We start from the raw sequence: 57,671 nt of genomic DNA on the forward strand, positions 1-57,671 counted from the left end.
TCTCTTAAGAAAATAAGTAGGATAACAATAGCCAGTAAGCCACCATAAATAAGATTATTTAATAGTGAATCCACTACAATGTCGATGTACTCACCTTGATTCATCAAAGTGACCATTTGTAAATCTGGATAAGTCTGTTTTAAAGTATCAATTTTCTCAATGACACGATTCGTTATATCTGAGGTAACGTATTCTGTTTGCTTTTGAAGCGTTAGAGTAATGGCATCAATGCCGTTTACTTTTGAGTACATATCATCTGTATTATCTACAATCATGATATCGGCAACATCAGACAGTTTAATTGGATCAATGCCCTCTATCGGTAATGACATAACGATAAGATTCGACAGCGCTTGATCACCTTCAATCGCATCACCAGTTCTTACGAGATAATCCACACCCTCTTCGGTAATATAGCCTGCTGGCATACTGAAATTTTGACCTTTTAAAATACCAGAAATCATATCTTTTGTAATAGAGATTTGTGGTATTTCTGGTTGTGTGGCTGGCTCTGTAGGTTGCATTGCCATATATGCCAATTGCTCAGGGGTAAGCTTTGCTAGTGCTTCTGCTTTCGCAGCCTCTATTTGTGCTTCTATAGCATCTTTAATATCTTTGTTAATGGCATCAATTTTTTCTTGGCGAATCAATACGTGGATTTCATTATCCACAAGTCCTGAGGCGTCAACAGATGCAACCCCCTCAACACTTTCAATTTCAGGAATAATCTTTGTCTCTAAGAATGACGAGGATTCACCAATACTTTGACCTTCAACAGCTGCAGAAACAACCATAATTGGCATCATATCTGGATTGAGTTTCATGATCGTAGAAGTGCCGACACCATCGGGAAGATAACTGCCAAGCATATCTAAGTTTTCTCTCATTTCAATGACTGCTGAATCCATGTTTGTCGTTTCAGCAAACTCAAGGATTACCAGAGACATATTTTCTCTTGAAATCGATTGTACGTTTTTAATGTTACTTATCGAAGCCATACTTTGTTCGATTGATTTTGTGACCACAAGTTCAACTTCCTCGGGGCTGGCACCTATATAGGGCGTTATAATAACCGAGTAGGGAAGATTGACACTTGGTAAAAGATCCGTCGAAATATTGCTAAATGAGACAAATCCAAGTATTAATACGAGGATAATCGCAACGACGACGGTAAATGGTTTTCTAACACTGTAACTTGAAAGCATATTAGACTCCTTAAAATGTGTTTGATAATAATCTAGGGTTGGATTTGATTTTAACAGATGCCTTTTACTAACATTTGAACCAATAAGTCTTTTTCTTTAATAAAGTTAGATTCATCTAATTTAAAGATGTGTTTTCTCATTGCAGTTCGATTAAGCATATCAAAGAATAAATCTGAAAAATACGCTAAATTATCAGATTTGAATCTACCTTCAGCTTGGCCGAGCTCCAAAATGTCGAGTATAATTTGAATCACTTCGAAACGGGCTGCCATTAGTAATTTTAAAGCTTCATGCATGCCATTTGGAATTTTGAATTGATTTGGATTTTCAATCATCATACCCGTAGCACGCATATTTTCATGTACGATTTCACTGTGATGATCGATAAATGCATCCAGTTTTCCTTCGAAATGATCATAACTTAAAATACAGGTTCTGATTCGAGTTAAATAGCGCTCAATGTTGAATTTTACAACCTCAATATACAAATCATCTTTACTTGAAAAATATTCGTATACAGTTCCCTTTCCGATTTCAGCAGAGTGAGCGATGTCGGTAATATTGGTTTCATGGAAACCATTTTTGGCAAATAAATCTGCAGCGGACATTAGAATTATTTCCCTTTTTTCTTTCTTTCTAGCCAAAACTTCACCTCGCTTAAAATAGTATGCTTCATTATAACTGACTGGCTGGTCAGTCGCAATATATTGTGAAGAAATTTAACATTGCGTTCACATTATTCTGATGTGTTTATTTGTGTGTAAATAGGGTAAATCATATTAGAATAACTATAGTGAGGTAAATATTATGTGGAAGGATTTTAAAAAATTTGTCATTAGAGGTAATGTTATTGATTTGGCCGTTGCAGTCATCATTGGTGGTGCGTTTGGAAAAATCGTTACTTCATTTGTAAACGATGTTGTGATGCCCCTAATCGGTACAATATTAGGAAAAGTTGATTTTAAATCATTAAAGTGGGTTTTAGAGCCCGCAATGGGGGATCAACCGGAGGTTGCAGTATATTATGGTAACTTTATTCAAAACATTGTAGATTTTGTCATCATCGCACTTGTGATTTTCATTATGATCCGTATCATTGAGAAAGCTAAGGCAAAGCCAGAACCTGCACCAGCTGAACCGCCAAAGCCTTCTGATGAAGTGATTTTATTAAGTGAAATTAGAGATTTATTAAAATCAAAAGAATAGTTACTCTGTTAAATAATAATTTGAAGGTTTTCCTGCTTTCATAAGTGTTTAAGTGCGCTGTGAAGGCAGGATTTTTCATTTGTGCAGACTAGAGTCACTATGATAATTGTGATAGAATAAGTTAAATGTGAACCGTATATACAGCGTAATCGAAAGTCATATCATGGAGGAAACGATGATCTATATAGAAAATTCCGAGTCCAAAACACCTTTGTTTCATTTGCAGACTTCAAAAACCAGTTATATCTTATCTGTACTTGAGAACGGTAAAGTGGTTAATCTACATTATGGTGAGCGCGTTGCGCATACCGATTATTTAGCAGCGCTTCATCAAAATTATGACATTCAGGTTGGATCAGCGGTTTTATATGAAAAGGGATCACAGGTTACACTGGAAACACTACTACTGGAACAATCTACATATGGAAAAGGAGATTATCGTCATGCTTCTTTGCAAATTGAATTTGACGATGGCATAAGCATCTCTGATTTCATCTATCACAGTCATGTGATCCATGAGGATTTGGTTCATCCTGATGGGATGCCCCATGCAAGATCTGAGGCTGCCAGCTATACGCTAGAGATCATACTTAAGGAAAGACAACGAGAAGTCTTTCAGCATTTGTTTTATTCGCCGTTTGAGGCTTCGAATTGTATCGTTAAATGGACCAGGATTAATAATCTTACGACTGCCTCCTTTTTGATACACTCAATTAAAAGCTTACAGTTAGATTTACCAAACAGCGATTATGAGTGTCTTTCACTTGATGGCACATGGATTCATGAAAGACAACTTAATCAGGGGAGACTGAGACCTGGTATTTTGATTATTGACTCAAAGAAAGGTGTAAGTAGTTCGGCACATAATCCGTATATTGGGCTAAAGGGTCTACAAACTACTGAAAATCAAGGAGAGGCATTTGGATTTACACTTGTATACAGTGGCAACCATATGGCAAGTGTGGAAGTCTCACCTTATCAAATGACGCGTGTAACATTGGGGCTTTCTGAAGTGGATTTTAGATGGCTATTAAAATCAGGTGAATCTTTTGACACACCAGAATGTGTCATGTCTTTTTCAGCAAATGGACTAAATGGGTTGAGTCAAAATTTTCATGTCATGGTTAACCAACATATTGTACCACCTTATTGGCAGTATCGACCAAGACCGATAGGATTTAACAATTGGGAAGCAACCTACTTTGATTTTAATCAGAAGAAGCTCCTTGCTATGGCAAAAGTAGGCAAGCAGTTGGGTATGGAACTGTTTGTTATGGATGATGGCTGGTTTAAAAACCGAACAGATGATACAAAGGCGCTTGGTGATTGGATCTCTGATGATAAGAAACTCCCACAAGGACTTTCGGGAATTGGCAAAGCGATTAGAAAATTAGGGCTACAATTTGGTATCTGGGTAGAACCGGAAATGATTTCAGAGAACAGCGATCTTTATCGAAAACACCCAGAATGGGCCATTCGATTACCAGATAGAGCACCAAGCTTAGGTAGAAATCAGTTGGTTTTAGATTTATCCAACCCTGAAGTCGTGGATTATCTATATGAATCGATATCAAATGTGATTAAATCTTCAGGTGCAACTTTTGTAAAATGGGATATGAATCGAAATTTTTCAGATTTGTATAGTTTTTATCTTTCAAAATACAATCAAAGCGAGTTAACGCATAGATATGTACTCGGACTTTATCGTTTGCTGGATCAATTGACGAAAGCTTACCCAGAAGTGCTATTTGAGTCCTGTGCTAGCGGTGGCAACCGCTACGATATGGGGATGATTTATTACATGCCTCAAGTTTGGACCAGTGATAATACGGATGCGATTGAACGTGTTGAAATTCAACAAGGGACAGGAATGGTATACCCACTTTCAACGATGAGTGCACATGTCAGTGGACAACCCTCTCATCAGGTGTTGAGAAAGACACCTATTGAAACAAGATTTAATGTTGCCTGCTTTGGCATATTGGGCTATGAAATGAATTTGCTTCATTTGACGCCTTTTGATAAAAAAGTAATTGCAAAGCAAATTGAATTTTATAAAAAATACCGCGATCTATTCCAGTTTGGCACGTTATATCGTCATGACAATACGACAAACGTCGATCGAACCGTGTGGACAGTTGTCGATGAGACAAGGTCCAAATTTATAACGGGCTATTTCTTAAAAATGCATCGCCCTTGTCCACCGCTTGAAACGATTAAAATAGTTGATTTAGATCAAAGTGCGGTTTATAAAATAGCCAATCGATTACAATATCAAGATATTCGAGCTTTTGGTGAGCTCATTAATCCTTATATTCCGATTAAGCTAAAGGAAAATGGCATTTTACAAACCGTTATCGCCAATCGTTATCTCTATCCATTAGAAGTGCAACAAATTAATGTAACAGGTGAAATCGCTTCTAAAATTGGACTTAAACTCTACACGCAGTTCACCGGAACAGGTATAAGTGAAAAGACGAGATTGATGACAGATTTTGGGTCGAGGCTCTACCTCGGTGAACGGGAATAAATCTTGTATTCACCGTGCACACACTATAGAATAAAAATATGATGAATTAGGAGAAGATTATGAATACTGAAAGTAGAGAAACGAGAGATCGTCGAATTGCAGTTTTGATCGATGCGGATAATGTCTCTGACAAGTATATCAAATCCATAATAGATGAAGTTTCAAACCACGGTACACCGACGTATAAGAGAATCTATGGTGATTGGACGAAGCCACAGTTGGCCTCTTGGAAGAACGTTTTACTCAATCATTCAATTTCACCCATACAGCAATATGGATATACCACCGGGAAGAATTCAACCGATGCTGCATTGATTATCGATGCGATGGATATCCTATATTCAAAAAACGTCGATGGCTTTTGCATCGTATCTAGTGACAGTGATTTTACAAGGCTTGCATCTAGATTGAGAGAAGCTGGAATGTATGTTTTAGGCATGGGAGAAAAGAAAACACCAACACCTTTTATTGCAGCTTGTGAGAAATTTAAGTATCTTGAAGTCTTAACGGCTACAACGCTTGATCGACCAGAGGTGAATAAATCTAAGACACATAACGTTAAAGATGCAATGATAACTAAGGATGAATTAATAGATGTTATTAAAGCAATCATCAGTGAAATCTCGGATGATGATGGCTGGGCTTTCTTGGGCGAACTTGGCAGTATGCTCAATAAAAGATATCCTGATTTTGATACGCGGAACTATGGTTTTTCTAAGTTGACGCCTCTGGTTTCGTCTTTAAAGCAGTTTGATATAAGGTCAAGAAAAACCAACAACCCTAGTGTCAGCTTAAAGTACATTCGCATCAAGGAAAAGGGAGAAAAATAGGTTATGAAAATTTTGGCATTTTATTTTTCAGGAACAGGCAACACGGCTTTTATTGTGAATCAGTTGAAGGCATCGTTTGCTAAAAACAAGGTTGATATGGAAATCATCAATATTGAGAATTTTGAGCAAGCAGATGAGGAAAAAATTGCGAGTGCGGACTATGTGCTATTTGCATATCCTGTGTATGGTGCAATGGCGCCGATGATTATGTGGCGATTTGTTAAACAAATTGCTGCGTTACTAGAGGACAAGCAAGCGATTGTGATTGCCAATCAAATGTTATTTTCTGGAGATGGAGGCTCGTACTTAGCGAGAATACTAAGAAAATGCCATGCTCAGATCGTTGCCATAGAACATTTTAAAATGCCAACCAATTTATCTGATGTTAAAATCTTTAGAGTGAAAAATGGCGAGCAAGCGAAAGCTTTGACACTGAAAGCGGAGCAACAAATCGATCTCTTCTGCTCTGATTTTGTCAAAGGCATAAGGTTTAAACGTGGCGATGGTGCGGGTTCAATCTTATTAGGCTCTCTGTTGCGCATTCCATTTTCTAAAGGTGAAAGAAAATGGGTAAAAAATGTAAAGATTAATGAAAACAAGTGTACCTTGTGTGGTAAATGTGAAAGCGATTGTCCGGTTGAGGCACTGCGTTTAGTAGACGGTAGAGTCAGTCAAGTGGCGGATTGTACACTTTGTTATAGATGTGTGAATCGATGTCCAGAGTCAGCAATTTCTATCTTAGGGAAGTCTGGACCTTCAAAAAGATACGAAGGAATATGAGGTTGAAATGGTTAGATATAAGAAGGTACAAAGTAATGGCAACAATTTCTTGCTACTCGACAACAGAGGTCAAATTTATTCAGATGTAAAACTGAAGGATATGACAATAAGAGATTGCGATATTAAAAAAGGAATTGGTGCAGATGGCATGTTGGTGATTGAGCCATCAGATGAGACTGATTTTAAAATGAGAATTATCAATGCCAACGGATTTGAAAGTGAAATGTGTGGCAATGGTGCAAGATGTATCGCTAAATATGCCTACGATCACGGTATCGCAGATAAGACGATGACGTTTGAGACTCTAGCAGGACAAATTGGCGCTGTTGTTTCAGAATCGCGTGTTAAGGTGACGATGGGCGCTTATACTTTACCTGATCAAAGTGTTGCTAAACTGAATGGGGTTAATTATCGCTTTATGACACTTGGCGTACCACATGTGGTTGTATTTGAGGATGAAAATCAGCCACTTTCAAAAGCAGAGATGAAGCAAATTGGTTATCGCTTTGACATGAATCATGATGTCTTTGAATGTGGTACCAACGTGAATTTTGTGAGAAAATTGGGTGACGATGAAATTGAGGTTATTACCTATGAACGTGGTGTTGAGGATATTACTGATTCTTGTGGGACGGGGTCATGCGCCAGTGCAGTCATGGCAGCGACTTTTTACAGTATGCAGTCACCAATAAAGGTTCAAAATATAGGTGGAGTCAATATCGTTCACTTTGTTCAGTCGGCTTCTGATGTGGCGGTAGAATTAGAGGGTCACGTCGGATATTCTGGAAGTATTGAATGTGAAGATTTGTAGAGGTAAACGTGAATCAGCCAATGAAGTTTAATCAGTCAGCAAAACACAGTCAATTGACGAAGCTTAATTTGCCGCCTGAATCGGTGGTATATACAGGAAAATACAAGAATACTGAGACCAAGTTTCAGGTGTACTTTTATAACGATCATGGTGCATCTTTAGAAGTATACAGCGACAAAGATGTCGATACGATGTTTTCTGAGATTAAAAGGCGTGAAAAGAAGGTTTGGATCAATATTATTGGGCTCAATTGCATCGATACAATGCTTGCTTTAGGAGAACAGCTGTCTCTTTCAATGCTTGTACTTGAAGATATCGTTCATGTATCTCAGAGAAGTAAGATTGAGAGACATGATTCGTACTTATTTACAATTGTTAAAATGATATACCAAACTGAGGCAACGGGTGTGATTCATGAACATCTGTCGCTCGTTTTAAAAGAAAATCTTGTGATTACTTTCCAAGAGAATGAGGGCGATGTATTTGACGGTATCAGAAAGCGACTTACCCAAGAGAGAAGCCGAATGCGTGCCAGAGGCACGGATTATTTGTATTATGCACTGCTAGATGCCATTGTGGATCATCAGCTGGAAATCTTATATGGTATAGGCAATCTCATCGACACTTATGACCGACAGCTCATAGAAACTGAAAAGTTATCGATTAATCTTCTGTTTGAACTGAGAAAACAAATCATGTTGATTCGTTCGGAGGTAGCTCCGTTTAAAGAAATTCTAAAAGAGCTGTATGACAAAGAAGATCATTTTATTAAAGATGAGACGCGCGTTTTTATCAGAGATGTTTCCGATCATGTCAATCATGTGAACGATCAAGTTGGATTATATCAGGATATGGTTACCAACCTATACGATATGAATATGAATTATTCAAGCAATCGATTAAATCATATAATGACCATTTTAACTGTTTTTTCAGCAATTTTTATCCCACTTAACTTCATGACTGGTTTTTTTGGGATGAACTTTAAGCATTTTCCTGGACTGGATAATCCACTTGCTATCCCGATATTTTTATCCACTGCTACAGGTATTGCTGTCGTAATGGGGATCTTTTTCCTCAGAAAAAAATGGTACTAAGAAAAGAGGCTTTTATGTGTACACTTGCAGTTGCATATAAAGTAATTCCAGATTATCCTTTGATTTTTTTAGGCAATAGAGATGAGTTCTACAAGAGACCGAGTCAAAGTGCAGTCTTGAAAAATGGTGTGATCAGTGGAACCGATTTAGAAAAAGGTGGTACTTGGACCGGTATCAATGATAAAGGAGCTTTTGCCTTTATAACGAATTATAGAGATTTCTCAAAGCATGTGGATCAACCACTTTCAAGAGGTGAATTAACACGTGTGTTTTTACATTCAGAGGTAACACCAATCGATTACTTAAACGAGCTCTCAACAAAACCGCATTTATATGACCCTTATAACCTCATCGTTGGTGATATGAAACATTTAGGTTATTATTCCAATATTGAGAAAAAGGTAACTGTACTTGAACCAGGTCTGTATGGATTAAGCAATGGACTTTTGGACGATTCATGGCCGAAGATCAATGCGATTAAATCAGGATTACAGAACATAGTAGCTTCTGGAAAAATTCAAAATATCGAAGCGTATTTCAGTATATTAGAGGACGATCGAAAGTACCATTCTGGGCTCCCAGATACAGGGATTAAACCAGAGCTGGAGATTGATTTATCGTCGTTGTTTATTGCTCTTGATGGTTATGGCACACGCTTTGAAACGGTCATCATCGTCGATCGGCTAGGTCAGATTCAGTATTATGAAAAATCAAGAGATGACGATGGTCTGTGGCAATTACAGAAATTGACTTTACAAATCCATCAATAAGAGGTGTCATATGGTAATAAAGCTCCCTATGAAATGGGGACTATTGATTGGCTTGTTATTTGTTACAAGTATTTTCACCTGTCTTGGAATAGGTGTATCTCTCGTATGGGGTCTAGGTTTGACCTTAGTGATCGCAACCTTTATTTTAAAGCTCAATGGGGTTGACGTCAGACAAACGCTAAATTGGTTAAAAGAAGGCATTTTAAGTATTAAGGATATTTATATTATCGTTTTCTTAATCGGTGTGAATGTCGCCATGTGGATTGCTTCTGGAATTGTCCCAACCTTAATCTACTTTGGCTTTGGAATTGTTCATAAAGTCTATTTTTTATTATTTGCTTTTTTAATGAGTGCCCTGGTGGCATTTTTTTTAGGTACTGGCTTGGGAACCGTCTCAACCATAGGAATAGCACTTTTTACCTTGGGAAATGCGACGGGTATCCCAAGTGGTGTATTGGTGGGCACCTTAGTATCAGGTGCTTATGTTGCAGATCGACTTTCTCCGATTTCAGCGCTTTCAAATTTTACACTAGAAACGGTAGGGGTGCAGTTTAAGCCTTATTTTAAACAAACCTTACTGGTAATGGTACCTGCGTTTATCCTTTCAGTTTTGGGTTATTTCTTACTGAGTTTAAAATACCCTGCGCAAATTGATCTGAACGCTATCATTGCTTATAAAGAGCTGATTATGACTTATTTTAAAATTAGTCCAGCATTATTTTTACTGCCTCTCTATGTATTAGTTACAAGCTTTATGGGGATCAAATCTAAAAAGGTACTCGGATCTGGCATTTTTATAGCTATGATGATTGCTATCCTGTTTCAAGGCTATAACTTGAATCAACTATTAAGCTTTGCTTGGGGAGGATTTCAATCTGGGAACTCTGATGCCTTTATGCAATCACTTGAAATTGGTGGTGCAAAGGCGATGATAGAGGTGGTGTTTATTATTATGGCGGGAATCTCTATGAGCACTTTATTTGAAAAGTGTGGCTGGATTCATCCAATCATAGAATACGTTAAGATCAAAAGTCGCACGAGAGGTCAGCTCATATTAAACACGGGGGTTTTATCGACGCTACTGGATGCGCTCACTTGTGATCAAACCGTTGGCATACTAGTGCCTGGTAAGTATATGAAAAGCACCTATAGTGAGCGCGGATTGTCGGATATCAATTTAGCACAAAACATTGCCAATACAGGCACAGCTCTAGCACCATTGATGCCTTGGAACGTAAATGCGATCATTATACTCGCAATCACAGGTGTCAACGCAACTCTTTTTGCACCGTATACCTTATTGAACTGGCTGTCTTTCCCTAGTGCGATTATTGTAACGGTTTGGCTACAACGACGAACTAAAACAGTGATACTTGACACAAATTAGGAAAAAGCTTATACTTTCAATATACTTTGACAATCAAACTAATTGGAGATGATATGGATTCAAGAAGAGAAGTGCTTAATCATTTGTTAGTAGAACTTTTTAATCAAATATTAAGCATAGAAGAAAAAGCATTAAAAAAGGGTGATTTTAGCGACTTAACCTTAAACGAGCTACACGTCATCGATGCGACAGGATATGATCAAACCAGTCCAATGACGCATATCGCAACAAAACTTGGCGTTACAGTTGGTACCTTGACGATTGCGATGAATAATTTAGTCAAAAAAGGTTACATCAATCGCGTCAGGAGTGATGAAGACAGAAGAGTCGTTTTAATCGCTTTAACTGAGAAGGGTCGTCTTGCATATCGTCATCACAGTCAATTTCATGAAGACATGATTAACTTTACCATGGATGCATTAGATGAACCAGAAAGCGATGTGTTGATAAAGTCATTAACGAAAATCATCAATTATTTTGATCAAAAATACCTTGATTAGCAAGGTATTTCTTTAGCCTTATTAATTTGATGTTCAAATTAATCGAATTTCAAACAAACATGGCAAAGTTTATCGTTGCCGAAATTAAGCTAATATTTAAAGAATCAGATTAAATATTAAAGGCATATCAAGTATTAATAATAATAGTAAAAAGGGAGAGGGTATAAATGAAAATAACTTTAATTACAGATAGTACGTGTGATATTGCACCTGAGTTGCTTAAAGAAAAGGGCATATTATTTGCACCCTTAAAAGTACTCTTTAAAGATCAAGAGTTTATAGATAAAATTGATTTAACAAATGAAGCCTTTTATAAGATGATGAAAGAAGCCAAGGAGCTGCCTACGACATCACAAGTAAATCCAGGTGAGTTTTATGAGCTTTTCTCAAACGAATTAGCAAAGGGAAATGATGTCATCGGGATCTTTTTATCTTCTGAATTAAGTGGCACATATAACTCAGCAGTGGTAGCAAAAGAAATGCTTGGCAGTGAAAGAATCCACCTTGTTGACAGCAGAACCGTAAGTTTCGCATTAGGGCTAATCGTCATTCTATTACAGGAGGCGATTGATTCAGGGGCTGATGTTAAACAGGTTTTAGATTTAGCAAAGAACTTAACGTCACGCTCGCAACTATACGGCATGCTTGATACCCTTGAAAATCTAAAAAAAGGGGGGCGACTCTCATCAGGAACAGCAATGATTGGAAAGATGCTAAATTTAAAACCGATCATAGAAGTAAAAGAAGGCATCGTCAATATGGCAGAAAAGGCAAGAGGATCAAGAAAAGGCTTATCGTGGATGGTTGAACAAGTTAGAGCTCAATATCCCGATGGTAAAATACCAGAAATTGCAATCGCACATTCTAATAATTTGGATAAGCTTCAAGACATTAAGCAACTCATTTTAGAAAATTTTGAAGTTGCAAAAATATATGAAATCGAAATAGGAACCGTTGTTGGCACCCATGCAGGCGAAGGCGCTGTTGGGATTACTTATTTCAAACAAGCATAAAAGAAACCCTGTCTATAACGTCATTACGACGATAGACAGGATTTTTTTTATCTTTTTATTGATTCAAATAGACCAGTGAAAAAATGAAAAAAGTAACTATGGCAAGGTTAATGCTATTAAAGGAAAGTTCGAGCCTTCTCACGTATTTGAGCAAGAAATTATCTTTTATTACAAAAACATAAGCCAAATAACAACCGAGATAATTGAGTAGGTAGGCGGGTACCTTCATCATTTGATTTAGGAGTGTATAATCTAGATCGTAATGCAGTGTGTGCTTCAATACGTACGAACCTAAAACACCTAACCCCACACAAAAGACCGCCAACATCCACATACCAGTAAACTCACTTCGTCTAACTCTAAAGAAATCAACCGATTGATTGGATGGTTTAAAGATGATGAAGAAAAATTTGATAAATGAAATCATAGTCCCCCAATTTATGAGCATCAATAACCCCTTCTGTACGGGATCATCAATGCCATAACCTATTAGGTATTTTGAGAAACCACCACTAAAAAAAGGTGCACCTGTAATGCTAAAAACAGCAATCATCAATAAGATGGAAAGCGATTTAGAAAGTCGCCAAAGTCCTTTCATGTCCGTTATTTTCCGAGTTTCATATCGATAGATTAAAACCCCTGCAATTATAAATAAAAGTGATTTAAAAATACCGTGGCTGAGAACGTGATAAAGTGCACCAAGGTGATGAATTTCTTTTAATCCACCGATCCCAATTAGAATCAGTCCGATTTGTGAAACAGTATGATAAGCGAGAATTAGCTTTATGTCCGTATGTGATATAGCAAAAGTAAAACCAGCTATTGCGGTTAAGTACCCTATCGCTAATATAAGGGGCTGAACATCAATGGCAGGCATATAAATCCATTGAATTCTAATGAGTAAGTATATCCCAATTTTGACGAATACGCCTGATAAAATTGCAGATACGATTGAAGGTGCACTGGCGGTGCCATGTGCTTTTGGTAACCAGCTAAACAAGGGCAGTACTGCCGCTTTTATACTGACACCTGTAAATAAAAAGGCAAAGGATAAATTCAATCTTTTTGTATCTTCAACCTTGAGGATTGCTTCATGAAGTGAGCCAAAGTCAAGTACGCCAGTAGTTTTGTATAAAACTGCAATCCCAAATAAGAAGAAAGCCATTGCAATCATATTGATGGTTAAGTAGATCATCCCGTCATACATGGATTGCTTATCCTTTTTATACATAATTAAGATCGAAACAGTAATGGTTGCAACTTCAATAAGTACGTAAGCGTTGAACAAGTCAAAGGAGAGAAAAACGCCATTTATCAATCCTTGTAAGCTCATAAATAGGAACAAAAATAGCTTGTTCATATATTTTTTCTGATTACTAAAAAAAGTAAGTGCAAAAAACAGCACGTTACTTAAGAATAGAAAAAGATTTGATGTGGCGTCTACTTTTAGAATCATGCCTGTAGGTAGAGGTGTTCCAACCAAAGGCAGCAATTGCGTTGGTAGTGTAAAAAAATAAACTGCAATCACAATAAAGCTCAACTGGAATAGGAGACCAATATATTTGATAAAGGTTCGGTCAAATATATATTGAGTTAAACCGACTGTGATTGGTGTTAGGACTAGATAATATAATAGTAGTGTCAATCGATTTCACTCCTTTTCTTTTTGACTTTATTCCAGTTGGTCGTACCATATTTGTGGAACATCGAGACAAACATAGTTAAACAAACTGCTGTAATAGAAACCCCTATAACGACAGCGGTTATGGTCAAGGCTTGGGGCAATGGATCGGCTACATGTGCCATAGTTGATAATGTTTTACCTATAGGTGGCACAGCATCTGTTTGATAATTAGACGACAGAAAATAAAGCACAATCGCTGCTTGCATGATACTCATACTGATTATGGTTTTAAGGATGTTTCTTCGAGCGCATAAACCGTAGACGCCGATGAAAAAAATGCAAATACTAACGGTTTCGCCATTGATTAGATCTTTCATAAAACCTCATTTCATTTATTCTCTAGACTCATAAAATGCGAAGCGATAAAAAATTATCGTCATACCACAAGTTACTTTAAGGCCAATTAATAGGTTTGCAAGGATTAGATAATAGGGAATAGCTTGAATGAACGTCTGATAGACATTGAGTGTAACAAATAATGTAACCAGGATAAGCAGTGCAAGTAAAGCCGATTTCTCCAATGTCTGAACTTTAGCAAGATCTAGAAACATAATGGGTTGACTCAAATACTTTGCAATAAAAATTGCACTTAGAACCGCACCCCCTTGAAAGCCTCCTCCTGGTGAAATATGACCATTTGCAATCATATACAAACTGAATAATATGATAAATGGATATATGATGCCCATAGAACGATTGAGCAGTTGTGAATGATCATTCATCGTATCGATCTCCTTCGTGTTCATGTACAGACATGTAAATAACGGCAATGATGCTAAAAAGAAGCATTAGCGCTTCGAATAAGGTGTCATAGTAACGATAGAACAAATAGATAGCAGTGACTGCATTTTGTGCCCCCGTTTCAGTATAAGCGTTCTTAATGACATATTCTGATATGGGTTTTGCATCCGATAATGGAATCATATTATTCTGATAAACGACGACCAATGCTATAAAAAAGATAAACAAACCGATATAACTTCTTCTCATAAAATGTCCTCCTCAACTTTCAAAAATTCATAATGATAGCGTGGATGGGCTTCAATTTCAAGAAATTGTTTGAGTGCATCAAATTTATAGTTTTCTGGATGTGCATATATGGTAATGACATCGTTTTTTTCAACTAGGATCAGAGCGTATTGATGATGCTCTACAATATGTTCAATGGCTTCAGTAGAATAAATGATTTGAGCCTCAAGCTCTTGCTTGGTACAGAATTTCTCAAGGGTTTTAATGAGCTGTTGCTTGTGGATGGATAGCTGTCCATTATCTTCTAACTCATCCTCTTGTAATTGATAATAAATGGTATAAAGCTTGTATTTTTGAAGTGCGACGATGAAAAGAATCGTCGAAAGTGTACTCCCTATGATTGCCTCTGCTAAAGCAACATCAGGCGCGCCATACATCAAATAGACAAATGAAATGGCAATTGAAAATAACCCTAAGTAGAGAACGGCTTGGCGTAAATAGCGTGTCTGAATCGCTGTAATTGAGGTGACAACTAATAAAATCAATGCAATTTCAAGCATGCTTACTCCTTTCCGGATTTATAACCACTAATTTTTGCTGATCGGACGACCGAATGTGTTACAAGTGGATTAATTAATAATGAGATGCAAAGGATCAATAAGACTTTTAATGAAAAGGCATTTAGACCACTTTTGATAATAATCCCAATAATCAAAGTGATATAACCTACTGTATCCACTTTTGAGGCGACAAGAGCACGGGTATAAAAGTTTTTGAAACGATAGATCCCAATGACACCAATAAAGACAAATGCTAAGCCAAGATAAATGATAAATGTCCCAAGCATTAAAATCTCCCCTTTCTTTGGATATAAAGTGCTATGAAAATGATACCTACAAAGCTTAGTAATGCATAAACCAAAGCAAGATCTAAGAAGAAGGTTTGCTTTTGGATAAATGCGACGACGATAATTAACATTATCAGTTTTGAGGTTACTAGGTTGAGTCCTAGCATTCTATCCCAAAGGGAAGGTCCAATTAAGATTCTTAATGCACTTAAGACTGTAAGTATTACTAATAGTGTGACGACTATGGTCATAGTCCCTCCTTAATTCTCTTTTCAAGCTTCCCTTTTATTCTAATCCCAGCCATAGTAGGCTGAGTAGTCGTTGGATTGAGCCATAAAACCGTTAGCATATGCCCCTGAACGTCCACTGTAATCGTCCCAGGCGTTAATGTGATTGAATTCGCCAAAACGACTATGTCTATGTTTTTTTCAAGTTCTGTATAAATATCTACAAATCCAGGATTAGCTTTCCCGGTTATAATATATGGAATAATGGATAAACCAGACTTATATATTTCAAGTAATAGAAAAAAAGCGTATCTCAAAAGCTTAAATACGTTGAATGGATAAAAGACATATAGATAATCATCAACAAGATATTTTTCAGAGAAATAAATAACAGCGATTGAAATGAGAATGCCACTAATCATTAAGAAAATGTTGATTGTTTCAAACAGAACCAGCCATACGACGGTGAACAGAATAACCAGTTGAAAATAGTAGAGGTATCTTTTCATAATGCCTCCTTTGCACATGATAAATCGAGAAAATTAATTTGAATATTTATACCCTAACAATTATTCTTATAAACAGGGTAATGAAAAAAAATAAAGGTGCTATCATATGGCTATATTGCCCTGATAACACCTTTTTGTTAGTTTGTTTATTTGGAAATAATATAGTGGTAAATCAGACGCATTGTGTTTTCAAGCGCTGAATAATGCGTTCTCTCCATTCCATGTGACGCGTGGACGCCAGGACCAATCAATGCCCCGCGAATGTTGTGACCTGCTCTAAGAGCTGCGCTCACATCTGAGCCGTAATATGGGTAGATATCAACAGCGTATTTTAATTCGTTCGCACTTGCAAGCGTAATAAGACGACTGGTCAACTCATAGTCATAAGGACCACTTGAATCCTTAGCACAGATCGAAACATCATATTCTGTACAGGTTAAATCTTCACCAATACATCCCATATCAACTGCAAGTAACTCTTCAACATCAGATGGAATATAGGAAGCACCATGTCCTACCTCTTCATAGGCAGAGATGATGATTTTAGCTGTGTAAGCTGGTTTAATTTGATTCTTAGACAAATATGCCATCACACCAAATAGGCAAGCTACAGAAGCTTTATCATCTAAAAATCTTGATTTAACAAAATCGTTGATGATAGTAGTTTTAGGCTCAATGCTGATAAAATCACCAACTTGAATGCCTAGAGCTTTAACCTCTTCCTTAGACTTTACGGTTTCATCAAGTCTTACAAACATCGTTTCTGGTGTACGCGTCATCGAAGAACTATCTTTATAGACGTGCATAGCAGGCGCCTTACTTAAGAAAGTGCCTGTGAAAATTTTACCTTCACGTGTATGGATGCGGCAATATTCACTATCAAGAGTAGGGACAATAGGGCCACCTACTAGTGTAAAGTTTAAGTTGCCATCACTGGAAATGCTTCTTACCATAGCACCAAGTGTATCCACATGGGCAGATAAACCAATGATTTTTTCATCACTTTCACCTGGAATTGTGATGATGCCGCCCCCTTTTTTAGTATATTCAAAATCATACCCTAAATGTGTTGATTCTTCTTCAATTAGTTTCATGACTTGCATAGTAAAACCGCTTGGGCTGTCTGTTGTTAATATTCTCTGGATTAAGTCCAAAAAATACGACTTATCAATTTGCATAACCACCTCCGAAGTATTTTCTAACACTTCTATTATTGCCTGTTTTGGAGTACTTCGTCAATAGCATTAAATATACCTTCAATGGTGTTTTCTTCTAACATCCCAGGAAATGAGTAAAAGTATTCAAAATCTTTTCCTAAAAAGAGTGAGGTCGGAAAGCCAGTAACGCCAAATTTGCTTGCAAGTGTGCCCTCTTCATCCAAGAATACCTCGAATTCATAGCCGTATTTATCAATATAGTCTTGTACCGTTTTTTGATCTTCACCAACACTGATTGCGAGGACGACAACGTCATCTCTTTTGTTCAGTTCGTCGAGCAATGGCATTTCCTGAACACAATATTTACACCAAGTTGCCCAAAAGTTAACGACGATCATTTTGCCTTCGTAAGCATATAGTGAAGTCTCAGTACCATCCAATGCTGTCAGCTTAAAATCTTCCATGATATAGGGCTCTCTCGCTTCAGTTGTAGATGCAACACTGAGTGACTCTGAAGTATCTTCAGCGGTTTCAATTGATGCATTCGTCATGGTTTCATCAGTCGCGGTACTACAAGCCGCTAAGCTTAGCATAAGAATTAGCACAAGTGCCAGTAAAGCAGTAAATTTTAGTTTCATTTTGACCTCCATTATGATCTTACCAACCAGTTGGCTATAATATATAACTTATCAGAGAAAATTAATATTCCAATGAGAATTAAGATGATCCCAGCAATTTTGTTAAGCGTTTTTGAGTACTTAGTGAGTACATTTAACTTTTGATCAAAAACATTTAGAAAAACGGATGTGAGTAAGAATGGAATAGCCATTCCTAAAGAATAAATGAAAAGTAGTTTTACACCCTCAGCTACATTTTGGCTCATGACTGCTGTTGAAGCTAATATTGCACCGAGGATAGGACCAAAGCAAGGTGTCCATCCAAATGCAAATGCCATCCCAACTAATATCGCAGTTAAGAATGAGACCTCAGCCCCTTTTCTTGATTTACGATAATCTCTACTAAGTAAGGGGATCTTAATTAAGCCAGACATTTGTAAACCGAAAAGGATAATAAGAACACCACTGATTTTAGATAGAATTGCTTTATGCTGAGATAGTAAACGACCTAAAACACTTGCCGAAACACCGAGTAGCATAAAAACTATCGTAAAGCCGATGATAAAGCCCAATGTTTGCAAAATCGCTTTCTTGCGTTTCTGCTTTAAATCATCGGTATCATAGGTACCTGTTAAATACATAATATAAGCAGGAACAAGTGGCAACAAACAAGGCGTAAAAAAGGATAGAATGCCTGCGGTGAAAGCGGTCCAATTATTTACAGTTAAAAACATGATTCACCTCTTTATGATCTGTTTATAATATCAAAAGACGATATTGAGACTAGTATACCCCATGAGGGAGGGGGGTTGCAAATTAAAATTTCATTAATTAGGGATGTTTCATAAATGTAAAAAAAACTGGAAAATTCCAGTAAATTAAAGTAAAATAAAGACTAAGTACAGTAATCATTTGGAAAATGGGGGGATTGACTTGGGTGATTACAAGTTAACGCGAAAAGGCTTTGTGACTTTAGCACTCTTAATCGTAGGTGTTATTGTCACTTCGATTTTAGGAACGATTTATCTAGCAGTTCTTAGTTTTTTATTTTTAACGACACTCTTAGGTCTGACATTATATGAGGTTTTTTTTAATCGCTAATCTAATAATGACTGCAAGATCATATCGACGTCACCATCTTCAGATATGACGACGGCAAAACAATTCGCATAATTTGGATTCTTGCTAATGGTCTCGACATAACGGATGGCTGAGTTGTAGCGCGCACCTCTTGAGGGATCACCCTTATCAGTCGCGATACCATCCAATATAACACCGATACCATGACAAACACCATCAAGATCCATTAAAACTGCTCCATCAATACTGGTAATTGAGCGAACCATCGAAGGCGTTAAAGTGAGGGATTCAATTAAAAACCCTTGATTTTTCAATCGATTGGATTCGCTTCTTGCATTTTTTGAGATGGCAAAAATGGTACCCTTCGTCTGTTTGGTACCTTCTAGAATCAAGCGGTATAGGTTTAATAGGCGTTTGCCTTCAATTTCAGGATAGACTTTTTTAAACTCATTGCTAAAACTAAAAAAACTCACTTTGGGCTTTGGTAACTGAATTTCTTCATGCGTGACTTGCATGAGCTTATTGTTATTGTAAGTCAGTTGCCAAGCAGAGTATGCGCTAAATTCTATCGTAAAGAAGTGATGTGTCGTATCTTGAATCGGCCTAAATTCAACGGTACTGTATAAAAATTCTCCATCAGATAATAGATAGACATCTGAACGACTGAGCTCAAGAATTTTTCTAATATGTCGCGTGCTGGAAAGTGGTATTTTTGATTCAAATTGAACAAGAGGTCTAAGGATGTGTTGTGTTGCAAGGGCGTGTGCTGCTTGCGTGTTGAGGAGAAGAATCTTACCTTGACTAAAAGACCGCTCATAACTCAGTGAGGAGATCTTGCTAAATTTTTCAAATGGACTGACTGCGTTTTCGTTTTTTAAGATCCCTTGAAGTAACCTTTTACCAGCTTGTTTAAGCAGCACAGGAATGTGTCTTTCATAAACTTCTTCTTGAAGTGTTAAGCCTTGTACACATTCGTTGATATAAGCTAGGGTTTCATATATAATAGACTCAAGCAACGAACGATATTCCAATTCAGAAGCTTCAGGCACACGATAATAAACATCGATTGATTTTGAATCGAACTGAAGGATGAATCGGTATTTTTTTTGACTGTTTTCAAAGGTATCACTAGAATACACCGTAAAAAGTGCATCATCAAAGATGCGTTTTATGGCTTCATGTTGTAAAGTCGCCTCATCTATAAGATGGAGTTGTGGCACCATTTCCTCATCGATTTTTCGATAGAGTGAGAAACAGTAATGATCAAGGTAATTATGTAGTTTAGACAGTTCGTTAAAGAGCATAAAACCTCCAGCCGAAATAAGTCGTACTATAAATATTTCTTATGATATATATAACCGTTCCTAAACTAAAAAAACAAAAAAAAATACTAGAGATGGCACTCTAGTATAAGGAATGACAGGAACAATTTAGCACTGACGAAATGTATCATAGGGATTTTCAGAGGGAGGTACATTCCTCGACTAAATTGTCTTTCATTAACATCAATTTTAGCATAAGTATTACATAAATTTCAACAGATAATGAAATTTTGTGGAAATAATTCTACATAGGGTATATAGACTTTAACTTAGAACCTTATAATTAACGTTGAAAATACATTTGAGAAAGGATCCTTAAATGCATTCGATATTATTGATAACAAAAGACAAAGAATATGTAAGAAGCATTTCAAACAGAATTTCATCAGATCGTTATCGCATACAGCATACACTTGACTTAATTGATGCTTTAAATGTTTTGAAGGAGCAGCAGATTGATGTTGTGTTGGTCGATTCCGAGAATGAAGATATGGATAAAGCCATTTTAACTAAAATCAAAGATACCAATCCCAATGCCATTCGGTTTTGTGTGTCAGATGTTCAAACCAACATAGAGCATTATCTACCAAAAAAAATAAATAATTCTCAAATCCAATGTGATAAGAGCATGTCTATAGATGAGCTGATCGTATTAATCGATAAAGTGATTGATATCGATCAAAAGGTAAAAGATAAGAATCTTGTGAATATCATGTCCAATTTGAAGCACTTACCCACAGTACCACAAGTGTATTTTCAAATGAGTAATATGATCATGAACAATGCTTCAGTTGAAGAAATTGCTAATAAATTAGAAGAAGATCCAGCGATTACCTCCAATATTCTAAAACTGGCAAACACTGCCTTTTATAACGCAAAAACTGGGTCGATACGCCAAGCGATTATGTATATTGGGCTAACAAATGTTAAAAATATTATTTTAACCAATGCAGTTTTTGGCAACGATGGTCTAGATCCTAAAACGCGGGATTTACACTGGGAACATGTAATGAAAACCAATAAAATACTAAATGGATTTTATTATGAAGTATTGGGGAAAAAATTGAACAATAACATTTCCTCAGTTGGTCTTTTACACGATATTGGCTCACTGGTAATGATGAGTAATTTTCCTGTTGAATTTAATCAGCTAATCAATCAAGTCAACGAAAATCCAGAACTTGATTTTCATGATTTGGAGCTCGAAATTTTCGGATTTAACCATGAGCAGTTGGGTGGCTATTTATTGGATTTATGGGGGTTGCCTTATCCGGTTATAGAAGCGGCACTTTCACATCATAACCCACTGAATCCAAATATTATTAATCAAGAGCTGGTCATGGCAGTTCACATTGCGAATCACTATGCTTGGAAATCAATGGCTTATAAGAAATATGACAATTATTTAGACGATGATGTTTTCGATGCTCTTCACATTACGAAGTTCGAATTTGAAAACTTCTTTAACGCTTTTGTAAAAAAATTGTAGATTGTGTGGTCACACAGCCTATATTTTGATAAGATAAAAAACAGGTGTAAAAAATGCATAACAGGAAGGGAGACTACAATGTCAAACAAAGTACTTGCTAAAGTAAATGGCAGAGAAATTACTGAAGGAGATTTAAACGGATTCTTTCAAACGTTAGGACCTCAAGTTCAAGGTCAATTTCAAGGCGAACAAGGAAGAAATCGTTTATTAGAAGAATTAATTTATCAAGAGCTTTTCTATGCTGAGGCAGTAGAAACTAAATTAGAGGAAACTGCTGAGTTCAAAGAAGAACTTGAAAAAATGAAACAAAATCTAATGAAACAATTTAATATAAAAACACTTGTTGAAGGTGTGACTGTAGAAAGTGGCGAAGCTGAAGCATTCTATAATGAAAATCCACACTTTTTCCAAGGTCAAGAACAAGTTGAAGCTTCACATATCTTAGTTGATACAGAAGAAGAAGCAAACACTATTTTAACTGAATTAAATGGCGGTTTAGAGTTTGCTGAAGCAGCAAAAAAATACTCAAAATGCCCATCGAATCAACAAGGTGGTAGCTTAGGTGCTTTCTCAAGAGGTCAAATGGTTCCTGAGTTTGAACAAGCTGCATTTGAAATGAAACTCAATGAAGTATCTGCACCCGTTCAAACGCAGTTCGGTTATCACTTAATTTTGAAGACAGCAGAGCATTCAGCTGAAACACAACCATTTGATGCGGTTCAAGATCAAATCAAACACCAATTATTGATTCAAAAGCAAAATGCTGCTTATATCGGTAAAGTTGAAGCTTTAAAAGAAAAATATACAATTGAAAAAATGTAATTTTGAGCCTACTCTGATCGCTTTGATAGAGTAGGCTTTTTTATTGTGTTAAGGTATAATAGTTTATAAATATAAGTCCAAAACAAGGTGACAGTGATGAAAAAATCAACCCAATACTTAAAATGGATAACTTTAATGGTTGCAGTAGTATTCATTATTATCCTTTCTACGCATAATGAAAGTCAGCTTGAAGTTACTAAAGTTGAGACAACTGAAAATCTAGCTGAAGTGGGTGATCAATGGGTAAGAGCCGAACTTTTATCACATTTGATTCAGCTCACTTCAAAAGAAATGGGTGGTAGATTAATTGGTACAGATGGAAATCGTCTTGCGACTGACTATATTGCTGATGAAATGCAGCTTATAGGACTTGAAATGCCAAGCTTTACAGAAGCATACAGAATGCCTATTTCTGCGAAAGCACCTGTAACACATACGCCTTCAGTTTTAGAGTTTACTTTTGACGATCAAGTCTTGCAGTTTCAGTATGGGACTGAATTTATGCCCTACATCTCTAGAAACTATATACGTTCTAATTGTTCGTTTGAAGGTGCGTTTAAAGTCATAGAGGATCCCAATCAACTCATGTCTTTCGATGAAGCGGACATTGTTTTGTATTCCAAAAATGCAATCGAAGGCTATCGGATGGATTTGTTATTTAACGATATTTTGTCTCAGAAACATCACCCCAGCGTTTTGTTAATTGAGTCAGACTATCAGCATGATGGCTATTTTGTCGTTTCACCCTATGTGAAAGAGGTTACTGCTGATGAAAGCCAAAACGGATTTGCAGTCATTAAGATAAGCAAAAATACAGCTGAAAGATTACTTGAACACCGAGAGGGGATTGTAAAAGGCAAAGTAGATATGTCCGTTGAATCCGTTGACGGTGAGTCGGTAATAGGATTTTTAGATGGTTCCTTAGATGAAGGCTATGTGTTCGTCGCACATTTTGATCATGCTGGGACGAACCAAGATGGTTCTTATAATTCAGGAGCGCTAGATAACGCCTCAGGTACTGCCATGCTACTGGCTTTGGCAAAAGGACTTAAAGAAAATAATCCAGATGGATTGGATTTTTATTTTGTCGCTGCAAATGGCGAGGAGGTTGGCCTAGTTGGTTCTGAAAAGCTCGCGTATTCGGGTTTAATAGATAAGTCTAAATTTAAAGTCATCAATCTTGATATGGTTGGTGCACCGCTCGATGTTCCTGTTCTAATCAGTGCCACTACAGAAAGCTCTAAAGCATTTGCTGAGTACAGTCTACCAATTATTCAATCTGAATCTTTGAAGGCAATGCCAAGTGATTTAGGGAGTAGTGATCATGTTTCATTTGAAAGTGCCGGGTATGTGACAATAGCACTGGTACAAATGGATACAAGATTTTATCACACGCCAAGTGATACAATAGAAAATGCAATTGATTTAGAGGTCATGCAGAGGATTTATAGAAGTGTCTTACGGATTGTTGCTAGATAGAGGCGCGCCAATGTGTTAAACTGAAAGAGTATCCTTCGAGATCGATAAGTATACGAAATAAAGACGATAAACAATCGGTATAGACTATTGTAGATAAGGAGTATAAAAGTGCTAATAAAAGATTTTAAAGTAGGCGAAGAAATTACAGGCTTTTATCTGGTAAAAGCTAAAAATATAAAAACGTCAAGTGCCAATAAACCCTATATTGATTTCACCTTACAAGATATCTCAGGTGAAGTAAATGCGAAGTTGTGGGATGCTAAGGGTGATGTCGAAAATTTATATGCTCCAGGCGAAATCGTTAAAATTCAAGCCAGTGTGACACAGTGGCAACAGTCAGTTCAGTTGAAAATCATCAAGATTAGAACCAATTCACCTGAAGATGAAATTGATTATAGCCAATTTGTGCCTACTGCTCCAATACCTGCAGATGCAATGCTAAATGAGATTCTTTCATTCGTAGAGAGTATGGACAACTACGATATCAAAATACTTGTTAAAGCGCTTATAGAGGACTACAGAGAGCAGTTAATGTTTTATCCAGCTGCAAAATCCAATCATCATGCCATCAAGTCCGGACTCTTATATCATATCTTAAGAATGCTCCGGTCTGCGAAAGCACTGGGTAGTGTGTATCACAACATCAATTTAGATCTCGTTTATGCAGGCGTTATTCTGCATGACATTGAAAAAATCAATGAGATGAATGCAAGCGAGGTTGGGGTTGTAGAAGATTATACTAAAGAAGGTCAACTACTTGGCCACATCATTATGGGAATTAAGCGTATTGACCGAAAAGCAGAGAGCTTGGGGGTTGATCCAGAGCTTTCACTTTTAATTCAACATATGATACTAACACATCATTACGAGCCAGAGTTTGGAAGCCCTAAAAAGCCTCTGATCCCTGAAGCTGAGGTGCTTCACTACCTAGATATGATCGATGCGAGAATGTACGACATGAACAAAGCCTTAAGAGATGTTCAAGAGGATGGTTTTACAGATCCAATATTTGTACTGGATCGTCGTAGACTCTATAAATCGAAGTACGGTGTTTCTGAGGAGTAAAAAAATAATCCTGCATTCAAAATCACTAGAGGTTAGACTCTAAAGATTTTGAATGCAGGATTTTTAATTCTTAGATCAGATTAAACGATATTATTCTTTATCAATACAGCATTTTTTGTATTTTTTTCCGCTGCCACATGGACATGGATCGTTTCTTCCAACTTTGTTTTCTACTCTAACCGTAACTGAGCTTACATATTCAGCTTTAATTGCTTTCATTTGCTCTTTTGTTAAAATATCATTCCAAAGTGGAATTTGATGTAACCAAGTAGCTTTCGCTTTGTGCATGTTTAAGAATAATTTTTCAAAATCGATTGTAAAGTTAAGCTCTGACTCTTCAGTCATTTCCTCGAGTGAAGGCTCTTCTTTCAAGCTTGTATGGATACCGTCGATAAAACCAATTGCTAACATTGGTTCGAGTTCGTATTTTTCACCAAATGATTTAACTGTGCCAGTAATTGTGTCTACGCCATTTTCAACTTTTTGAGATAAAATATCTTCGTAGATGCCCTTTTCGTGAGCAAGATAGGCGTTCCAAAACTCTTCTGATTGCGCTTGAGTAAGTCCTTTACCTTCGAGTATAGCATTCCATTGTTCTAATAATGACATAATGCCCCTCCTTCTAAATTTCCGAAATTAAGTCTATCATACATACTTTAAGGTTTCAACTCTAATATTTTTTTGTTATAATCGTAGAGTATTAGGGTAGAGGCATAACGGTAAACGTATTTTGAAAGGAGACTTCAAACATGCAAAATTTTAACGACGTAATTGAACGCTTCAGAGAAACGGAAAGCAAATTAAAGTCTTTAAGTTACGCCACCTCAATGCTGTTTTGGGATGCATCGACAGGTGCGCCTAAAAGCGGTGCTGACGCGAGAAGTCAAGCAGTAGGTGTTTTAAGCGGTCTCGGATATCAAATGCTTGTCAACCAGCAAATGGCAAGTGACTTAGACACACTGATGGCAAATCTCGATGCACTTGATGAAATGAATCGGGTTTTAGTCAAGGATACTAAAAAAGAGTATGATAAGTTGACTAAAATTCCTATGGACGACTACCAAAAATACAACATGCTGATTTCTAAATCTTCAATGGTTTGGGAAGATGCTAAAGCAGACTCAGATTTTGAAAGTTTTAAACCTTATTTAACACAGGTAATTGACTATCTACTAAAATTCGCAGACTATAGAGGCTATGAAGGTCACCCTTACAATCTTTATATAGGCGATTACGAGGATGGTATGACGGTGGAACAACTCAATGTCTTTTTCGATGAATTAAGAGAAAGAATTGTACCACTGCTTAAAAAAATCTCTGATAAGAATAAGGTCATCGATACAGAATTTTTGAGTAGAAAATTTGAAGTCAACCTACAGGATCAAGTTTCAAGAGAACTATTAACTCAAATGGGATTTGATTTAGAAAAAGGACAGCTTAAGGAAAGTGTACACCCTTTTACTATGGGGGTAGACATTGACGACGTTAGACTGACAACACATTATTATGAAGATGATTTTGCATCTGCTTTGTTTAGCACTGCCCATGAAGGTGGACATGCGATATATGAGCAAAACTTCGATCGAAAGCTTCAAGGTACTTCTTTAGCTAGTGGCACATCCAACGGGATACATGAATCACAATCGAGAATTTATGAAAATAATTTCTGTAAAAGCGAAGCTTTTCTAAATTATTTTTTACCAAAGCTAAAGAGCGTATTTCCAGAACAACTTTCCGATGTAACAACGAAGCATTTCTACGAAGCGATCAATCGTGTAGAACCTTCATTGATTCGAATTGAAGCAGATGAACTCACCTATTCACTTCATATCATGATTCGCTATGAAATTGAGTTAGGTCTAATCGATGGTAGCATTAAAGTAGCTGATTTACCTAAAGTTTGGAATGAAAAAGTTAAGGCTTATCTTGGCATAACGCCACCAGATGACCGTAGAGGTGTACTACAAGACGTACACTGGTCTGAAGGCTTGTTTGGCTACTTTCCAACCTATGCTTTAGGAAGTGCTTATGCTGCTCAGCTCGCACATTATATGTCGAAAGAAATCAATTTAGAGGAGTGCCTCAGCAAAGGCGACTTTAAAGAGATTACAAAGTGGCTGAATGAAAAAGTACACGTTCATGGTGCACTTGTAAAGCCAAATGCGTTAATCGAGAAAATTACGGGCGAAAGACTTAATTCTAAGTATTATTGCGATTATTTAGAGGCGAAATACGCCAAACTCTACGAACTGGATTAGGAGGAACAAAGAATATGTTAAAAGGTAATTTATTAGTCGCTCAAGGCGGCGGCCCAACTGCCGTAATTAACCAATCAATGGTAGGCGTTGTATTAGAAGCTAAAAAATACCCACAAGTTGAAAGAATATACGGCGCTGTTCACGGTGTTGAAGGTATCGTAAATGAAGAGTTTATGGATCTTACAAGAGAAACGGTTGCAAATCTTGAAGCAGTTGCAGCGACACCTTCTTCAGGTTTACTCTCTACAAGAGTAAAGCCAACACCTGATTTCTGTGCAAAAATGTTTGAAGTAATGAAGGCTCACAACATCAGATTTTTCTTCTATATCGGTGGTAACGATTCATCTGATACAGTAAGAATCGTTAACGAAGAAGCTAAAAAACAAAACTATGAGTTCAGAGCAGTTCATATCCCTAAAACAGTAGATAACGATTTAGTAATTAACGACCATACACCAGGTTTTGGTTCGGCTGCTAGATACGTTGCGTCTGCATTTGCTGGTATCAACTACGATAATCGTGCATTGGCTGGGGTTTACATCGGTGTAATCATGGGTAGACATGCTGGTTTCTTAACTGGTGCTTCTGCACTTGGCAGAGTATTTGAAGATGATGGTCCACACTTAATTTACTTCCCAGAAAGACCATTTATCGTTGAAGACTTCTTAAAAGACGTTAAGGCAACTTATGAGAAGTATGGTAGATGTATCGTAGCGGTTTCAGAAGGGATTCAAGATGAAAATGGTACAGCGATCATTACTAAACTTCAAGAAAACGTTGAAACAGATGCTCATGGTAACGTTCAGTTATCAGGTACAGGCGCACTTGGTGACCTTTTAGTAGCAGAAGTTAAAGCTAAATTAGGCATCGGTCGTGTCCGTGCAGATACTTTAGGCTATATGCAACGTTCTTTCTTAGGCTGTGTTTCTGATACAGATCAAAAAGAAGCAAGAGAAGTTGCTGAAAAAGCAGTTCAATTCGCTTTAATCGACGATTTAGACGGTTCAGTTGTAATGGAAAGAACTGGCGACTATGCAGTTAACTACCGTTTGGTTGACCTTAAAGAAATCGCTGCTAAAACAAAACACATGCCAGATTCATTCATCAACGAAGCTGGTAACAACGTTACAGAAGCATTTATCAAATATGCAAAACCACTTATCGGTAGCGGCTTCAACCCAGGCGCAAGATTAAGATCACCAATGATCGATCCAATCTTAAAAAAATAGTTTAATATCAATCAAAAGAGATGCTTCAGTGAAGCATCTCTTTTTTGTATCATACTCAATAAATACATATGCTTAACGGAAGCACTTAATTAAACCTTTGATCAATGTATTAAACTTAGAACTCATTCTCAATACCTTATTTATGGTTTTTATAAAGTATTAGGCTATTCAAAAACAGAGCGTCATAATAACCCTCGGAGGAGGCTCCGCAGTTATAACGAGGACCGGTCCTCTGGAGAAGGTTATTATGACGCTCTGTTTTAGTGCCAATGACAGGAGAAAAACCATAAGCCTACAAAAAAGCATTGCCTATAAACACATAATTAAGATACTTCTCAGCAAGATCTCTCGCCATAGCGAGTGTATCCAGCCTTGTTTTTGGAACGGTCATCTGATACGCAGGGAAATAGCGACTGATGTGCACAGGGATATCGCTATTTAACTCGCCCACCCATTTGAAAGCAGACTCTAGCATCACAGGATCCGTATTGTATCCGTCGATAAGTAAGAAGGTGAGTTCAACATGTGTTAGACCGATGCATTTTGAAATTGTATTTAACACAGGCGATAACTGACCGTCACAAATCTCTCGATAGAAATCATCAGAATAACTTTTTAAGTCGATGTTCATCGCATCGATATAGGGTAGAAGTTCGAGTAGCGGTGCTTCTTCTATAAAACCATTGGTGACCAGTACATTTACAAGACCGTATTGCTTGGCTAGCTTACAACACTCGAGAACGTATTCAAACCATATAGTTGGCTCGTTATAAGTATAGGCAATTCCGATAGAGCCGTTTTGCATTGCCATATTAATCGCTTCAGAAGGAGATGTTTGACGACATGATCCTTTAAAATGAACGAGTTCATGATTTTGGCAAAACTTACAGTTAAAATTACATCCAGAGGTACCAATGGAAAAGACCGTCGATCCAGATTCAAATCGCGCAAGTGGTTTTTTTTCTATCGGATCATAAGCATATGAAACGACTTTGCCATAGCTTGTGGTATAGAGAGCCTGATCTTGATTCAGTCGCACACCGCATCTACCATAATGTCCTTCAACGATCTTACAACGATGTGGACAAAGGGTGCATTCAAGGCTGTTGTCGCTGTGAACTTTCCAGTATTTTGCAATCCTTTTTTTATCCATTGCCGCGCTCCTTTTATGGTAATTTAACTTGCATTTTCAAGGCTTCTATGACAAGATATAGGTATTGATTAAGTTTGAAACATCAAGCTGGAGGTGTCAATGAAATTACAATTATGTCTACAAGGAATTCATTATAATAGATTAAGTGGCAATCTTGATATCGATATCAAAAATGTCGCATTTGATTCTAGAAAAGTAACACCAGACACGGTGTTTGTTGCAATCGTTGGATTTAAATCCGATGGTCATGCCTATATTCGTCAAGCAATTGCACAAGGAGCAACCGCAATAGTGATCAGTCGACCAGATGCCGTTATAGAGGCTGAAGGCGTTACATTTATTCAAGTTGAGGATACACGCTTTGCTTTAGCGGGTATTGCCTCAAAGTTTTATGGACAGCCAACACAAAATCTAAATTTAATCGGTATAACAGGAACGAATGGCAAGACGTCCATTAGCTATTTTATTAAAAGTGTTTTAGCCGTTTTAAAATACAAAACAGGCATTGTCGGTACAATGGGTACCTTAATTGACGATATGAAGATAGATACCCCGAACACAACACCTGAATCATTGACGCTTCAATCCATTTGCGCTGATATGGTCAAGGCAGAGGTATCGCACTGTATAATGGAAGTTTCATCACATGCTCTCGATTTATCGAGAGTGGCATTTTGTGAGTTTGATTATGGTATTTTTACCAACCTAACGCCAGATCATTTAGAGCTTCATAAGGATATGGAGCAGTACTATCAGGCGAAGGCAAAGCTTTTTAGAATGACCAAAAAAGCAAATATTATTAATATGGATGACCCATATGGTGCAAGACTCTGCAAAGAACTCACTGGTAACGGCGGTGTAGACGTCTTTACGTATGGACTTTCTCCCAATGCAGATATCTATCCTGAGAACATTCGTCCACATGCTGATTATACAGAGTATACTGCAGTAACACCTAGTGGTCGTGTGGAAATCAAGGTTCATATCCCTGGTGAAATTTATGTTTTAAATACCTTAGCGGTGATTGCATGGGCGGTTGCAGAAGGACTAGACTTACCGGTTGTTGCAGCGGGCATAGAGGCTTTAAAAGGTGTCAGAGGCAGATTTGAAACGGTCTATAATGCACACGGCAGAAAAGTCGTCATAGATTTTGCACATACAGAGGACGGTCTTGATAAAGCACTTTCTACCTTAAGACCATTTGTAACTGGAAAGCTAAAGCTCGTTTTTGGCGTATACGCAGCGCCTGGACATGATGGAGACGATAAACGAAAAGCAATGGGAGAAGTCGCTGCAAGGCTATCCGATTATGCGTACATTACATCAGATAATCCAAAGGAACAAGATCCTCAGATGATTATTGATGAGGTGGCAACTGCATTTGCTACGATTGGATCACACTTTGAAAAAATAGTCGATCGCAAGATAGCGATAGAAAAAGCACTAGATGAAATGGCGGAAGGCGATACTTTATTAATCTCAGGAAAAGGTCATGAAACCGCTCAGGTGATTGGTAAAGAAGATGTTCCTTTCAATGAAACCGAAATCGTTCAAAATAAAATGAAAGCAATTTTTGAGGGGAGATAGTATGTGTGGTTTTGTAGGATATACACATGTTGAGAAAATAGATGGTGTTGAAGTTATTAAAAAAATGTCAGATGCAATCGCGCATAGAGGGCCAGACAGTGATGGTGCTTATGTAGACGAACAGGTTGCACTTGGCTTTAGAAGATTGAGTATCATCGACTTAACCGACGAAGGCAAACAACCGATGTTCAATGAAAATGAGGATATCGTTTTGGTCTTTAACGGTGAAGTCTACAATTATCAGGCATTAAGAGAAGAGTTGATTCAGAAGGGACACCGTTTCCATTCACATACAGACAGTGAAGTCATCCTTCATGGTTATGAAGAGTATGGTGTGAAAATCCTGGATCGTTTGAGAGGGATGTTCGCATTTTCGATTTGGGATATGAAACTAAAAAAACTCTTTATTGCGAGAGATTATTTTGGAATCAAGCCACTTTATTATACGCAAAATACAACCGATGGCTCTTTAATTTTTGGTTCAGAGATCAAATCGTTTTTACAGCATCCAAAATTCATAAAGAAACTGAATAACAAAGCGCTTAGACCTTATTTAACGTTTCAGTATTCGTCTATGGACGAGACTTTTTTTGAAGGCGTCTATAAATTAAAGCCAGCGCATTATTTGGTTTATGAAGCGGGCAAGTTACAGATGACCCCATACTGGCACAACGAGTTTAAACCCATCAGCAGAGACCTTAAGGAAAATGTCGAATCAATTAAGCAAATTCTCAAAGAGTCCGTTGAATACCATAGAATCAGTGATGTAAAGGTTGGCTCCTTCTTATCAGGCGGTATCGACTCAAGCTATATCACTGCACTTTTAATGCCAAATAAGACTTTTTCTGTCGGCTTTACCGAGTATGAAGCGATGTTCAATGAGACAAAGCTTGCGGGAGAGTTATCAGATCTTCTCGGAATTGAGAACCATAAAAAAATCATTACGCCAGAAGAGTGTTTTGATGCACTTCCTAAAATCCAATACCATATGGATGAACCTCAATCAAACCCATCTTCAGTACCGCTTTACTTCTTAGCTGGGCTTGCAAGAGAACACGTTACGGTTGTTCTATCTGGCGAAGGCGCGGATGAAATTTTTGCAGGGTATCCTTGGTATCAAAATTCGCCTGCGATTGATGCCTATGAGAAGGTGCCATTTGGTGTTAGACGCGCAGTATCTAAAGTAGCGAAAGGATTGCCTAACAACCGCGTGACGAACTTCTTAGTTAAAGGTGGCATGGCTGTAGAGGAAAAATTCATCGGGGAAGCAAAAGTATTTGATGAAAATGATGCGATGCAGTTGCTTAAACCCGACTATCAAGTGGGACCAAGCGTTAGAAGCATTACTCAGAAGGTGTATGATAATGTTAAGGACGAGGATGATTTGACTAAGATGCAATACCTCGACTTACATCTATGGCTACCTGGAGATATCCTTTTAAAAGCGGATAAAATGAGTATGGCGCATTCGCTTGAACTTAGGGTGCCGTTCTTAGACCGCGAAGTTATGCAGTTTGCTTCAACCCTACCAAAAGAACAACGTGTCAACCGTGAAAATACAAAGTATGCGCTTCGCGTCGCTGCCAATGAAATCCTACCAGAAGCATGGGCTAAAAGACCAAAGCTCGGTTTCCCAGTTCCGATCAAGTATTGGATGAAGGAAGAAAAATTCTATAATTTAATCAAAGGTGAGTTCGACAGTGCACATGCTGCGGAGTTCTTTGATACGAAGCTTCTTGTGCAGTATTTGGATGAACATTATACAGGCACACGTAACCGTGCAAGATACATTTGGACAGTGTACGTATTTTTAATTTGGCACAAACAGTTCTTCCCAGAAACCATCTAATTAGGAGGCGGTATGAACACCGATTTTTTACCTGTCATACTTGGAACCGATAGCAACGCATACGGCATGGCAAAAGCATTTCATATGGCCTATGGCATAAAAAGCTTAGTCGTTGGACAAGGTGCGCTTTTCACGACGTCCGGATCGACGATTTTAGACTTAAAGATCATACCAGACCTACAGTCTGAGCACTTTGCAGTTCGATTAAACGACCTTGCAAAAACATTAAAGGCGACTTATCAAAAGTTGATTCTCGTCGCAAGTAGCGATGGGTACACGGAACTCATCATTCAAAATAAAAAAACACTCGAAAGTCAGTATGTCGTTCCATTTATAGACGAAGACCTGATGCTTACTCTAAACTCAAAAGCGGGTTTTTATGAAACTTGTGAGAAATACGGGCTAAGCTATCCAGAAACTGTCGTGGTTCGCAAGACCGATTTGCCTACCATTGATGCGATCGTCGATGCTTTGGCATGGCCATATCCAGTGGTTGTTAAACCATCTGACAGCATGCGCTATTTTAACGCAAAGTTTGAAGGCAAGCAAAAAGCATATATATTAGAATCTCCAGAAAAAGTAAAGGCTGTCATTCGTACGATTTATCAGTCAAGCTATGATCAAGAGTTGATTCTGCAGGAGTATATCGAAGGCGATGATACGGGTATGCGCGTTTTAAACTGCGTATCTGGTCCAGATGGTAAAGTCAGACTGATGTGTCTAGGACAACCCCTTCTTGAAGACCCAACGCCGACACTCATCGGTAATTATACAGCGATTATCGATGCTTATGATGAGGTGGTCTTTGCAGAATACAAAGCATTTCTTGAAGGGATTGGCTATGTTGGTTTTTCTAACTTCGACATGAAGTACGATAAAAGAACTGGAAAATACAAAGTATTTGAAATCAACCTCAGACAAGGTAGAAGCAGCTTTTTTGTAACGGGAAGCGGCTATAATCAAGGTGCTTATTTGGCGGATGCATTTATCTATGAAACCGTTCATGAGACCATTTACTCAGACAAGCCACATCTTTGGCTAGGGATACCAAAACGCGTACTTAAGAAGTATCTTGAAGATACGAAGCTGAAGCACGAAGTCGCACTTAGAATCGATCGAGATCAAACCAGTACGACGTTGTTCTATAGTGCAGATAAGAATATCAAACGTAACCTTCGTGTGTATCGCTACTATCACAACTATCATCAAACCTTTAAGAATCATTTTGTAAAGAAAAAATAAGGAGGCATTTAGATGCCGTTATTAGATAAAACCAACCGCGTGCAGGTTAGGGCGTATCAAGACTTCGTTCAAGGATCCCCCTTTGCCACTGCGACTCAGGATATGAACTGGTCGATTGTAAAACGCGGATGGGAAGACGTTCAGTTTTATACAGAAGAAGATGGACAACTCACAGGTGCGATGTCGATACTGATCAAACGCACCTTTGGCTTTGCCCTTTTATATGCACCAAGGGGTCCCGTTTGCGACCCGCTAGATTTTAAAACGCTTAAAGCATTACTTGCTGAAATTAACGCCTTTGCTAAAAAGAATCGGGCTTTTGTTTTGAGATTTGATCCAGAAGTGACCTATGATGAAAAACTCGTAACTACTTACGAAAACGAAGGCTTTAAAGTTAGAGGACGTGGCGTTGATAAAAATGCGCTCATACAACCCATCTATAATATGATTTTAAATTTAGACGGCGATACCGAAGAAACCTTACTTGCGAGATTTAGTCAAAAAACAAGATACAACATCAACCTTGCAAGGCGAAAAGGCGTGACCGTCAGTTACGATACCTCTGAAGCTTATTTGAAGAAATTTTATGAGCTTTATGAAATCATGTCCAAACGCAACCGTCTCGTCATACGTGGTTACGACTACTTCGAGGCGATGATGAAGGCATTTGAAGGTAACATTCGCATCTATCTCACTGAACATGAGGGCGATGTCTTATCGGGTGCAATCGGTATCTGTTATGGCGATAAGCTCTGGTACATCTATGGTGCTAGCTCAAACGAGAAACGCAACTTGATGCCCAATTACCTAATGCAATGGGAAATGATTTTATGGGGACTTGAGACAGGTATCAAACGATATGACTTTGGTGGCGTATTTGAACTCAACAAAGAGGATGGCCTATATAAATTTAAAGAGGGCTTTTGTCGTGAAGAAGGGGTAACTGAACTTATCGGAGAAATCGATAAGGTTTATAAGCCCGTGATCTATAATTTGTTTACAGAGGTCTATCCAAGACTTCAAAGACTTAAAATCAAACTACTCAGAAATGGATAGTGTAAGGAGAAGACCGAAATGAGAAGAAAAAGAAATCCAGTTCCTTTTAAGCCAATATTAGTTGTAGCTGTAATCGTCTTAATTGGAATAATGGTTTACAATAGTGGTGTGTTAATTGATATAGGGTTATTAAAAGGAAACATTCCAGAGGATATAGGTATTAAACCAAATGACCCTCGCGTGATTGCGAAAATGGATGAAACTGTGGATCGTAAAGCGATTAAAGACATCGTCGATAAAATGATTAATTTAATCACTGGAAAAGAAGAACAAGGCAGTGTTAAAGTGGTTACCGAAGATTCAAAGAGTGGTAAAGGCTTAGCAGGTTTAACCTTTGAACTAAGAGATGCCATTACACATGAGGTTATAGATACAGTTGTTACCGGTGCCGATGGAACTGCAACGACGATAGCGGTAGATTATAGACAAGCTTATCGATTGGTTCAAACCGAATCTGTGGATCCGTTTGTTGTCAATGAAGAAGAGATTGTCTTTGAAATGGCAGCACCTATCATGGAACTGCATATGACAGAAGCAGTTAAACCTTATGTAGTCAGTTATACGGTAAATGATTTAGGTCAAGCGACTGTAACAGACATGACACTTAATTTACCTGAATTGTTACAAAAACCTGAACTTCCAAATGGTTGTGAAATCACTGCGCTAACATCGATATTGAATTTTTATGAATTTGACGTAGATAAGGTAACCCTTTCAAATGATTACTTACCAAAGGCGCCTTTCTTTAGAAAAAATGGCAACCTTTATGGCGCAGATCCTAACAAGGCTTTTTCTGGTGACCCGGCTGATCCTGCAGGTTGGTTTGTATATGCTGGACCGACAGTACAAGCAGCAAATGGCTATTTACGTGATCAATCAGCAAGCTATGAAGCTATTGATTTAACAGGTAGCTCAGAAGAAGAGATTATGTCATATGTGGCATCTGGTCATCCTGTAGGGATTTGGGCAACTAGAGATTTGAGCTTGGCAAACTACGGCTATGGTTGGTATCTTGAGGCAGATGATTCTTATTTTAGTGCTGCGACAAATCTTCATTGTATGGTGATTTATGGCTATGTGGGGGATCAACTTTATGTGATGGACCCACTACAAGGCAATATGATTTACGATAAAGCGACTTTATTTGCTAGCTTTGAGAGCTTGGGCTCAAGAGCGATGATCGTTAAGGAGTTAGATAATGAGTAATTACACTTTAGGTGTAATAGGCGGTATGGGTCCTCTTGCAACCTCTGTCTATTATGAGCGCATAATTGAAAAAACAGATGCATCAAAGGATCAGGACCATTTGGATATGATTGTGCTCAGTCATGCGACGATGCAAGATCGCACGCAAGCGATTTTATCGGGTCAATATGATAGTTTCCTAGTTCAAATTGGAAAAGATATCACCATGCTAGAACAAATCGGCGTACAGCATATTGCGATTCCATGCAACACCTCTCATTATTTTATGCCTCAAATGAAGGCAATGACGAAAGTGCATATTATCGATATGGTGGAAGAAACCGCAATTGAAATAAAAAATCGATTTGGTGTTGGAACACGAGTAGGGATTCTTGCGACGAATGGCACCATTCATGCGAAAACCTATGAAAATGCGTGTCTTCAAGAAGGATTAATCTTTGTCAAACCAGAGGGTGCACTTCAGGAATCTGTCATGAAGACCATTTATGATATTAAAGCGGATTGTTTTGCCGATGTGTCCAATTTTGAAACCATCGTAGCAACAATGATGGGTGAGTATGCCTGTGATTGCGTCATATTAGCATGTACAGAGCTTTCATTAATTCCAATTAGTGAAAACATTAGACCTGTAGTCATCGACGCGATGGACGTTTTAGTAGAGCGCTCTATCACTTACAGTGGTAAAATGGTCATCAATCGTTAATAAGTATTTTATCCTGATTTCTTCTGTACGATGTGACAAGTTGAAATCAGGATTTTTTATAATTTATTTTAGGAAGGAGATCTTATGAAAATTGTCGTATTAGATGGCAGAACGTTAAACCCTGGTGATTTATCGTGGGCGCCTTTAAAGGCATTAGGTGAGGTCACAATTTATGAGCGAACTGAGCGAGATCAAGTGGTTGAAAGAAGCCTTGAAGCAGAAATCCTTTTTACGAACAAAACCTTAATTCGCAAAGAAACCATTGATCAGCTTCCTAGCCTTAAATATATAGGTGTGTTGGCAACGGGGTTTAACATTGTCGATGTGGATTACGCAAAAGAGAAGGGGATTGTCGTTACAAATGTACCCTCCTATGGCACTCAGGCGGTTGCGCAATTTGTTTTCGCCCATTTACTTGAAATTTGTCATCATATACCAGATCATGTCGCTTCAGTTCGCGAAGGTAAGTGGAATCGACAGGCTGATTTTTGCTATTGGAATCAAAGATTGATTGAGCTTGCTGGGAAAACATTGGGTATTATTGGCACTGGTCGAATTGGTGTTGAAACCGCAAAAATTGCAAAGGCGTTTGGTATGCGCGTTCTCGCATATACCCCAAGACCTAAGCCAGAGCTCATAGGTGGTGACTTTGATTATGTTTCATTTGACCAATTATTGGCATCATCAGATGTGATCAGTTTACATTGCCCATTGACCGATGAGACGAGAAACATCTTAAATCATGAAGCATTTTCAAAGATGAAAGAGGGCGTAATTATCATCAATACTTCTAGAGGGCCGTTAATTGATGAGTCTGCCTTATTGGATGCTTTTAAAAGTGGAAAGGTCTATGCCGCTGGACTAGACGTTATGGCGGTAGAACCACCAAAAGAGAGAAGTCCACTTTACGATATACCAAACTGTCATATTACCCCTCATATCGCATGGGCACCTGTTGAAGCAAGAGGCAGATTACTTGGTATTGCAGTAGATAATTTGAAATCCTTTCTAGAAGGAAAAAGCATCAATCAGGTTAATCCTTAGAAAAATAGGGCATATATGAGGTAATGGATTCAAATAAGGAGGTCATACAGTGGAACAAATACTATTAAAACAAAATGAATACTTCCGTAGTGGTGCAACGCGCCCAATCCCATTTAGAATCAAGCAATTGGAAAGACTAAGGGAAGCTGTTCAGGTCTTTGAAAAAAAATTGACACATGCATTATTGACTGACCTTGGTAAATCTGAGTTTGAAGCCTATTCTACTGAAATCGGATATGTTCTACATAGTATTGAACATACGGTGAAGCATTTGGAAAAGTGGAGTAAGGAACCAAGCATTCGACTGCCATTTTATCTGCAGCCTGGAACGGGTGAAGTCAAATATGATCCTTATGGTGCTGTCTTGATTATCGCCCCGTTTAACTATCCGTTTCAGTTGTTAATAGAACCATTAATTGGTGCCCTTTCAGCGGGAAATACAGCAGTACTCAAACCTTCAGATTATACGCCAAGTGTAGAGAAGGTGGTTAAGGAAATGATTGAGGCTTATTTTGAGCCTGAATACGTAGCGGTTGTCACTGGTGGAAGAGACGTCAATGAAGCCTTATTGAAAATGCGATTTGACTATATTTTCTTCACCGGCAGTCCAAATGTGGGTAAAGTTGTGATGAAAGCGGCTGCAGAGAACTTAATTCCTGTAACTCTTGAATTAGGCGGTAAGAGTCCTGCTATTGTTCATAAAGATGCCAATCTTAAAGTTGCAGCACTGCGAATCGCATGGGGTAAATTTTCAAATGCTGGTCAAACGTGTATTGCACCTGATTACGTATATGTACACAAAGAGGTCAGTGAAGCCTTTAAAGCACACCTTTTGGAGACCATACTTGAGTTTTATGGACCATTGCCGATACAAAGTCCTGATTATGGTAGAATCGTCAATGAAAAAGCCATGCACCGTTTAATCGGATTGATTGATCATGATAAAGTGATTCATGGTGGACAGTATGATCTTACACATAAATACATTGCGCCAACAGTCATGACTGAAGTTACTTGGTCTGATCAAGTGATGCAGGAAGAAATTTTTGGACCAATTCTACCGATTTTAACCTATGATTCACTTGAGCAGGTAATAGACACGGTTTCAAGAGGTGAGAAACCTCTTGCACTTTATCTATTCAGTGAAGATCAACTGGTTCAAGAATATGTGGTTGATAACATAAGATTTGGTGGTGGATGTATTAACGATACTTTGATGCATGTAGCGACACCATTTTTACCATTTGGTGGGGTTGGTCACTCTGGAATGGGATCTTATCATGGCAAAGAAAGCTTTGAGACCTTTACTCACAAAAAGACAATCCTAAAAAGAAGCACTAAATTAAGCAATCACTTAACCTATCCACCCTATAAAAACAAGGTAAGTCTGATTAAGAAAATCTTGAAATAAAGATTAAGTTCAATTATAAATCAAAAAGAAACTGCTTCAAGTCTTAGGTGACGAGAAGCAGTTTTTACATATAATCATTCAGTTCAGTAATTTAATTATTTTGATTCAGTTTGAATGCCTTGGTCAAGTAGCTTGTTGAGAATTCGATAGAGGACCTGTGCATCATCCGCTTCAATTTTCAAACATTTAATCAACTGCTCGGGCACTTTGATTGCACGGTCTCTCAGCTGCCAGCCAGCGTCAGTCAAAGTAATGAAAACATTTCTTTCATTGTCCTTAGAACGCGTGCGAGTTACAAGTCCTTGAGCCTCAAGCTTTTTCAAAAGTGGCGTTAAGGTCCCTGAATCTAAGAAAAGTCGTTCACCAAGAGATTTGACATTGATACCATCTGTTTCCCACAATGCCATCATTGTAATGTATTGCGTGTACGTTAAGCCAAGTGGATCTAAAAAAGGTTTATAGAGTCGTGTGACTTCTTTTGAAACCGCATAGAGCGGAAAACACAACTGATTTTTTAATTTTAAAGCATCATAATTCATCGCATACTCCTTTGACCATATCTATTCGGTCAATTTAATTGTACGCAATTAATTTAAAACTGTCAACTAAATGATTTTGTAACCGACGCCCCAAACCGTTTCTATAAGAGGCGTATTTGGCGCTTGGACTTCAATTTTTTCTCTTATACGCTTGACGTGAACGGTTACAGTGAAAGCATCACCTAAAGAATCAAATTTCCAAACGCGTTCATAGATCTCTTCCTTTGAAAACACTCGACCACGATTTTTGGCAAGCAATAGAATGATATCGAACTCCTTAGGTGTTAATTCTAATGTCTCTCCACCGACTGAAAAAGTCTTTGTCATTTCATTAATCATGAATTCTCGAATAACAATATTAGCATCATCGAATGTGGTTGATCCAGCGCTTTTCATTTTACCATAACGCCTAAGTTGTGCTTTTACTCTTGCAATTAACTCATTGGTGCTAAACGGTTTCGTCATATAGTCGTCTGCCCCAACGCCTAATCCTAATACGATGTCCATATCTTGATTTTTAGCAGATACGATGATGATTGGAATATCTTTTAAGGATTGAATCCGTTTACAAATTTCGATGCCATCACCATTGGGTAGCATAAGGTCGAGAATTACTAAAGAAACGCCCTCAAGAAGTGGGATGATCTTTGTAATGTCTCCAGTGGATTCGATGACGACTTCATAACCGTTGATTTCAAGGTAATCACGCTGAAGTCTAGCGATACTCTTATCGTCTTCTATTACCAGTATTTTTTCCATAATTGCCTCTTTCTATCTACTTTTCGACTGAATGTCGATTAAATTTTATCATGTATTTCAAGGGCTTTTAGACGTATCGACATGGTTAATCCATTTGAGTCGTTACCAAAAGCATTGATTTTACCTCCATGTGCCACAATTATCTCACGGCATATGCTAAGGCCAATTCCGCTCCCCTTAATATCGAGGTTTCTAGATTTGTCACTTCTAAAAAATCGATCAAAGATTTTTGATAGATCTTCTTCTTTAACACCTATGCCGTTATCAGAAACATTTATAAAAACACCATCGTCGTCTTGATTTGCTAGAATCACGACCTCAAGCGGTTTATCGCTCCTGTATTTAATTGAGTTTTCAATGATGTTGATAAAGACACGCATTAGCTTTTCAGGATCAACCTCAACCTGTGTGTCTTTAATAATAAAGTGTAACGATAACTTGCCACCAATTTTAGTAACATCACTTTCAAGTTCATCGACACAGTCCATTAAAAAGTCTTTTAAATTGACGATTTGCTTATTGAGCTTAATGGTATTGGTGTCGTAGCGCGTGATATCCAGGAGATCATTGAGTAAGCTTTCAATCATATAGGTCTTAGATTCTATGGTTTCCAAGTATTCGCGCTGTGTCTCTTCAGTTCTAGCAACGCCATCCTTCAAACCTTGAACATATCCTCTGATTGAAGTGATCGGTGTTCTCAAATCATGAGAAATATTTGCGATGAGTTCCTTCTTTTCAATTTCTAATCGGTGCTGTTTTTCTACAGAAAGCTCTAAGGATTCACGCATACTCTCAACGCTTTTTGCGAGTTCAAAGAAATCATCCTCATCCTCATAGGACAGGCGAGCACTGAGGTTGCCACGTCTGATTTCATTCGTGGTATAGGTTAATCGTTTGATGGCACGCTTGATTGGATTCGAAATCCAAGAAAGTAAAATCGCGAGCAATAAAAGATTAAAGGCACCATAAAGGATAAAGAACACTTTTTCAAATACTTTATAAGCCAGCTCCAATCTAGAACTATCGATAATGAGTTTAATATCTATAGTACCTGAAGTTAATGTTTCAAAATGCTGATGCATCAAAGAATATTTTACCATAGGTTGATCAGAGGATAAACGTTTAAAGAGTTGACGTTCAATCCAGTTGAGATGACTGATTTCATCGCTATAAGTGGTGAATGCCAAAACATTATTATCATAAACTTCGACACTTAGAAACGCGGTATTAAAATTTTCATAAGCATAATTCTTAAACTCCTCGGTTAAAAAGTAATCAGGTGAGTTTGAATAAGGCGTAACATAGGTCTCAAACTCCGATGAAACTTCAGAGAAGTTGTTGAAGATATCGTAATAAGTATCAAAAAAGTGCACGAAATCTAAATTGTCACTAAAAAAGTTATTGGTGATAAATAAGGTGAATATTGCAGGTAGTAAAACCAACAAAATTAAAGATATGATAAATTTGGTTCTTATTTTCATGATATACCCCTTTAAATAATCTTCGTGCTAACTTTATTATAGCCTATTTCATATTAAAGTGCGAAATAACGATTTTATAAAGAAATATGACAAGAACTTACCAAATTTGTCATGTGATTTTAATTCAATTAACATGAGGGTGCAACATGTTTCTAGTATAATGATAGCAATTGTGACATATAAGTTTTTACTGACAAAAGGAGAATTTCATGAAGAGAAAATTTAGGGTAACTGCTGCGATTGCCATGCTTTCATTGGCGATGAGCGTGGTCAATTTACCGAGCATGGCATATAACAAAATATTGGAAAAGTCAACTGGTGAAACGGCGTATGCCGATGGTATGACGCATGAAAATCTCAAGATATACACAGATGAAGGATGGATCAATATGAACATCCTTCGAATTGATCTCGAGAAAAATGTCGATATGACAGTCGTTACTGACACTTACTTTTCATCTCGGGATACATTAACCAATTTAGTGAAGAAAAACAATGAGGATAAAACCATTGTCGCTGCAATTAACAGTGATTTTTTTGATACAAGCAATAGCACAACCATGGGAACGCTCGTAAGAGAAGGCGAAATACTCAGTACGAGTATTGGTTATCCGGATTTTGCATCATTTAACATTTCGGGAACAGGCATCCCCTATGTTGCTTATATCAACACACCGAAAAACATCGTTAGTAATGGCTCTTATTCTAAAACACTAAGCTATATTAATAAGCCCTATCTTGCATATAATAGGACGATTATGTTTGATAGCACATTTGCAGCAAAATCATATGGCAAAACGTTAGGTGCAGATGTATTAGAAATCTTAGTTCAAGAAGGCGTCATTAAAGAAATAAGAAGATCTGGTGAGCCGTTTACAATACCTAAAAATGGGTTTGTTCTCGCTTCAGTAGGTACTGATATAACAGAAATGAGTAGCCATTTCAAAGTAGGCGATTCAATTAATATCAAATATGATGTTAACTTTAGATATCTTGATTTAAGCGTAGGTGGTGGCACGCAGCTGGTTAAAGATGGGAAGGTAATGTCTGCGTTTACGCAGAATATTACGGGCGCTCATCCCCGTACTGGACTTGGAATTACAAAAGATAGAAAACATCTTATTCTAGTAACTGTAGACGGTAGAACCGCTTCATATAGAGGCGTTACACAAACCGAGCTTGCTAATTTGTTGATTAAACTTGGCGCATATGAGGCAATTAATTTAGATGGTGGCGGTTCCACTCAGATGGTAACGACTTCTCCTTTCACAGGTAATGTTGGCACTGTAAATTATCCATCTGATCAAGTTGAAAGGAAAATGTATACTGGATTAGCGATTCGTAAGATACTCGTAGATGATCCTGTATTAAGACAAATCCAAATTAGCCTTAAATCAAAAGTGATGTTGTTAAATGAGAAAGTAGCAATTAGTCTTCTTGCCAGTGATACAAATTATAATCCTCTGAAAGTGGACCCAGATCAAATTCAATGGTCGGTTTCTGGAGTTACAGGTACCTTTGAAAAGGGCTTTTTCAAGCCAACCTCTACAGGAAAGGGTACAATAATAGCAAGCTATGGTGGTCAAATTGCTGAAACGCCAATAGAAATAAAAAACAATGCGGTTAAATTGGTCGTTTCTTCGTCAGTAATTAAACCTGAAGCTGGACAAGAAAAACCACTCTATTTTTCCGTTATAACCGATGAAGGGCAACAAATATCACTTGCTTCTACTTCTGTTAAAGCAAGTGTGGATGCATCGGTAGGAAGTTTCAATTCTGAAACAGGAATTTTTAAGGCACCTCAAACTGTAAAAGAAGGCTATCTAACATTCGAGTACGATGGTTTAAAAGCTTATGTAGCTGTAGGATCAGGCGTAGAAAAGCTACTTTTCGCAGATTTTGAAAATGCAACCGGCACATTTATTGGCTATCCAGTAACTGTATCAGGAATCTATCAAGAAACCACTGCAAATGCTAAGTTTGGAAAATCGGGACTGCTAACTTATGATTTTACACAATCTACAGACACAAGAGCAGCGTATTTAATTCTTAACAAGCCAATTGCATTTCCTAAGGATGCACAAGGGTTTGGTCTTTGGGTGCTTGGCGACGAGGCAAACAGTCATTGGTTAAGAGCTAAAGTTGTAGATGCAAATGGTGTATCAAGTAATATTACACTGGCGAGCAAAGTGGATTGGAAGGGATGGAAGTACATTACCGCTGAGTTCCCTAAAGAGCTTGTTGCACCAATTACCTTAGAACGTCTCTATTTGGTAGAGACAGATGCAGCAAAGCAAGATGCTGGCTATATTCAATTTGATAATATTGAAGCTTATCAGAGCAAGGCGTTTAGTGTAAATGTTCCAGCAGATGTAACGCGTGTAAAGACACCGTCGGACTATAAACTTTCAAATGGTGCTACTTCTGTTACACAGTTTTTAGTTAAAATGAAAGACAGCAAAACAGTGGATACACTCATTAAAAACAGTGGTAATTCATTTGTAGTGCCATCAAGCAGCTTTAATATTAAAGATATGAATGGTTACACCTTAGTCTCAATGGTAAATAATAACTTTAGTATACGTAAGAGTGATTATACTCAGTGGTCAAAGCTAACTACCTTTATCAATGGTAGTGTGAAAAAACCGGTTGTTTTCTTTATGAACGATGTGTATTCCTTTACAGATGCGCTGGAACAAGATTTGTTCTTTGAACAGGTTAAATCCTTAACCGATCGTGGCATCGATGTGGCAGTGTTATTTACAACTTCAAATGCAACATTTAACTTCTCAAAAGTTGCAGGTGCAACGGTTATAAAGATTCCATCTAGTGACACGAGTCTAACCTATCTTAAAGTTGGCGTTTCTGGAGGCAAACTTAGCTTCGAAATTAAATAGTGATAAATCAATGCTCATATAAACCTGTGGTTATTGTCTTCAAGACAATTGCCACAGGTTTTTTTGTCTTGTACAAAAGTAAGGATTTGATTAGAAAGGTGTTAGAAAATATTAAATCAATACTAAACTCACTCATGTAGAAGCGAGGATTCAGTTGTTTTATAGTAGATATAGAAAGACGAGGTGAGAAGATGCTCAGTTTTAAGCCAAGACAAATAAGTGAAGAGGAAATCGTTAAAAAGATTAAAGCGGCACTTGATGCATGCGACTCAAGTGAACTAAAAACCAAGAAGTTTGTAGGATTACTCAACGACTTCATCCCATATGAAAATGGATTGAAAATGCGATTGGAATTACTTGCTAAGGCGGGGTATATCGATCAAATTGACAAACTAAAGAGAGATCAAGTCAACGAACAAAAAATTGAAAAAATGGCACAGGCATTTTCAAAAGAATATGGATTTGTTTTAGACGAGAGTTTAAAAACCATTAGATTGATTATGAGAGCGATGTCTTTTAATAAAGTGACGCAACAAAGTGCACCCGCTCTTAAAATAGTTTCTGCCGTACAGACGCAAGGTAACTTTTCAAAAAAACACATTCAAACGGATAATGAAACTAATATAAGACCCGTGCAATCTGAAAGCGCAAATAACCAAAATCAAAGTTCAAGTATAAACTTAAATGAAGCTTCTAAACAAAATCAAATCAAAAGACATAAAAGATGGGTGCGCAACAAGAAAAACTTAATGGCATATTTGTTTTTACTAGTGGCGTTACCGATTGGCTATTATACACTCTTAGTCAATAATAGTGCCATCGTAGAAACAAGGGCAATCTTAAATCAATTTTTTAGCTGGCCATTATCGTTTGAACCTAATGTCATCGTTCTATTAAGCATCAGTGGTCTTATGGCACTTGCACCATTTGTAGCTAACAAAATTAAAAAGATGAACATATTAGGGTTCTATCCTCTTGTACTTTTGGGCGTAGAGGTGATTTTAACAGCGTTATCATCTAAATTACCAGCCTATTTTACAGTGATACAGTTTGGCATAGGCGTATGTTTGTTTTTATCATTTTTAGTATTGGGCTTTTACGCGATGCGTTTACCTAAAGGCGCCAAAGAATACACCGCTTATCGTTCTCTTTTGCCTTATTATCTGATGACTGGACTTTGGTTAGGCGCACAATATCTCGCATTGTCGAAGGTGGTTATATGAAAATAGTGACGCAACAGGGACAAGCTGTAAGGCAGCAAAGACTAGCCAATAGCACATCAACAGCAAAAAAGAATTTACAGGATAAAGCAGCATATTATGAGAAAAAGGAGGCACTTATGTCTGATTATTTAAACCCTGGAGACTATGTATCCGGTGCGGATCGTCGATTTAGAGTTTTAAAGGAAATCGGCGGTGGTGGACAGGGCAACGTCTATCTCGTTACCAGTGACGGTGAACAGTTTGCACTCAAATGGTATAGCCGCCAAGCTTCGACGACTGAGCAATATCATGCCATTGAGGGTCTAGCTATGAAAGGTGCACCAAGCGACCGATTTATATGGCCAATTATGATTGTAGAAGGTGAGTCAAAAGATAATTTTGGATACATCATGCCTTTGATTGATACAAAAAAATACACGAAGCTAGCGCATTATTTCAGTGGTGAAATAAAAGTGAAACGGATGGAACCCATTATTGAAGCCTGTATTCAAATGGCAAGCGGGTTTTATGATTTGCATCTGACAGGGATGTGTTATAGAGACATATCGTTTGGCAATTTGTTTGTAGACTTTTCAACGGGAGATGTTTTAATTTGTGACAACGATAATGTGACATTTGATAACCTAACCAGTAGCTCAGAAATTTGGGGCACACAGGGGTTTATGGCACCTGAGGTTGTTAAGGGAGAAGCACCGCCTAGCTCTCAAACTGATCTTTTTTCACTTTCCGTGGTTTTGTTTAGAATGTTACATCTACAACATCCACTTCAAGGCAAAAAGGAATATGAAATTGAAATAGCAGATTATGAAGCGCTTGTCGATCTATACGGTCACAATCCGATCTTCATTTACGATCCGATAGATGCAACGAATCGACCTGTAAAGGGGAAAAAGGATATGGCTGAAGCTTATTGGCATCATTATCCCACTTTTATAAAAAATCGCTTTATTGAAGCCTTTACAATTGGTTTGCACGATCCTAACAGCAGAGTCCGAGAGAGCATATGGATACAGGATTTTCTAACTCTAAAATCAAATCTGATGTATTGTTATCACTGTGGCAGTCAATTGTTTTATGATAGAGAAACCATAAATCAAACCTTATGTCCTAGCTGTGGTAAAAGAGCGACTTTAATTCCACCAAGAATTAAGATTGGCTCAAGAATTTTACTACTCAATCACGATACACTGGTCACACGAGGACAAGTTGAGTCTGAAAACTTTATGGACTATGAAACACCTTATCTTAAGGTGGAAATTCATCCTAGACATCCAGAAATATGGGGACTTAAAAACCTATCAGAGGATGTGTGGCGATATGAAGGTAAAGATGGGCAGATAAAAGAACTTACCAAAGACGGCATCGTTCCAATTAAGGATGGTCTTGAAATATATATGGGTGAAAAACAATGTGCAGTTAGAGCTGCAACACAAATCAAATAATAGGAGGTACAATTATGTACGAAAGAGAAGGCAATATGGGCAATAGAGATTTACATCTGTTCTTTTTAATAGATGCATCGGATTCAATGAGCTATGGTGGTAAAGTTGAAACACTTAATAATGCAATAAGAGAGGCAATTCCACATATCAGAGAAATCGCAAGAGAAGCAGAAGGATCAATTAAGGTACATGCACTATCGTTTTCTACGGGTGCAAGATGGCTTACTAAGAATGTTGACGTCAGAGACTTCACATGGGATAACATTACAACGAAGGGTGTTACGGATATGGGAAGAGGCTTTGAGCTTTTAGCAGAAAAATTATCAGGCGATTTTCAAGGTGAAAGAGGGTATCAGCCGGTTATGATTCTACTGTCAGACGGTATGCCAACCGATGATTATGAAGCTGGACTTAAAAAATTAAAGGCGACAAAATGGGGCAGTAAAGCAATTCGGATTTCAATTGCGATTGGCTCAGAAACAGATATGGATGTACTTCAGGAGTTTATCGGCGATAGTTTTAGAGGTGAGTTAAAGCCGCTTAAAGCGAAAAATGCCGCAGAACTAAAGAACTTCATCAGATGGGCATCAACAGCAGCTTCAAATGCTTCTATCAATCCAATGAAAGGCATGTTGCCCCCACCACCAGTTGTTACATCTGAAGACGTTTTAGAAGAGGTCGATTGGTAGGGTACGAGGTCGCTAGGGCAACTGTAAAGGGAAATAAACCACTCACGCTGAATAAACCCAATCAAGATGCATGCGGTAGTCTCACATTAGAAGGTTTTGAGATTCTTGCACTCAGCGATGGGCATGGATCTGAAAAATATACTTTTAGTCATTTGGGTGCTCAATATGCGGTGGGAGTCGCTCTAGAAGTTTTTAGTGATTACCTACAACATGTTTCAAATGAAATATCAATTGAGCAGATTCAATTTGACATGGAGGAGAGGCTCTCTATGTCATTACAAGCCAAATGGATCAATGAAGTTTTAAAAGACCCTAATTTTCAGTCCATAGAGCAGTTTGGTTGTACGCTCTTGGTGGTAGTTTTATCTTCAAAGTGGATAGCAAGTTTACAAATTGGAGATGGGAAAATTGCTGTTGTATATGAAAGTGGCGACGTTTATTTTCCAACAGCAAGAGATGATCGTTATACATTTAGCGAAACAGCTTCTATGATACAAGAGAATGCTTGGATGGAGATGCAGGTAACTGTAACCGAGTTAAATGAAAAAGTAAGGCTCGTTGGACTATCCTCCGATGGTGTTGAAAATGCTTATCCAAGTGGCTTTTATGACGATGTCTCATTTTATAGAGAGCTTGCATCTAGTAATCATTTGGATGAAACACTCAACAGCCTAGTTCACTCTGCAAGTGCGTTTTCTCATGATGATACAACTGCAATTGTTTGTTATGAGCCTGAATTAATTAAAAAACCTTACTCAGAAAGTATGCACATTTGGTACGAACAAACGCCATTGGAGTGTCAGCCTTTAATCGTTGGATTATTGGGTGGCATGAACAAACGGATCGAAGCGGCAATCAATTTAGAGCATTTCTTTCAAAAGTCAGGTGATATTTTACCTAAATTCTTGACGCTAAAAAGACTATTTAGTTGTCCGAATAATGAGATTTGTATCGTAGGTGGTGGTTCTATGCAGTCGATGTCCAGTGAACGTATCCATCAAATCATGCAACAGATGGTCAATCTGTCATTGCTTTCTTACAATAGGAAAGACTTGAAACAAAAGCTTATTGACCATCAAAGAAGCTTGAGATATGACTACACACAAGGTAAGTATATTTTTGATAACGACCTGGACAAAGTAGCACCTATGGTAAGTTTAAAAGGCGCAAACGGTACTTTTGAGTTGTTTCACAATTCATATATCTACTTACACCAATTGATGCCGATGACTTCTTCAGTAGATTTACCTATTGGTAAAGTGGTACAGCATCCTAAGAATCCAAGAATCTGGGGAATTCTGAACCTATCAAATATCTCTTGGGAAACCGAACGTGAACAAATCATTAGCGGTAAGACGCTAACTGTAAAGCCGAAAACACAATTTTATGCTTATGGGATTCCCGTTCAAATAGAAATTAAGATCTAAATTTTATGGGAAAAGTGCTATTAAATCTAAAACTTGCACACAATGTGCAAGTTTTTTTATGTTTTTTTGAAAAAAGATGATTATTATTATTGAATAACGGATATCTTGGTATATATATAAAAAGTGACGCTATTAAGACAAAAAGGGCTATCATAAAGTCATGAATGAGATGGGGAAATAAAGCGGAAGGAGTGAAACGTGTGAGAGAACAAATGATTGAACGCATTTTAAGTGATTTTTTGATTTTAGTACCTTTACTAAATAAAAAAATTCTAAGAGAAAGTGAATTGTATAAGTTGGATGATTTATATCCTTCGCATGTACAGATTCTACTTTTACTATCAAAGAACAAGCAGTTGACCATGTCTGAAATTAGTCGAGAGATCCATGTGATTAATTCCAACTTAACACCTTTAGTAGATAAGTTAATTAAACTGGGTTATTTAAAAAGACAACCCTCAAAGAAAGACAGACGTGTGGTTCATATCTCATTGACTGCTAGTGGTAAAAAACAGGTTGAAAAGCATAAACAATATGCTATTGCTTATTTAAAAGAGCAATTCGAACAGCTGGATGAACCAACTCTAGAAGCTTTGCAGGAGCATCTAGGTGAAGTAAATCGAATTTTAGAGCCCTTTATATAAAAACTAATAGAAAACGTATAAATTTATTTGTAAAGAGCGTTTTTAATGTGTTAACATGAATTAGGACATCGTTTCCTAATTCTTTTTTTGTTTGATAACTATGAATAGCTGATCTTGTCGGATATGAGTTTAAGACTGTTTTTGATAGACATGTCATGAATTATTTATAGTATTGAAATTCATAGGTGCGATGGTCGAGAATTTTACTATGAGGTGATAGAATGAAATTAAGAAAATATGCAGAGTTGTTAGTTAAGACAGGAATCAACCTCAAAAAGGATCAAATTCTTGTCGTTCGTTCTCCAATTGAATGCGCTGAGTTTGCAAGAGAAATCGTAGACATCGGTTTTGAAGCGGGTGCAAAAGACGTCGTTATTAACTGGAGTGATGAGGTTTATTCAAGAATCCGTTATCTGAAAGGACCGGAGGCATTGTTTGAAACTTTTCCATCATGGCAAAAGGAGTTTTATCTTTCTTATGTAAGACAAGATGCAGCATTTTTAACCATCTCAGCATCAGATCCTGAGAACTTTAAAGATGTTGATCCTGTTAGAATTCAAAAGTTTTCAAGAGCATTTAGTGCAGAGGTTTCTGAATATAGAGATCGGTTAATGAACAATGAAAATGTTTGGTGTGTGGCGTCTGTACCAACACCTGCATGGGCAAAAAAAGTTTTCCCTGACGTAACAGAAGCTGAAGCTATGGAAAAGCTTTGGGAAGCGATTTATGAAGCGGTTCGCGTTAATGAACCAGATCCTGTGGCATCATGGAACACACACAAACTAAATTTAAAAAGACAAATGGATTTACTCAATGAATTGAACTTTAAATCCTTACATTATACAAATAGCTTGGGAACTGATTTGGTGATTGAGCTTCCTGAAGGCCATCTATGGTTAGGCGGTTCTGATTTGACGCCAGATGGTCATGAGTTTATTGCAAATATGCCAACAGAAGAAGTGTTTACAGCACCAAAGAGAGATGGTGTTAATGGTAGAGTTGTCAGCTCAATGCCACTAAACTTTAATGGCAGCCTAATTGATGGTTTTGAACTCACTTTTAAAGATGGCAAAGTAGTGGATTATTCTGCAAAAATAGGCTATGAGCAATTAAAACGACTACTTGAAACCGATGAAGGTGCATCTTATTTAGGTGAAGTTGCACTTGTCCAATATGATAGTCCGATTTCAAATATGGGTATATTATTCTATAATACATTATTTGATGAAAATGCATCTTGCCATTTAGCACTTGGTAAAGCTTATCCGGTATCCATTAAAGGTGGCGATCAAATGGATCAAGCAACGCTGTTAGCAAATGGCATCAACGATTCGATTACACATGAAGACTTTATGGTGGGAACAAAAGATTTATCAATCGTAGGTGTTAAAGCGAATGGTGAAAAGATTCAAGTGTTTAAGGATGGTAATTTTGCCCTTTAGGAGACTTTATGAGGCAGTTAAAACGATTTTACCAAGAAGTATATAAATACGACTCAGAACACAATTCGTATCAAATCGACGTCCTCTTAGATGCGTATGAGGACGTCTATGATGAATGGGATGCCTCTCCTTTTAAAAGAAGAGATATTGAGGATGAGTTCGATGATTTTATAACAGATTCATCATCGGATATTCCGCTTAAATATGGCGTTGTCATCAATCTTTATTTGCCTAAAAACGCATACGATGAGAGAAAAGAACGATTGCTGATTGAAGCATATGAAAATTTCTATCAGTTTAAATTAAAACGCGCACTAAAGGTGAGACAAAATATGAATCGTAAAATTTTGAATTACCTAGTTTTAGCGATTATTTTCTTATTTGTTGGCTATTTTTATTTGCCAGAGGAAGAGGGGATTTTGTTTAAACTTGTGAAGGAAGGTATCTTTATTGGCGGTTGGGTTTTTCTTTGGGAGGTATTTACATTACTTTTTATTTCTGAATCAGATCAAACCAGAGAAGTAAAATTGATCAAACGATTGCTGATGTCCAATTTGAATTTCATTTATAAAGATTAATAAAAGGTGTTATTGTCACAGGGTTAAGCGGCAATAACACCTTTTCTGGTTGAGAAACAATCTCAATTGTAAACAATTCGTAATTTTATGTTTTTTTGTGTATTTTTAATTTTAAGCGGTATATATGAAATATCAAATAAACCTGAAGCAAAACTTCAGAAGGAGTCTATATGAAAAAAACAATTATTGTAGCAGGAGCGGCGGGTGAAGGTATTAATACCGTCGAAATGTTTATCGAGAAAATACTAAAGCATTCAGGCTATAGCATTTATTCTTATAAGAATTATATGTCTCGTGTTAGAGGCGGATATAACTATTCTACAATTGTCGTCAGCTCAGATCCCGTATATGCCATAGAAGAGCAAGGCGATATTTTTATCGCGCTAAATAAAGAAGCGCATGAACTGGCACCTGTTCAGCTTAAAGAAGATGGATTGTTGATCAGTGAAATGAATCATGACAATGTTAAAACGATTCTTTTTAGTAAAGAAGAAATGCCACAAGAGGTAAAAGGAAAAAACGCATTTGCTATGGCCTCTGTTGGTTGGGTTTTAAAGTATTTTGGTGTGACTGAATCGAATTTGGAGCGTATTACAAATAAAAAATGGCGTCCTGAAGTCAATGCTTCAAACTTAGCTGCTGCTACGTGGGGATATGAAAAAGCAACCCTCACAGCTGATTTTAGTAAAGAGCAACCTGAAAGAATCTTAGTAAATGGCAATCAAGCGGTTGCACTGGGTGCATTAAGTGCAGGTCTTAGCTTTTATAGTGCTTATCCAATGGCACCCTCAACAGGGATCATGACCTATCTATCTGCTAATGAAAAAGAAATGAACATAATTGTTGAGCAAACTGAAGATGAAATTGCAGGGATTATGGCAGCTGTTGGTGCGTCTTCAAATGGCGTTAGAGCGATGACGGGAACCTCTGGCGGAGGCTTTGCGCTAATGGTTGAAACTTTAGGGTTTGCAGCTGTAAGTGAAACACCTCTCGTCGTTTGTAATGTTCAAAGACCAGGACCCGCAACTGGACTACCGACACGTACTGAACAGGCCGATCTTGCTTTTGTTGTAACCGCTTCTCAAGGCGAGTTTGCTAGAATTGTACTAGCGCCATTAACGGTAGAGGATGCTTTTTACACGACACACCGTGCCTTTAATCTAGCAGATAAATATCAGGTACCAGTGGTGATTTTAACGGATCAACTCTTGGCCGATTCGACACACAGCGTCCCTATTTTTGATACCAAATCATTATCCAATGAACGATATTTAACCGTTGAACCGGTAGATGACTATAAACGTTATGACTATGATGCAATCAGTGGTGGCAGAAAATATCCGGGAATTGATAAAGAAACGATTATTATGACAGACTCACACGTACATGATCCTTATGGCCACGTGACTGAGGATGAACAAGCCACTGTTTTACTCAAAAACAAATTTATGAAACGTATGGATGCGATTCGCACAGAAGCAAAAGCACCACTTTTCCATGGCGCTGCGGATTATGAAACGCTGTTTATCAGTTGGGGTTCAACCTATGGCGCATTGAAAGAGGCTGTTGATACACTGATTGAGAGTGGTGAAAAGGTTGCATTACTTGCTTTTAGTGATGTCTTTCCTTTAAATGAGTCCATTTTGGATCCGTATCTCTCCAAAAAACCTTTCATCATCAACGTGGAAGGAAATGCAATGAATCAGTTCGGACAGATTTTAAAGATGGAAACAGGCGTCAGATGGCAGGCTTCTATCAATAAATACGATGGACGCCCATTTACAGCAAACTATATTATAAATGAATTCGAGGTGATTCGTAATGGTCAATCTAAATAAATTAAATGTCGTAAAAAACGACAATCCATTTGTAACAAATAATCCGACAAGCTGGTGTCCAGGGTGTGGTAATTTCAGCATCTTAGACAGCATCAATCAGGTTTTATATGAGGAAGGGTTAACTCCGCAAGATGTTTTAATGGTTTCGGGGATCGGTCAAGCTGCTAAGCTACCTCACTATATCCATGCACATGGACTTAATACATTGCATGGTAGAGCTTTACCTGCAGCGATGGGCGCGCAAGCGGCAAATAATAGCTTTAAAATGCTTGTGACATCAGGTGATGGCGATACGTATGGCGAAGGTGGTAATCACTTTTTGCACAACGTACGTCGAAATTTGGATTTGGTGCATATCGTTCACGATAATCAAATTTATGGCCTTACAAAGGGTCAAGGTTCACCGACGACTGCACTGGGACAAAAGACTAGACTTCAGTTTGATGGGATGCGACATGAACCGCTCAACCCAGTAGCACTAGCTATTTCTTTAGGCTGTACTTTTGTAGCACGTAGTTTTTCAGGCGATCCAAAGCATTTACAAAAAACGATAAAAGCTGCACTTGATCATAAAGGGTACGCCCTTATCGATGTTATGCAGCCATGCGTTTCGTTTAATGAAGTGAATACTTTTAAATGGTACAAGGAACGTGTATTTGAAATTGCATCCGATCACGATGTAACAGATAAAGTAAAAGCCTTTGAATTGGCTCAAACTTTCGGAGATGAAGGCATTCCAATTGGTATTCTTTATCGTGAGGAAAGTCCAAGCTTTATGGAACGTATTCCTCATATCGATCGTCCTCTGGTTGATTATGTTAGAAAACCAGAGGATATCAATCCATTACTCCATCGAATGATCGATTAACTTATGACTCTAAAGCATCAGTGATATTGCGATAAAAATCAACGATAGAACAAAACAAATAAAGGGGGCACCAGTAATATGGTAAGTAGGCCAGCTAGGCCGATTGCTGTACTGCTGAGTGCTCCTTCTGTTTCTCCCATTTCAATTGCTTTAGAAGTACCGACACCATGTGAGGCAGTTCCGATACCGACGCCTACGGCAATTTTATCTAAGAATGGAAACCATTTAGGAAATAGTGGGGCAACGAGTGCACCTAAAATCCCTGTAATAATAACCATGACAATTGTGATGACAGGATTGCCGCCATTGATCTCAACAAGAGAGAGTGCCATAGGTGTCGTTATAGATTTTGGCACCATAGAACGAACCATTATTTCATCAAGTCCTAACCATTTTCCCATTAAAAGAATGGAGAAGAATGAGGTTAATACCCCACATGTGATGCCAATCAAAAGGCTAATAAAGTGACTTTTAATAATTTTTCTTTGGCGATAAAGCATCAGTCCAAGAGCGACGGTTAATGGTCCTAAGAAGTAATGAATACCATCGCCGCCAATTTTATAATGTGCATAGGGAATGTTCGCTAATTTTAGAAAAGCAATAATAATGATGACTGCAATTAAAATAGGATTTGCAAGGACACTTTTCGTTTTGTTTTTGATCCAAATTCCGATGCTGTAGGCAATGATACTGATCAGTATTCCAAAAGCGGGCGTTTGCGTGATTTCAGAAAACATAATTACCCCCTTCTCTTAATTAGAAAATGTGTGACAAACATCGTGACAAAAAGTGTCAAAAGTGTTGATACGACAGAAATAAAAAACAGTTTCAAAAGAATTGATGAAGACATACCAGTTAGCGCCAATATTCCTACACTTGCTGGTACAAAAAAGAAAGAGATATTATTTAAAAGTAAATCACTTGTCTCTTTAATATGATGTTCCTTAATGAGTCCTGTAGTTAACGCAAGTGCAAAGAGAACCATGCCCATTATTGCAGAAGGAATTTTTACGATTCCGCTGATTAAGTGGCTTAATAAATCGCCAGCAATCCAAAATGCCATGATGATACCCAGTTGATTAATTAATTTCATAATTGCCTCTTTTTCTATTTTATCTAGGTTTAATCATAAGCCAAACCATCTATTTGCGCAAGTCTATTGGCTAATTGAAAAACCTCCCCTTTGTAAATTTCTTAAGGCTTAATTGTCCTTAGAATATTACTATGGGAGGTTTTTATTATGTTTCAATTACTGCATTGAGCTATTATTTTTAGCGATTAAATCAACTTCAACATTAGTTTTTGACTTCTTTCGATAAATAAAGTCATTGCCTCCGGTGAGAGAGGTGAGTGACTGATCATAGCTAAGTCGTAAAGCTGTTGACAAATCATTTCTTTTAAAGCTTCATCTGTGATGCTGTCATCTTGTAGGTGCTTCACAAGCGGATGCTTTTGATTGAGGATTAGGGTTGTTTCTGTCTTGAACATATTAGGATCTAATCCTTGCATGCCGTACATACGCATCATATCTTGCATCCTTCTTGACTCTTCAGATAGAACTACCATAGAAGCAATAGAGTCAGACTTCATGTTTTCAAGCTTTAGCTTCATATTTTCTAAATGAAGCGATTTTTCAAAAAGGGTTTTCAAAGCTTCTTGTCTTTCTTCTTTATTCTCATCTTCTGTTTCGCTCGTTTCCGTTAAATGCTC

At 37.6% G+C, this 57,671-nt stretch carries 57 protein-coding genes (2 of these 57 only partly in view); 35 read left to right on the top strand and 22 right to left on the bottom strand.

What is annotated here, in order from left to right; translation table 11 throughout:
• Together AC4PID_RS12490 and AC4PID_RS12495 are read right to left on the bottom strand one after the other, a co-directional pair.
• Positions 1–1,205, bottom strand: the start of a protein-coding gene (locus AC4PID_RS12490; RefSeq protein ID WP_492132333.1) for an efflux RND transporter permease subunit. It extends 2,005 nt beyond the left edge of the window; only the first 1,205 of its 3,210 coding nucleotides appear in the window; its start codon is at positions 1,203–1,205; the stop codon falls past the left edge of the window.
• Positions 1,206–1,255: 50 nt separating this feature from the next.
• Positions 1,256–1,849, bottom strand: a complete 594-nt coding sequence (locus tag AC4PID_RS12495; RefSeq protein ID WP_492132334.1) for a TetR/AcrR family transcriptional regulator — start codon at positions 1,847–1,849, stop codon at positions 1,256–1,258.
• A 163-nt stretch (positions 1,850–2,012) separates the two neighbouring features.
• On the opposite strand from AC4PID_RS12495, the gene mscL reads away from it, so the two are divergent.
• The 10 genes from mscL (at position 2,013) to AC4PID_RS12545 (ending at position 12,129) form a co-directional block, all read left to right on the top strand.
• Positions 2,013–2,411, top strand: coding sequence for a large-conductance mechanosensitive channel protein MscL (mscL, locus tag AC4PID_RS12500; protein WP_492132335.1), 399 nt, complete (start codon positions 2,013–2,015; stop codon positions 2,409–2,411).
• 175 nt (positions 2,412–2,586) lie between these two features.
• Complete coding sequence (locus AC4PID_RS12505; protein ID WP_492132336.1) at positions 2,587–4,941, top strand: alpha-galactosidase; 2,355 nt, start codon at positions 2,587–2,589, stop codon at positions 4,939–4,941.
• A gap of 59 nt (positions 4,942–5,000) precedes the next feature.
• Entirely contained in the window at positions 5,001–5,771 is a 771-nt protein-coding gene (locus tag AC4PID_RS12510) for an NYN domain-containing protein (protein ID WP_492132337.1), read from the top strand.
• Between the two features lie 3 nt (positions 5,772–5,774).
• Positions 5,775–6,551, top strand: coding sequence for an EFR1 family ferrodoxin (locus tag AC4PID_RS12515; RefSeq protein WP_492132338.1), 777 nt, complete (start codon positions 5,775–5,777; stop codon positions 6,549–6,551).
• A gap of 7 nt (positions 6,552–6,558) precedes the next feature.
• Positions 6,559–7,362, top strand: a complete 804-nt coding sequence (gene dapF, locus AC4PID_RS12520; RefSeq protein WP_492132339.1) for a diaminopimelate epimerase — start codon at positions 6,559–6,561, stop codon at positions 7,360–7,362.
• A gap of 8 nt (positions 7,363–7,370) precedes the next feature.
• The gene (gene corA, locus AC4PID_RS12525; RefSeq protein WP_492132340.1) at positions 7,371–8,459 is read left to right on the top strand and encodes a magnesium/cobalt transporter CorA; all 1,089 of its coding nucleotides are present in this window, start codon (positions 7,371–7,373) and stop codon (positions 8,457–8,459) included.
• 14 nt (positions 8,460–8,473) lie between these two features.
• Positions 8,474–9,229, top strand: a complete 756-nt coding sequence (locus tag AC4PID_RS12530) for an NRDE family protein (protein WP_492132341.1) — start codon at positions 8,474–8,476, stop codon at positions 9,227–9,229.
• A gap of 10 nt (positions 9,230–9,239) precedes the next feature.
• Positions 9,240–10,616, top strand: coding sequence for a Na+/H+ antiporter NhaC family protein (locus tag AC4PID_RS12535; RefSeq protein WP_492132342.1), 1,377 nt, complete (start codon positions 9,240–9,242; stop codon positions 10,614–10,616).
• A gap of 53 nt (positions 10,617–10,669) precedes the next feature.
• Positions 10,670–11,116 carry a MarR family winged helix-turn-helix transcriptional regulator gene (locus AC4PID_RS12540; RefSeq protein ID WP_492132343.1) on the top strand — a complete coding sequence of 149 codons (447 nt, stop codon included), beginning with the start codon at positions 10,670–10,672 and terminating at the stop codon, positions 11,114–11,116.
• 167 nt (positions 11,117–11,283) lie between these two features.
• On the top strand, positions 11,284–12,129 hold the full coding sequence (locus AC4PID_RS12545) for a DegV family protein (RefSeq protein WP_492132344.1): 846 nt from the start codon (positions 11,284–11,286) through the stop codon (positions 12,127–12,129).
• Between the two features lie 55 nt (positions 12,130–12,184).
• On the opposite strand, the gene AC4PID_RS12550 is transcribed toward AC4PID_RS12545, so the two are convergent.
• The 11 genes from AC4PID_RS12550 to AC4PID_RS12600 form a co-directional block, all read right to left on the bottom strand.
• On the bottom strand, positions 12,185–13,774 hold the full coding sequence (locus tag AC4PID_RS12550) for a complex I subunit 5 family protein (protein WP_492132345.1): 1,590 nt from the start codon (positions 13,772–13,774) through the stop codon (positions 12,185–12,187).
• Entirely contained in the window at positions 13,771–14,130 is a 360-nt protein-coding gene (locus AC4PID_RS12555) for a sodium:proton antiporter (protein WP_492132346.1), read from the bottom strand. The genes AC4PID_RS12550 and AC4PID_RS12555 overlap by 4 nt, the downstream gene beginning before the upstream one ends.
• 15 nt (positions 14,131–14,145) lie before the next feature.
• Positions 14,146–14,535 carry an MnhB domain-containing protein gene (locus AC4PID_RS12560; RefSeq protein ID WP_492132347.1) on the bottom strand — a complete coding sequence of 130 codons (390 nt, stop codon included), beginning with the start codon at positions 14,533–14,535 and terminating at the stop codon, positions 14,146–14,148.
• Positions 14,528–14,803 (bottom strand): hypothetical protein, encoded by a 276-nt coding sequence (locus AC4PID_RS12565; protein ID WP_492132348.1) that lies wholly within the window; start codon positions 14,801–14,803, stop codon positions 14,528–14,530. Before AC4PID_RS12565 ends, AC4PID_RS12560 begins: the two co-directional genes overlap by 8 nt.
• Positions 14,800–15,342 carry a Na(+)/H(+) antiporter subunit B gene (locus AC4PID_RS12570; protein ID WP_492132349.1) on the bottom strand — a complete coding sequence of 181 codons (543 nt, stop codon included), beginning with the start codon at positions 15,340–15,342 and terminating at the stop codon, positions 14,800–14,802. Before AC4PID_RS12570 ends, AC4PID_RS12565 begins: the two co-directional genes overlap by 4 nt.
• Before the next feature lie 2 nt (positions 15,343–15,344).
• Complete coding sequence (gene mnhG / locus AC4PID_RS12575; RefSeq protein WP_492132350.1) at positions 15,345–15,629, bottom strand: monovalent cation/H(+) antiporter subunit G; 285 nt, start codon at positions 15,627–15,629, stop codon at positions 15,345–15,347.
• The gene (locus AC4PID_RS12580) at positions 15,629–15,880 is read right to left on the bottom strand and encodes a monovalent cation/H+ antiporter complex subunit F (protein WP_492132351.1); all 252 of its coding nucleotides are present in this window, start codon (positions 15,878–15,880) and stop codon (positions 15,629–15,631) included. Before AC4PID_RS12580 ends, mnhG begins: the two co-directional genes overlap by 1 nt.
• A complete protein-coding gene (locus tag AC4PID_RS12585) occupies positions 15,877–16,365 on the bottom strand; it encodes a Na+/H+ antiporter subunit E (RefSeq protein WP_492132352.1) in 489 nt (162 codons plus the stop codon). The genes AC4PID_RS12580 and AC4PID_RS12585 overlap by 4 nt, the downstream gene beginning before the upstream one ends.
• A gap of 146 nt (positions 16,366–16,511) precedes the next feature.
• Entirely contained in the window at positions 16,512–17,543 is a 1,032-nt protein-coding gene (locus AC4PID_RS12590) for a M42 family metallopeptidase (protein WP_492132353.1), read from the bottom strand.
• Between the two features lie 32 nt (positions 17,544–17,575).
• A complete protein-coding gene (locus tag AC4PID_RS12595) occupies positions 17,576–18,160 on the bottom strand; it encodes a TlpA family protein disulfide reductase (RefSeq protein WP_492132354.1) in 585 nt (194 codons plus the stop codon).
• A gap of 11 nt (positions 18,161–18,171) precedes the next feature.
• The gene (locus tag AC4PID_RS12600; RefSeq protein WP_492132355.1) at positions 18,172–18,873 is read right to left on the bottom strand and encodes a cytochrome c biogenesis CcdA family protein; all 702 of its coding nucleotides are present in this window, start codon (positions 18,871–18,873) and stop codon (positions 18,172–18,174) included.
• Positions 18,874–19,072: 199 nt separating this feature from the next.
• On the opposite strand from AC4PID_RS12600, the gene AC4PID_RS12605 reads away from it, so the two are divergent.
• Complete coding sequence (locus tag AC4PID_RS12605) at positions 19,073–19,240, top strand: hypothetical protein (RefSeq protein ID WP_492132356.1); 168 nt, start codon at positions 19,073–19,075, stop codon at positions 19,238–19,240.
• Here AC4PID_RS12605 and AC4PID_RS12610 read toward each other — a convergent pair.
• Complete coding sequence (locus AC4PID_RS12610) at positions 19,237–20,523, bottom strand: diadenylate cyclase (protein ID WP_492132357.1); 1,287 nt, start codon at positions 20,521–20,523, stop codon at positions 19,237–19,239. The genes AC4PID_RS12605 and AC4PID_RS12610 overlap by 4 nt on opposite strands.
• A 337-nt stretch (positions 20,524–20,860) precedes the next feature.
• Between AC4PID_RS12610 and AC4PID_RS12615 the strand changes: the two genes are divergently transcribed.
• The 4 genes from AC4PID_RS12615 to AC4PID_RS12630 all read left to right on the top strand — a co-directional run bounded on the left by AC4PID_RS12615 (position 20,861) and on the right by AC4PID_RS12630 (position 25,396).
• A complete protein-coding gene (locus AC4PID_RS12615; protein WP_492132358.1) occupies positions 20,861–22,030 on the top strand; it encodes an HDOD domain-containing protein in 1,170 nt (389 codons plus the stop codon).
• A 78-nt stretch (positions 22,031–22,108) separates the two neighbouring features.
• Positions 22,109–22,852, top strand: a complete 744-nt coding sequence (locus tag AC4PID_RS12620) for a peptidylprolyl isomerase (protein ID WP_492132359.1) — start codon at positions 22,109–22,111, stop codon at positions 22,850–22,852.
• 96 nt (positions 22,853–22,948) lie between these two features.
• Entirely contained in the window at positions 22,949–24,331 is a 1,383-nt protein-coding gene (locus AC4PID_RS12625) for a M28 family metallopeptidase (protein WP_492132360.1), read from the top strand.
• 108 nt (positions 24,332–24,439) lie between these two features.
• Positions 24,440–25,396, top strand: a complete 957-nt coding sequence (locus tag AC4PID_RS12630) for a 3'-5' exoribonuclease YhaM family protein (RefSeq protein ID WP_492132361.1) — start codon at positions 24,440–24,442, stop codon at positions 25,394–25,396.
• A 90-nt stretch (positions 25,397–25,486) separates the two neighbouring features.
• On the opposite strand, the gene AC4PID_RS12635 is transcribed toward AC4PID_RS12630, so the two are convergent.
• Positions 25,487–26,005, bottom strand: a complete 519-nt coding sequence (locus AC4PID_RS12635; RefSeq protein ID WP_492132362.1) for an SEC-C metal-binding domain-containing protein — start codon at positions 26,003–26,005, stop codon at positions 25,487–25,489.
• Between the two features lie 140 nt (positions 26,006–26,145).
• Here AC4PID_RS12635 and AC4PID_RS12640 point away from each other — a divergent pair, with 140 nt between their 5' ends.
• Positions 26,146–27,654, top strand: coding sequence for a carboxypeptidase M32 (locus AC4PID_RS12640; protein WP_492132363.1), 1,509 nt, complete (start codon positions 26,146–26,148; stop codon positions 27,652–27,654).
• Positions 27,655–27,668: 14 nt separating this feature from the next.
• Positions 27,669–28,883 (top strand): 6-phosphofructokinase, encoded by a 1,215-nt coding sequence (locus AC4PID_RS12645; protein WP_492132364.1) that lies wholly within the window; start codon positions 27,669–27,671, stop codon positions 28,881–28,883.
• Between the two features lie 292 nt (positions 28,884–29,175).
• Here AC4PID_RS12645 and amrS read toward each other — a convergent pair whose 3' ends face one another.
• The gene (gene amrS / locus AC4PID_RS12650) at positions 29,176–30,036 is read right to left on the bottom strand and encodes an AmmeMemoRadiSam system radical SAM enzyme (protein WP_492132365.1); all 861 of its coding nucleotides are present in this window, start codon (positions 30,034–30,036) and stop codon (positions 29,176–29,178) included.
• A gap of 99 nt (positions 30,037–30,135) precedes the next feature.
• On the opposite strand from amrS, the gene AC4PID_RS12655 reads away from it, so the two are divergent.
• The 8 genes from AC4PID_RS12655 (at position 30,136) to AC4PID_RS12690 (ending at position 40,134) form a co-directional block, all read left to right on the top strand.
• Positions 30,136–31,623, top strand: a complete 1,488-nt coding sequence (locus tag AC4PID_RS12655; protein WP_492132366.1) for a UDP-N-acetylmuramoyl-L-alanyl-D-glutamate--2,6-diaminopimelate ligase — start codon at positions 30,136–30,138, stop codon at positions 31,621–31,623.
• Between the two features lies 1 nt (position 31,624).
• On the top strand, positions 31,625–33,472 hold the full coding sequence (gene asnB / locus AC4PID_RS12660) for an asparagine synthase (glutamine-hydrolyzing) (RefSeq protein ID WP_492132367.1): 1,848 nt from the start codon (positions 31,625–31,627) through the stop codon (positions 33,470–33,472).
• Between the two features lie 12 nt (positions 33,473–33,484).
• Positions 33,485–34,714 carry a carboxylate--amine ligase gene (locus AC4PID_RS12665; RefSeq protein ID WP_492132368.1) on the top strand — a complete coding sequence of 410 codons (1,230 nt, stop codon included), beginning with the start codon at positions 33,485–33,487 and terminating at the stop codon, positions 34,712–34,714.
• Between the two features lie 12 nt (positions 34,715–34,726).
• Positions 34,727–35,770 (top strand): lipid II:glycine glycyltransferase FemX, encoded by a 1,044-nt coding sequence (locus AC4PID_RS12670; protein WP_492132369.1) that lies wholly within the window; start codon positions 34,727–34,729, stop codon positions 35,768–35,770.
• Positions 35,771–35,788: 18 nt separating this feature from the next.
• Positions 35,789–36,976, top strand: a complete 1,188-nt coding sequence (locus AC4PID_RS12675; RefSeq protein WP_492132370.1) for a C39 family peptidase — start codon at positions 35,789–35,791, stop codon at positions 36,974–36,976.
• The gene (locus tag AC4PID_RS12680) at positions 36,969–37,679 is read left to right on the top strand and encodes an aspartate/glutamate racemase family protein (RefSeq protein ID WP_492132371.1); all 711 of its coding nucleotides are present in this window, start codon (positions 36,969–36,971) and stop codon (positions 37,677–37,679) included. Before AC4PID_RS12675 ends, AC4PID_RS12680 begins: the two co-directional genes overlap by 8 nt.
• A gap of 84 nt (positions 37,680–37,763) precedes the next feature.
• Positions 37,764–38,723: a D-2-hydroxyacid dehydrogenase gene (locus AC4PID_RS12685; RefSeq protein WP_492132372.1), complete on the top strand. Its 960-nt coding sequence runs from the start codon at positions 37,764–37,766 to the stop codon at positions 38,721–38,723.
• A 49-nt stretch (positions 38,724–38,772) separates the two neighbouring features.
• Positions 38,773–40,134, top strand: coding sequence for an aldehyde dehydrogenase (locus tag AC4PID_RS12690; protein WP_492132373.1), 1,362 nt, complete (start codon positions 38,773–38,775; stop codon positions 40,132–40,134).
• 95 nt (positions 40,135–40,229) lie between these two features.
• Here AC4PID_RS12690 and AC4PID_RS12695 read toward each other — a convergent pair whose 3' ends face one another.
• From AC4PID_RS12695 to AC4PID_RS12705, 3 genes are all read right to left on the bottom strand, one after another.
• On the bottom strand, positions 40,230–40,673 hold the full coding sequence (locus AC4PID_RS12695; RefSeq protein WP_492132374.1) for a MarR family winged helix-turn-helix transcriptional regulator: 444 nt from the start codon (positions 40,671–40,673) through the stop codon (positions 40,230–40,232).
• Positions 40,674–40,739: 66 nt separating this feature from the next.
• Entirely contained in the window at positions 40,740–41,432 is a 693-nt protein-coding gene (locus AC4PID_RS12700) for a response regulator transcription factor (RefSeq protein WP_492132375.1), read from the bottom strand.
• Between the two features lie 38 nt (positions 41,433–41,470).
• Positions 41,471–42,913 carry a sensor histidine kinase gene (locus AC4PID_RS12705; protein WP_492132376.1) on the bottom strand — a complete coding sequence of 481 codons (1,443 nt, stop codon included), beginning with the start codon at positions 42,911–42,913 and terminating at the stop codon, positions 41,471–41,473.
• 209 nt (positions 42,914–43,122) lie between these two features.
• On the opposite strand from AC4PID_RS12705, the gene AC4PID_RS12710 reads away from it, so the two are divergent.
• From AC4PID_RS12710 to AC4PID_RS12755, 10 genes are all read left to right on the top strand, one after another.
• Positions 43,123–45,810 (top strand): phosphodiester glycosidase family protein, encoded by a 2,688-nt coding sequence (locus AC4PID_RS12710; RefSeq protein ID WP_492132377.1) that lies wholly within the window; start codon positions 43,123–43,125, stop codon positions 45,808–45,810.
• 191 nt (positions 45,811–46,001) lie between these two features.
• A complete protein-coding gene (locus AC4PID_RS12715) occupies positions 46,002–47,033 on the top strand; it encodes a hypothetical protein (RefSeq protein ID WP_492132378.1) in 1,032 nt (343 codons plus the stop codon).
• Complete coding sequence (locus AC4PID_RS12720) at positions 47,030–48,475, top strand: protein kinase domain-containing protein (RefSeq protein WP_492132379.1); 1,446 nt, start codon at positions 47,030–47,032, stop codon at positions 48,473–48,475. Before AC4PID_RS12715 ends, AC4PID_RS12720 begins: the two co-directional genes overlap by 4 nt.
• Positions 48,476–48,489: 14 nt before the next feature.
• The gene (locus tag AC4PID_RS12725; RefSeq protein ID WP_492132380.1) at positions 48,490–49,164 is read left to right on the top strand and encodes a vWA domain-containing protein; all 675 of its coding nucleotides are present in this window, start codon (positions 48,490–48,492) and stop codon (positions 49,162–49,164) included.
• Positions 49,158–50,591, top strand: coding sequence for a PP2C family serine/threonine-protein phosphatase (locus AC4PID_RS12730; protein WP_492132381.1), 1,434 nt, complete (start codon positions 49,158–49,160; stop codon positions 50,589–50,591). The genes AC4PID_RS12725 and AC4PID_RS12730 overlap by 7 nt, the downstream gene beginning before the upstream one ends.
• A gap of 200 nt (positions 50,592–50,791) precedes the next feature.
• Complete coding sequence (locus tag AC4PID_RS12735) at positions 50,792–51,235, top strand: MarR family winged helix-turn-helix transcriptional regulator (protein WP_492132382.1); 444 nt, start codon at positions 50,792–50,794, stop codon at positions 51,233–51,235.
• 221 nt (positions 51,236–51,456) lie between these two features.
• Positions 51,457–52,677, top strand: coding sequence for an aminopeptidase (locus AC4PID_RS12740; RefSeq protein ID WP_492132383.1), 1,221 nt, complete (start codon positions 51,457–51,459; stop codon positions 52,675–52,677).
• Between the two features lie 8 nt (positions 52,678–52,685).
• On the top strand, positions 52,686–53,255 hold the full coding sequence (locus tag AC4PID_RS12745; protein ID WP_492132384.1) for a hypothetical protein: 570 nt from the start codon (positions 52,686–52,688) through the stop codon (positions 53,253–53,255).
• Positions 53,256–53,425: 170 nt separating this feature from the next.
• On the top strand, positions 53,426–55,093 hold the full coding sequence (locus AC4PID_RS12750; RefSeq protein WP_492132385.1) for a 2-oxoacid:acceptor oxidoreductase subunit alpha: 1,668 nt from the start codon (positions 53,426–53,428) through the stop codon (positions 55,091–55,093).
• Positions 55,077–55,961 (top strand): thiamine pyrophosphate-dependent enzyme, encoded by an 885-nt coding sequence (locus AC4PID_RS12755; protein WP_492132386.1) that lies wholly within the window; start codon positions 55,077–55,079, stop codon positions 55,959–55,961. The genes AC4PID_RS12750 and AC4PID_RS12755 overlap by 17 nt, the downstream gene beginning before the upstream one ends.
• Positions 55,962–55,999: 38 nt before the next feature.
• On the opposite strand, the gene AC4PID_RS12760 is transcribed toward AC4PID_RS12755, so the two are convergent.
• From AC4PID_RS12760 to htpG, 3 genes are all read right to left on the bottom strand, one after another.
• Positions 56,000–56,698, bottom strand: coding sequence for an LrgB family protein (locus AC4PID_RS12760; RefSeq protein WP_492132387.1), 699 nt, complete (start codon positions 56,696–56,698; stop codon positions 56,000–56,002).
• 2 nt (positions 56,699–56,700) lie between these two features.
• A complete protein-coding gene (locus tag AC4PID_RS12765) occupies positions 56,701–57,054 on the bottom strand; it encodes a CidA/LrgA family protein (protein ID WP_492132388.1) in 354 nt (117 codons plus the stop codon).
• 185 nt (positions 57,055–57,239) lie between these two features.
• Positions 57,240–57,671: the final stretch of a molecular chaperone HtpG gene (gene htpG, locus AC4PID_RS12770; protein WP_492132389.1), read on the bottom strand. It continues 1,446 nt past the right edge of the window; the window shows 432 of its 1,878 coding nt (coding positions 1,447–1,878); the start codon falls outside the window, past its right edge; its stop codon occupies positions 57,240–57,242.

The sequence above is a fragment of the Fusibacter sp. QWL-12 genome, assembly GCF_058683495.1.

What these genes read in the sequence shown, in the direction of transcription:
- mscL (WP_492132335.1), top strand. Translation starts at nt 2,013, where the DNA reads ATGTGGAAGGATTTTAAAAAATTTGTCATTAGAGGTAATGTTATTGAT.
- AC4PID_RS12505 (WP_492132336.1), top strand. Translation starts at nt 2,587, where the DNA reads ATGATCTATATAGAAAATTCCGAGTCCAAAACACCTTTGTTTCATTTG.
- AC4PID_RS12510 (WP_492132337.1), top strand. Translation starts at nt 5,001, where the DNA reads ATGAATACTGAAAGTAGAGAAACGAGAGATCGTCGAATTGCAGTTTTG.
- AC4PID_RS12515 (WP_492132338.1), top strand. Translation starts at nt 5,775, where the DNA reads ATGAAAATTTTGGCATTTTATTTTTCAGGAACAGGCAACACGGCTTTT.
- dapF (WP_492132339.1), top strand. Translation starts at nt 6,559, where the DNA reads ATGGTTAGATATAAGAAGGTACAAAGTAATGGCAACAATTTCTTGCTA.
- AC4PID_RS12530 (WP_492132341.1), top strand. Translation starts at nt 8,474, where the DNA reads ATGTGTACACTTGCAGTTGCATATAAAGTAATTCCAGATTATCCTTTG.
- AC4PID_RS12535 (WP_492132342.1), top strand. Translation starts at nt 9,240, where the DNA reads ATGGTAATAAAGCTCCCTATGAAATGGGGACTATTGATTGGCTTGTTA.
- AC4PID_RS12540 (WP_492132343.1), top strand. Translation starts at nt 10,670, where the DNA reads ATGGATTCAAGAAGAGAAGTGCTTAATCATTTGTTAGTAGAACTTTTT.
- AC4PID_RS12545 (WP_492132344.1), top strand. Translation starts at nt 11,284, where the DNA reads ATGAAAATAACTTTAATTACAGATAGTACGTGTGATATTGCACCTGAG.
- AC4PID_RS12555 (WP_492132346.1), bottom strand. Translation starts at nt 14,130, where the DNA reads ATGAAAGATCTAATCAATGGCGAAACCGTTAGTATTTGCATTTTTTTC.
- AC4PID_RS12560 (WP_492132347.1), bottom strand. Translation starts at nt 14,535, where the DNA reads ATGAATGATCATTCACAACTGCTCAATCGTTCTATGGGCATCATATAT.
- AC4PID_RS12565 (WP_492132348.1), bottom strand. Translation starts at nt 14,803, where the DNA reads ATGAGAAGAAGTTATATCGGTTTGTTTATCTTTTTTATAGCATTGGTC.
- AC4PID_RS12570 (WP_492132349.1), bottom strand. Translation starts at nt 15,342, where the DNA reads ATGCTTGAAATTGCATTGATTTTATTAGTTGTCACCTCAATTACAGCG.
- mnhG (WP_492132350.1), bottom strand. Translation starts at nt 15,629, where the DNA reads ATGCTTGGGACATTTATCATTTATCTTGGCTTAGCATTTGTCTTTATT.
- AC4PID_RS12580 (WP_492132351.1), bottom strand. Translation starts at nt 15,880, where the DNA reads ATGACCATAGTCGTCACACTATTAGTAATACTTACAGTCTTAAGTGCA.
- AC4PID_RS12585 (WP_492132352.1), bottom strand. Translation starts at nt 16,365, where the DNA reads ATGAAAAGATACCTCTACTATTTTCAACTGGTTATTCTGTTCACCGTC.
- AC4PID_RS12590 (WP_492132353.1), bottom strand. Translation starts at nt 17,543, where the DNA reads ATGCAAATTGATAAGTCGTATTTTTTGGACTTAATCCAGAGAATATTA.
- AC4PID_RS12595 (WP_492132354.1), bottom strand. Translation starts at nt 18,160, where the DNA reads ATGAAACTAAAATTTACTGCTTTACTGGCACTTGTGCTAATTCTTATG.
- AC4PID_RS12600 (WP_492132355.1), bottom strand. Translation starts at nt 18,873, where the DNA reads ATGTTTTTAACTGTAAATAATTGGACCGCTTTCACCGCAGGCATTCTA.
- AC4PID_RS12610 (WP_492132357.1), bottom strand. Translation starts at nt 20,523, where the DNA reads ATGCTCTTTAACGAACTGTCTAAACTACATAATTACCTTGATCATTAC.
- AC4PID_RS12615 (WP_492132358.1), top strand. Translation starts at nt 20,861, where the DNA reads ATGCATTCGATATTATTGATAACAAAAGACAAAGAATATGTAAGAAGC.
- AC4PID_RS12620 (WP_492132359.1), top strand. Translation starts at nt 22,109, where the DNA reads ATGTCAAACAAAGTACTTGCTAAAGTAAATGGCAGAGAAATTACTGAA.
- AC4PID_RS12625 (WP_492132360.1), top strand. Translation starts at nt 22,949, where the DNA reads ATGAAAAAATCAACCCAATACTTAAAATGGATAACTTTAATGGTTGCA.
- AC4PID_RS12635 (WP_492132362.1), bottom strand. Translation starts at nt 26,005, where the DNA reads ATGTCATTATTAGAACAATGGAATGCTATACTCGAAGGTAAAGGACTT.
- AC4PID_RS12640 (WP_492132363.1), top strand. Translation starts at nt 26,146, where the DNA reads ATGCAAAATTTTAACGACGTAATTGAACGCTTCAGAGAAACGGAAAGC.
- AC4PID_RS12645 (WP_492132364.1), top strand. Translation starts at nt 27,669, where the DNA reads ATGTTAAAAGGTAATTTATTAGTCGCTCAAGGCGGCGGCCCAACTGCC.
- amrS (WP_492132365.1), bottom strand. Translation starts at nt 30,036, where the DNA reads ATGGATAAAAAAAGGATTGCAAAATACTGGAAAGTTCACAGCGACAAC.
- AC4PID_RS12655 (WP_492132366.1), top strand. Translation starts at nt 30,136, where the DNA reads ATGAAATTACAATTATGTCTACAAGGAATTCATTATAATAGATTAAGT.
- asnB (WP_492132367.1), top strand. Translation starts at nt 31,625, where the DNA reads ATGTGTGGTTTTGTAGGATATACACATGTTGAGAAAATAGATGGTGTT.
- AC4PID_RS12665 (WP_492132368.1), top strand. Translation starts at nt 33,485, where the DNA reads ATGAACACCGATTTTTTACCTGTCATACTTGGAACCGATAGCAACGCA.
- AC4PID_RS12670 (WP_492132369.1), top strand. Translation starts at nt 34,727, where the DNA reads ATGCCGTTATTAGATAAAACCAACCGCGTGCAGGTTAGGGCGTATCAA.
- AC4PID_RS12675 (WP_492132370.1), top strand. Translation starts at nt 35,789, where the DNA reads ATGAGAAGAAAAAGAAATCCAGTTCCTTTTAAGCCAATATTAGTTGTA.
- AC4PID_RS12680 (WP_492132371.1), top strand. Translation starts at nt 36,969, where the DNA reads ATGAGTAATTACACTTTAGGTGTAATAGGCGGTATGGGTCCTCTTGCA.
- AC4PID_RS12685 (WP_492132372.1), top strand. Translation starts at nt 37,764, where the DNA reads ATGAAAATTGTCGTATTAGATGGCAGAACGTTAAACCCTGGTGATTTA.
- AC4PID_RS12695 (WP_492132374.1), bottom strand. Translation starts at nt 40,673, where the DNA reads ATGAATTATGATGCTTTAAAATTAAAAAATCAGTTGTGTTTTCCGCTC.
- AC4PID_RS12700 (WP_492132375.1), bottom strand. Translation starts at nt 41,432, where the DNA reads ATGGAAAAAATACTGGTAATAGAAGACGATAAGAGTATCGCTAGACTT.
- AC4PID_RS12705 (WP_492132376.1), bottom strand. Translation starts at nt 42,913, where the DNA reads ATGAAAATAAGAACCAAATTTATCATATCTTTAATTTTGTTGGTTTTA.
- AC4PID_RS12710 (WP_492132377.1), top strand. Translation starts at nt 43,123, where the DNA reads ATGAAGAGAAAATTTAGGGTAACTGCTGCGATTGCCATGCTTTCATTG.
- AC4PID_RS12715 (WP_492132378.1), top strand. Translation starts at nt 46,002, where the DNA reads ATGCTCAGTTTTAAGCCAAGACAAATAAGTGAAGAGGAAATCGTTAAA.
- AC4PID_RS12720 (WP_492132379.1), top strand. Translation starts at nt 47,030, where the DNA reads ATGAAAATAGTGACGCAACAGGGACAAGCTGTAAGGCAGCAAAGACTA.
- AC4PID_RS12725 (WP_492132380.1), top strand. Translation starts at nt 48,490, where the DNA reads ATGTACGAAAGAGAAGGCAATATGGGCAATAGAGATTTACATCTGTTC.
- AC4PID_RS12740 (WP_492132383.1), top strand. Translation starts at nt 51,457, where the DNA reads ATGAAATTAAGAAAATATGCAGAGTTGTTAGTTAAGACAGGAATCAAC.
- AC4PID_RS12745 (WP_492132384.1), top strand. Translation starts at nt 52,686, where the DNA reads ATGAGGCAGTTAAAACGATTTTACCAAGAAGTATATAAATACGACTCA.
- AC4PID_RS12750 (WP_492132385.1), top strand. Translation starts at nt 53,426, where the DNA reads ATGAAAAAAACAATTATTGTAGCAGGAGCGGCGGGTGAAGGTATTAAT.
- AC4PID_RS12755 (WP_492132386.1), top strand. Translation starts at nt 55,077, where the DNA reads ATGGTCAATCTAAATAAATTAAATGTCGTAAAAAACGACAATCCATTT.
- AC4PID_RS12760 (WP_492132387.1), bottom strand. Translation starts at nt 56,698, where the DNA reads ATGTTTTCTGAAATCACGCAAACGCCCGCTTTTGGAATACTGATCAGT.
- AC4PID_RS12765 (WP_492132388.1), bottom strand. Translation starts at nt 57,054, where the DNA reads ATGAAATTAATTAATCAACTGGGTATCATCATGGCATTTTGGATTGCT.